Raw genomic sequence first — 57,500 nt, 5'->3', positions numbered from 1 at the left:
CGTCCGACATCAGCTGGCCGATGAGGAATTCGAGGGAGAGGTAGTAGACCCGCTTGTGCGGGATCTGCCCGCCCTGCGGCAGGCCGGCCTCGGCGATCCGGTCGCGCAGGGCCAGCGCCGTGGCGACGAACCAGTCGCGGGGGCGGGCGGTCTCCGGTGTGGTGCCGAGCACGAGGCCGAGCTTGCCCCTGATCGCCTCGCGCAGGTCGACCACCGCGTCGCCGGTATGGAGGGGTTTGCTCATCGCCGGGATCGCCATGGTTTTCATCTCGTCACGCCCGGTATCGGGCGAGACGGTCGACGAGGCGGCGCGCGTCAGAACGTCGGTTAACACAGTCGTTCCCCCATATTCGTCGCGGATTATGCTTCCATCCGGATTGCCATCGCGTGAACGACGCGGCAGCCCGGGCCCGACCGCGACGAGTCTGTGTGCGGTCTCGGGCAAAGTCGAGGCAGCGCCCCGGCGCGGCGGATGTCCCGCGGCCGGCGGCCCGACTGTGTGCCAAGATAGCAACAGCTTCCCGGGGATCAAGCGTTCGTCCCGTGGGGCGGCCTTGTTCCCGGCGCGGCCGGACCTAGGGGCGCGCTACGGCACTGCGGCAAAGTTCGCGGAGAGGGGGCGACGCAGAAAATACAACTTCCATTCTGCATTGCAGCGGCCGATAAACCCGAGATTAACCGGAAAAGTGGCCTCGTTTGTGCGTCGCAGCGGAACCGGCGCGGACGAAGGAGCGTTAGGCGTGGTTGAGATCGCGGCGGTTCCCCATGACCCGGTCTCTGCGCATCCGGGGCATCCCGTCCGGATCGGAATTCCGCAGATGCTCCACGTGCACCGCTCCGGACTGGCTGCGCGGATGTCCGAGACGCGGGCCTACAAGCCCCCGGTAAGTCACCGGCCGATGGGCAGGCGGGTTCTCTACGCCACCCCCGAGATGGCCGATTTCGTGAAGACCGGCGGCCTCGGCGAGGTCTCGGCCGCCCTGCCCCGGGCCCTGCGCACCCATTACGACGTCCGCGTCCTCATCCCCGGCTACCCGCAGGTGCGGGCGGCCTTCCCCGACATGCCGATCGTGGCCCGGCTCGATGGCTTGGCCGGCATCCCGGCCTGCGATCTCGGCCTCGCCGAGACGCCCGACGGCCTGCGGGTCTACGTCCTGATCGCGCCGGAGCTCTACGAGCGGGCCGGCACGCCCTACGGCGACGCCTCGGGGGACTTCGCCGACAACGACATCCGCTTCGCCCGCCTGAGCCTCGCCGCGGCGGACCTCGCGCTCGGCACCGATCCCGACTGGGCGGCCGACCTCCTGCACCTGCACGATTGGCAGGCGGCCCTGGCGCCCGCCTACCTCGCATGGCGCGGCGTGCGGTTGCCGAGCGTGCTGACGGTGCACAACCTCGCCTACCAGGGCCTGTTCCCCCGGGACGGGATGCACCGGATCGGCGTGCCGGATGCGGCGTTCCAGGTCGATGGCTGCGAGTTCTACGGGCAGCTCTCGTTCCTGAAGGCGGGGCTGTACTACGCCTCGCACGTCACGACGGTGAGCGAGACCTATGCCCGGGAGATCCTGACCCCGGAGATGGGCTGCGGCCTCGACGGGCTGCTGCGGGTCCGCGCCGGCCAGGGGCGCCTCGCCGGCATCCTGAACGGCATCGACGAATCCTGGGACCCGCGCACCGACCCGCACCTCGCGTTGCCCTTCGAGGCGGACGACTGGAAGGGCAAGCGCGCCAACGCGGATTCGGTGCGCCGGAACTTCGGCATGGCGGTCTCGCGCGGGCCGCTCTTCGCCATCGTCTCGCGGCTGGTCCACCAGAAGGGCATCGACCTCAGCCTGGAGGCGGCCCAGACCATCGTCGCCGAGGGCGGCCAGCTCGTGGTGATCGGCCAGGGCGAGGGCCGCTTCGAGGGCGCCCTGCGCGGCTTCGCCAAGCGCCATGCCGACCAGGTCGGCGTGCATGTGGGCTTCGATGAGGGGCAGGCGAGGCGGATCTTCGCGGGCAGCGACTTCCTGCTGATGCCCTCGCGGTTCGAGCCCTGCGGCCTCGCGCAGATGTACGCCCAGCGCTACGGCTCCCTGCCGATCGTGCGCCAGACCGGCGGCCTCGCCGACACGGTCGAGGACGGGGCGACCGGCTTCGCCTTTACCGAGCCCTCCCCGACCGGGCTCACCGGCGCGGTGCGCCGGGCCCTGGATGCCTTCGCCCAGAAGAAGCGCCTCAACGCCATGCGCCGCAAGGCGATGGCCGCCCGCTTCGGCTGGGACCGGGCCGCGGACGGCTACGCCGACCTCTACGCCAGGGCGATCGGCAACAACGTCGCCCTGCGCTGGAGCGCGGTGTAACGACCTTGTGGGTCCTCACGAAATCCGTAAATTACGGAGAGTGAGCGCCGGATGTGGCGCGACCGGGCCCACCTGTCATGAATCTGTTCGCGACCCTCGACGCCGACGCCACGGATTTCGCCAAGCGAAACGGCTTCTTCCAGGACGAGGCCATCCGCGCACCGATCGTCGTCAGCAAGCATGGCCGTCCGAAGACCGTGCTGATCGCCTACGAGGAGTTCGTCCGCCTCCGGGAGCGCGACCGGCAGGCCTACTCCCTGACGGAGCTTCCGGAGGAGGTCGCCCAGGCCATCCTCGATGCGACGGTGCCGCCCACTCTGGAGGAGTGAGCCGGACACGCCGATCATGATCCCTCAGGACATCCCCGGCGCAGGCACCGTCATCCGCTACGCCTATCTCTGGTCGCACGAGGCTCGGCTCGGTCGCACGGAGGGCAGCAAGGACCGCCCTGTGGCCCTGGTGATCGCCAAGCGCCCCGGAGAGGGGCAGTGCGTGGTCGTCCCGATCACGCATCGTGAGCCGGAAGCGCCGGCCGTCGGGATCGAGATCCCGCCCGCGCTTCGCGAACGCCTCGGCCTCGACGAGCAAAGACAATGGGTCGTGTTGACCGACGTCAACACGTTCCACTGGCCGGGCCCCGATCTGCGCGATGTCCCCGGCCGTGATCCCGTCACCTTCGTCTACGGGACGCTGACGAAGGCCTTCTTCCGGGACGTGCTGGCACACATGCAGACACTGATCAGAGCCCGGCGCTCGAGCGTCACCGGGCGCTGACGGAGGCTCACCCCTCCCGCAGGAAGATCATCGTCGAGAGCGGCGGAAGCGTCAGGCTCAGCGAATGCGGCTGGCCGTGGCTCTGCTCCCCCTGCGCCTCGCACCCGCCCATGTTGCCGACGTTCGAGCCGCCGTACTGGCCGGCATCGGAGTTGAACGCCTCCCGGTAGAAGCCCCCCGCCGGCACGCCGACGCGGTAGCCCTCCCGCGGCACCGGGGTGAAGTTCGACACCACGACGGCGATCTCGCCGCCCGCGCCCTTGCGGGCCCAGGCGATGACGCTGTTGTCCTGATCGTCGGCGACCAGCCACTGGAAGCCGGCCTGGTCCGCATCGCGGCTGTAGAGGGCCGGCGACGACAGGTAGAGGTGGTTGAGGTCGCGCACCACGTCCTTGACGCCCTTGTGCAGGGGATCGTCCAGCAGGTGCCAGTCGAGGCTGGAATCGTGGTTCCACTCCCGCTCCTGGCCGAACTCGCCGCCCATGAACAGCAGTTTCTTGCCGGGATGCCCCCACATGAAGCCGTAATAGGCGCGCAGGTTGGCGAACTTCTGCCAGCGGTCGCCCGGCATCTTGTTGAGCAGCGAACCCTTCCCGTGCACCACCTCGTCGTGGGACAGGGGCAGGATGAAGTTCTCGGAGAAGGCGTAGAGCAACCCGAAGGTGAGGTTGTGGTGGTGGTAGCGGCGGTGGATCGGGTTCTCCTGCATGAAATGCAGGGTGTCGTGCATCCAGCCCATGTTCCACTTGAAGCCGAAGCCGAGGCCCCCCGTGTAGGTCGGGTGCGAGACGCCGGGCCACGAGGTGGATTCCTCGGCCACGGTGATCGTGCCGGGGGCGTGGCTGTAGGTGGCCTCGTTGGTCTTGCGCAGGAAGTCGATGGCGTCGAGGTTCTCGTTGCCGCCGTAGCGGTTGGGGATCCACTCCCCCTGCCGCCGGGAATAGTCGAGGTAGAGCATCGAGGCGACGGCATCCACGCGCAGGCCGTCGAGGTGGTAGTGCTCCAGCCAGAACCGGGCGTTGGCGGCGAGGAAGGAGGCCACCTCGGTCCGCCCGAAATTGTAGATGTAGGTGCCCCAATCCTGGTGGAAGCCCTGGCGCGGGTCGGCATGCTCGTAGAGATGCGTGCCGTCGAACAGGCCGAGGCCGTGGGCGTCGAGGGGGAAGTGGCCCGGCACCCAGTCGAGCATCACGCCGATCCCCGCCTCGTGGGCGGTGTCCACGAAGGCGGCGAACTCCTCCGGGGTGCCGAAGCGGCTGGTGGGCGCGAAGAGCGAGACCGGCTGGTAGCCCCAGGACCCGTCGAACGGGTACTCGGTGATCGGCAGCATCTCGATATGGGTGAAGCCCATCTCCTTGACGTAGGGGATCAGCCTCTCGCCCAGCTCCTTGTAGGTCAGGTAGCGGTTGCCCTCCTCCGGCACCCGCATCCACGACCCGAGATGGACCTCGTAGATCGAGATGGCGGCGTGGCGCGGATCCTTGGCGCCGCGGCTGCCCATCCAGCCGTCGTCCCGCCAGTCGAAGGTGCTGAGGCCGTTCAGCAGCGAGGCGGTGGAGGGCGGGTGCTCGGCCGCGAAGGCGACCGGGTCGGCCTTGAGGGGGATCAGGGCGCCGTCGGGCCCGCGGATCTCGAACTTGTAGCGCCCGCCCGGCTGGAGGCCGGGGACGAAGAGTTCCCACACGCCCCCGTCCTGCCACAGGCGCATCGGGTGGCGGCGGCCGTCCCACTCGTTGAAGTCGCCGACTACGCTGACCTTCTTGGCGTTGGGGGCCCAGACGGCGAAGCGGAACCCGTCGATCCCGTCGAGGCGCCCGGACTGGGCGCCGAGGATGCGGTAGACGAGGTTGGTGCCGACCTCGCGCAGGCCGGCGACGTCGTACTGCTCGATGGACGAGCCGAACCCGTAGGGGTCGAAGCGGCGGCTCGTGGAGCCGTCCCACGCCTCCACCTCGATCTCGTAGAGCGGGCGGCCCTCGCCCTCGACGCGGGCGACGTAGAAGCCCTCGGCGTGGCGCTTCTCGAAGGGCACCCTGCGCCCGTCGATCACGAGGCTCGCCGCCCGGGCTTCCGGCAGCACGGCGCGCACCTCCCAGTGGCCGGGGCCGACGCGGTGCGGCCCGAGCACGGAGAAGGGGTCGCCGTGGCTGGCGGCCATGATCCCGGCGATCGCATCCGGGTGGACGGTCGGGATCGCAGGGGACGCGGCGCGCTCGGACCCTGCGGCGGAGCCGGAGGCTCCCTCCCCGGCCCGCGGCGCGAAGGTCTCGTCGGTCACCGTCATGCGGAATGCTCTCCGTCCTCGTCCAGAATGGACAGAACCCCCCTTGCGGGAATTTCGATCCAGTCCGGACGGTTGTTGGCCTCGTAGTCGACCTCGTACAGCGCCTTGGTGAGAAGGCAGAGCCGCAGGAGGCGCTCACGGGTCTCGGGATCGGTCACGGCCGCCCGGGTGCCCTCGACGGCGCCCTGGTAGCCGGCGAAGAACGCTGCATCGATCATGCCGCGCCACGCGGTGGCGGCGGCCCGGGCGCGCTCTTCCGAGTCGGCGAAGCGGCCGGTGATTTCGCGGATCACCGTCTCGGCGCCGTAGGCGAAGGAGCGCATCATCCCGGCGACGTCGCGCAGGGGCATCGACTTGGCCCGCCGCGCGTCCGCCGGCCGCGAGGGCTCGCCCTCGAAGTCGACGATGATCAGGTCGCTCTCGGCCACCAGCACCTGCCCGAGGTGGTAGTCGCCGTGGATGCGGATCTTGTGCGCACCCTTCGGCGTGCCCCCGGCGAGGCCCTCGATCAGCGCCTCGACCTCGGCCCTGCGGCCGAGGAGGTCGGCACAGGCGCCCTTGCCGGCATCGAGGCCGCGCTCGGCGAGGCCCTTCAGGCCCCGGAAGGCCCGCTCCGCCTGATGGCGCGCGTCCTTGGCGAGGGTGGCGAGGTCGCCCTCCTCGAAGGCCTCCGCGGCGAAGGCGGGGTCGTCGGTCTCCATGGCGAAGGCGGTGTGCATCTGCGCCGTGCGCTGGCCGAGCAGGTCGGCCCAGCGCATGTGGTCGCGGAACGCCTCCTCCGGGCTCAGGGCTTCGCTCTCCGGGGCCAGCACCACGGTCTCGAAGTCCCGGCGCAGGCCTTCGAGCATCAGCGTCCACGCATCGCCCTGGTTGAGGACGAACTTCTGCAGCACGGCGAGCGCGGTGCGCGTGCCGTCCTCGGCGACGTGCTCCAGGGTGCCGAGCAGGGCCGGGGTGTGGGGGAAGCCCGCCACCTCGGTGAGGAACCGCCCGACCTCGATCTCCGGGTGGGTGCCCGGCTGAAGGCGGCGCAGGAGCTTGAGCATCAGTTTCGAGCCCACCGCGATCGAGGTGTTGCTCTGCTCGGCCTTCAGGCGCCGGATGTCGGCGACGTCGACGGTGACGCTCGGGTCGAAGGCCGAGGTGGTGGCGAAGACCAGCTTGCCGCGCTCGGTCGGGATCTCCCGGTGGCGCCGCATGTCTTCGATGAGGTTGGCCGTGAAGTCGTTGGAGCCGGCCGCCCCGTAGAGGAGGCCGGTGCGCGGCCCCCGGCGCACCCGCGCCACGGCGAAGGCCATCAGGTCCGCATCCTCGCGGCCCTCGTCCACGCCCACGGGCACGAAATACTCGTGGGTCTCGCCGTTCGACAGGGTCACCGCCAGCCGCGGCAGCAGGAAGCGGGGCTCGTCCCCGTCCTGCGTGGTGAGGGCGGCGCAATCCACCACCTTCACACCCTTGATCCGCGAACCCTTGGCGCCGAACCAGCGCCGGCTCATCAGGAACGGCGGCACCACGGTGCGCTCGAAGGCGACGCGCTCGCGCCCCGCCATCAGGCTCTCGATGCCCCCGGTGAGCACCATGGTGAACAGCTCCGGCGGCTCCTGCCGCGGGCCGATCTCGCCCGAATGGGCGGCCGACAGGGAGAACCAGTAGAAGCCGTAGGCCGGCAGGGTCAGCAGGTAGGGCAGGTCGCCGATCGGCGGGAACTCGCTGCCGCCGGTCAGCTCGACCGGCACCGCCGTGCGGAATTCGGACAGGTCGAGCTGCACCGCCTGCGGCGCCCGCGAGAGGTTGGCCACGCACAAAATGCGCTCGCCCTCGTGCTCGCGGATCCAGGCCAGCACCTTGCGGTTGCTGGGATACAGGAACTGGATCGTGCCCCGCCCCAGCGCCACGCTGTTGTTGCGGATGGCGATCATCCGCCGGGTCCAGTTCAGCAGGCTGGTCTGGGCCTGGGTCTGCGCCTCGACGTTGATGGCGTCGAACCCGTAGATCGGGTCCTGGATGGCGGGCAGGAACAGCTTCTGCGGGTTCGCCCGGGAGAAGCCGCCGTTGCGGTCCGGCGACCACTGCATCGGCGTGCGCACCCCGTCGCGGTCGCCGAGGTAGATGTTGTCGCCCATGCCGATCTCGTCGCCGTAGTAGAGCACCGGCGTGCCGGGCATCGACAGGACGAGGGACTTCATCAATTCGATCTTGCGCCGGTCGTTCTCCAGCAGCGGCGCGAGGCGGCGGCGGATGCCGAGGTTGATCCGGGCCCGGCGCTCGGCGGCGTAGAACGACCAGAGGTAGTCACGCTCTTCGGCCGTGACCATTTCGAGGGTCAACTCGTCATGGTTGCGCAGGAAGATCGCCCACTGGCACCCTTCCGGGATCTCCGGCGTCTGGCGCATGATGTCGGTGATCGGGTGCCGGTCCTCCCGGGCGATCGCCATGTACATCCGCGGCATCAGCGGGAAGTGGAACGCCATGTGGCATTCGTCGCCGTCGCCGAAGTACTGCGCGGTCTCCTCCGGCCACTGGTTGGCCTCGGCCAGCAGCATCCGGTCCGGGTAGCTCTCGTCCAGCGCCGCCCGGATCGCCTTGATGACGTCGTGGGTCTCTTTCAGGTTCTCGCAGTTCGTGCCGTCGCGCTCGATCAGGTAGGGGATCGCGTCCAGCCGCAGGCCGTCGACGCCCATGTCGAGCCAGTAGCGCATCGTCGCGATGACCGCTTCCAGCACCTTCGGGTTGTCGAAGTTCAGGTCGGGCTGGTGGCTGTAGAAGCGGTGCCAGAAATACTGCTTGGCGACCGGGTCCCAGGTCCAGTTCGAGGCCTCGGTGTCGAGGAAGATGATGCGCGTGTCCTTGTACGGCGCGTCGGTGTCCGACCAGACGTAGAAGTCGCGCTCCGGCGAGCCGGGGGGCGCCTCGCGGGCGGCCTGGAACCAGGGGTGCTGGTCCGAGGTGTGGTTGATGACGAGCTCGGTGATGACCCTGAGGCCCCGCTCGTGGGCCGCCTCCACGAAGGCGCGGAACTGCTCCATCGTCCCGTAGGAGGGGTTGATGCCCTCGTAGTCGGCGATGTCGTACCCATCGTCGCGCAGCGGCGACGGGTAGAACGGCATCAACCAGATGGCCGTGACCCCCAGGTCGCGGACATAGTCGAGCCGCTGGGTCAGGCCCTCGAAGTCGCCGATCCCGTCATTGTCCGAGTCGAAGAACGACTTGACGTGGATCTGGTAGATGATGGCGTCCCGGTACCATTGCGGATCGCTGCGATCGATCATCGCGTCGCTGCCTCATCGGTGAGATCGAAGGAACCGGCCGAAAGGGCGGCCGGCGGCCGGGCGGTCGTCGAGACCGCCGCAGGTGCCACGGGTGGCTTCAGCCCGCAACCCGTCGTGGTGCTGTCAGGCGCCAGATGACGCAGGACCGTTCCGCCGGATCGAGGGCGATCCGGTGGCCTTTGCCCCGCAGGGAGAAGGTATAGCCCTGCAGCAGGTCCTCCACCTCCACCGCCCCGTCGTCGGGCAGGCCGAAGAGCCACAGGGGCACTTCGTAGCTGCATTCCTGGCGGTTCTTGGGGTCGAGGTTCACCATCACGAACACGCAGTTGTCGCCGTTCGGCGTGGTCTTCGCGTAGGCGATGATCGCCTCGTTCCCGGCCGGGGTGAAGACGACGTTGCGGAAGTCCCACAGGGCCGGGTTGTCCCGGCGGATCTTGTTGAGCTTGACGATGTGCTCGCGGATGTTCCCGGGCCGGTCGTAGTCCCAGGCCTTGATCTCGTACTTCTCCGAGTTCAGGTACTCTTCCTTGCCGGGATAGGGCGCAGCCTCGCACAGCTCGAAGCCGTTGTAGATCCCGTAGACCGAGGAGAGCGTGGCCGCGAGCGTCGCCCGCACCACGAACCCGGCCCGCCCGCTGGTCTGCAGGTAGTACGGATTGATGTCTGGCGTATTCGCGAAGAAGTTCGGACGGTAGTACTCGCCCATCTCGCCGGCCAGTTCGGTGCCGTACTCGATCAGCTCCGCCTTGGTGTTGCGCCACGTGAAGTAGGTGTAGCTCTGCTGGTAGCCGGCCTTGGCGAGCTTCTTCATCATCTTCGGCCGGGTGAAGGCCTCGGCGAGGAAGATCGCGTCCGGGAAGGCGCCGTTCACCTCGCCGATCACCCATTCCCAGAACGGGATCGGCTTGGTGTGCGGGTTGTCGACCCGGAAGATGCGCACCCCGCGCTGGCACCAGCCGAGCAGGACGTCGCGCAGCTCGATCCAGAGGGAGGGCAACGCCCCGCCGTAGAAGTGGACGTTCGAGATGTCCTCGTACTTCTTCGGGGGGTTCTCGGCGAATTTCAGCGTCCCGTCCGGGCGCCACTCGAACCATTCCGGGTGGTTCTTGATCCAGGGATGGTCGGGGGAGCACTGGATCGCGAAGTCGAGGGCGATCTCCATGCCGTAGGCGTGGCTGGCCGCCACCAGCCGCTGGAAGTCCTCCAGCGTCCCGAGGTCGGGGTGGACGGCCTCGTGCCCGCCCTCCTCCGCGCCCACGGCGTAGACCGAGCCGACATCGCCGGGCAGGGCCTTCAGGGTGTTGTTCTTGCCCTTGCGGTTGGTGCGCCCCACCGGGTGGATCGGCGTGAAGTAGAGCACGTCGAAGCCGAGCTCGCGGATCTCCGGCAGCCGGGCGATCACGTCGTCGAAGGTGCCGTGGCGGTTGACGTCCATGGACTGCGAGCGCGGGAAGATCTCGTACCAGGCCGAGTAGCGGGCCGCGAGACGGTCGGCGATGACGGGGAGGGTCACCGGATAGCGGGTGAGGTTCACGCGCTCGGCATGGGGACCCACCAGGGCGACCGAGTCCGGCTGAAGGATCTTCTCCAGCTGGGCCGCGGAACCGCTCGGCTCGGCCGCGAGCGCCGCCACGAGGGCGGCGAGCCTGTCCCTGTCCCGGCCCGTGGCGAGGGAGGCCGCCGTGCCCACGAGCGCCACGCCCTCGATGGTCTCCAGGCGCACGTCCACCCCGGCGTCGCGCTTCTTGATCGTGTCGCGCATCCACGAGGCAAAGGGATCGCGCCACGCCACGAGGGTGAACTCGTAGCGGGCGTTGCGCTCCAGCGGGAAGCTGCCGGCCCAGCGGTCGTTGTCCACGAAGGCCATCGGGTCCTCGCGCCACTCGCCGGCTCCGGCGAGGCGCGAGTGGATCGCCGCGGCGATGACCTCGTGGCCGTCGGTGAAGATGTCGGCCTCGACGTGCAGGTCCTCGCCGACGATGCGCTTCACCGCCGAGCGGCCGCCGTCGAGTTCGGGCGTCACCGCCTCGATGACGACCCGGCCCTCGCCGCGGGGTTCCCCCTGCGAGGGCAGGCGGGCGACGGAGGCCCGGGCGGCGGCGAGGATGCGCAGCTCCCCCGGCGCGAGGTCGATATGGCTGCCCGCGTGGAAGGCGATGGGCTCCAGGTCCGGCGTGCGGTCCACGAAGGGGCCGAGCATGCCGCCGGTGCGGGCGATGAGCGGCCCGGCCTCCACCGGGACCGGCGCCCCGGTCGGGTTGTAGAGCACCATCACCGCGTGCCGGGCGGAGGCGTGGTGGCCGGTGTCGTAGCGCGCGAGCGCGACGAAGCCGGCATCGGGCGAGGACAGGCGGGCCTGCGCCCCCTCGACGTTGGCCGCCGGCAGCTCGGCCCGGAGGGCGTTGACCGCCCGGACATAGCCGGAGATGTCGATGCCGGTGTCGTGCTCCCGGTCGCCCGGATGGCTGTCGACCACATGGAGCGCCCGGCGGTAGCCCCATTCGTAGCCGATGGGCATCAGCACCCCGGCCGAGAAGAAGGCCGCGAGGGCGTAGCGGGTGCGCAGCTGCGCGGCCACCGCATCCTTGCCCCCGCCGATCCCGGCGGCGAGGCGGGGCATGTCGTGGTTCTCGGGGAAGGCGATGGAGGGGGCGAGCACCCGCAGGCGCTCGTACTGCTCCAGGGCCCAGGGGGCCTTGAGGTCCCACCACGCGAAGGAATTGAACAGGTAGTCGAAGCCGGCGCCCGCGGTGGCGCGGGCCTCCTCGAAGGTGCAGCCGAGCGTCTCGGCGGCGAACAGGCAGGCGTGGTCCTTGGCCTTGGCGGCGCCGATCAGGGCGCGCCACACCTCCGGCGGGACCTTGTAGGCCGCGTCGCAGCGGAAGCCGCCGACGCCGAGATCCTGCATCCGCAGGACATAGGCGGTCCAGATCCCGGTCAGGGCCTCCCGGGCGGCGGGGCTGTGGTAGTCGAGTTCGGCGAGGTCGCCCCAGACGGTGCGGATCGACGGGTCGTCCGGGTCCACGGCGGCCGGGTGCATGATCGCGCCATCGGCCTCGCGCATGAACAGGTCCGGGCGCTCCGTCACGAGGCGGGCGTTGTCGGCGGTGTGGTTGACCACGAGATCGGTCATCACCGAGATGCCGGCCGCGCGGGCGGCGGCGCAGAAGCGGCGGATCTGCTCGTCGTCGGGGGTGCCGTCCCGGTCGCGCAGGCGCTCGTCGAGGCTGTCCGTGTCGGCCACCGCGTAGAGGCTCCGGGAGCCGCCGGTCTGGTGGAACGGGTTCAGGTAGATCCAATCGAACCCGAGGTCGGCGATCCGCGGCAGTTCCGCGGTCCAGTCCGACACCCGCCCGACGAGGAGCGGGAACAGGTTGTAGATCCGCGGCCCCTCGGCCCGGGGGGCGAGGGAGGCCGGCAGCGCGCCGGGGGTGCCCGTCGCCTGGGCGGGCGCTGCGGCCTTGGTCGGTGCGTTCATGCGGATCGTCTCTCCTGCTTGCTCGCTAACGCTTAACGCGGCGTGACGTGCCGGCCTCACGCGTGCCCTGCCCTAGCCCGGGACCTGTGACGATCCCGGGTCATTCAGCACCCCCCTCTCCCCGCTGGCGGGGAGAGGGCCGAGCCCCCCTCGCAGGGGGCGAGGCCAGCCCGGAGGGCGATGGTGTGGGGGCTTCCCGGACAAGCCTCCTGCGGGAAGCCCCCTCACCCCCGGCTGCCGCCTCGTTGTGCCGACGACGAGGTCGGCAAAACCCTCTCCCCGCAAGCGGGCGAGGGGTGCTCACCCCACCCGGCGCAACACCGCGTAAGGCAGGTCGCGGAACAGGGCGCTCGCCTCGGCGCCCTCCCCCTCGACCTCCCGGCCGGTGACGACGTCCCGCCAGCGGGTCCCCGCCCCGAGGGCGAGCACCGTGCCGGCGAAGGCCTCGCCCGACCACACGCCCTCCCCGACGAGCCCGGAGAACAGCCGCGGCACGGCGACGATCAGGTCCCCCTCCCCGGCGGCGTCCAGGTCCGTCCGGCGGAAGGCCAGCACGTGGCCGGCCTTCTCCCCCGACGCCTGGACCGGCTCGTAGCCGGCCCGGGCGAAGAAGTCCGGCCGGGCGGCCCGCAGGGCGAGGAGCCGGTGGAGCGTCGCCTGCTTCACCCGCCCGTCCGGCCACTCGGCCAGGAGGGGCGCCAGCTCGCCCTCGCCGTCGAGCATCCGCGTCAGGCCCGCGTAGTCCACCGGGCGGCGGTTGTCGGGATCGACGAAGGAGAAGTCCCAGACCTCCGTGCCCTGGTAGGTGTCGGGCAGGCCCGGCAGGGTGCATTTCAGCACCGTCCGGCCGAGGCCCGAGAGCATCCCGAGATGGGCGAGCCGCCGGGCGAAGGGCCGCAACTCCCGCAGGAAGTCCGAGCCCGGGGCGATGATCGCCTCGAACAGCTTGCGGACGGTGCCCTCGTAGGTCTCGTCCACGTTGACCCAGCTCGACCGGCGCTTGCCCTCGCGCATCGCCTTCTCGGCATAGGCGCAGAGCCGGTCGCGGAAGGACTCGGCGGCCTGCCGATCCTCGCCCTCCAGAAGCTCCAGCGGCCACGCGCCGAGGATCGCCTGGAAGAACATCCACTGGTCGTTGGCGTCGGGGGCGGGCTCGCCGTCGATCCGCGAGAGGTGCGGGCCGGCGGTCTTCTGCCAGAGGTCCCAGGCGCCGGCCCAGCCCTCCGGCATCTCGGAGAGGGCCAGCAGCCGCGAGCGGGCATCCTCGCCGCGCTTGGTGTCGTGGGTGGCGGTGGCGATCATGGCGTTCGGCCAGTCGCGGGCGCGGGCGGCCTGGAGGTCGTGGAAGTGCTCGGCGTCGATGCCGTACTCCCCCGGATCGCCGCCGACTTCGTTGAGCCCGAGCAGCGCCGCGTAGCGGTAGAACAGCGTGTCCTCCAGGCTCTTGGCCATGACCGGGCCGGTGAGCTGCTGGAACCGGCGGCGGAAGCGCAGCACCACCCGCGGATCGGGCCGGGCGGGGCCGGAGGTCTCGACCCGGCCGAGGAGCACGTCCCGGGCGAAGTCGTGGACCGACCGGTCGGGCAGGCTCGACCAGCGCTTGGCCTTGGCCACCGCCCCCTCGATGAGCCGCACGTCCTCCGGCTCGACCTCGCCCTCCTCCAGCTCGGCGGGCAGGTAGCTGCGGTAGGTCGGGAAGCGGGCGATGATCTCGATCAGCGCCCGGCGGAGCGCGTTGACGGTGAAGTCGCGGGTGCGCCGGTCGGCGTCGGCGACCTCCTTCAGGTCGCTCGTCAGCACCTCGAGCTCGCTGGCGAAGCTGATCTCCAGGATCTCGGCCTTGGCGGCGCGCAGCTGCACGCCGTAGGGCTCGTCCATGCCCGTCGCCCACTCGTAGAGGCGGCGGACCTTGGTCTGCTTGCCCTTGTCGACCAGCACCCCGTCGAGCTGGTTCAGCACGTCGTAGCCGGTGGTGCCGGCCACCGGCCAGGGTCGCAGGCGCTCGCCGGGTTCGAGGATCTTCTCCACCACCACGTAGAAGCCGGGGCCGACCGCGGCCTGCAACGCCCTCGCATAGCCCGCCGGGTCGGCCAGCCCGTCGATGTGATCGATGCGCAGCCCGTCGATCCGGCCGTCGCGGACGTGGCGGAAGACGGTCTCGTGGGAGCGGTGGAAGATGTCGGACTTCTCGACCCGGAGACCCGCCAGGGAGTTCACGTCGAAGAAGCGGCGATAGTTGATGTCGCTCGACGCCACCCGCCAGTGGGCGAGCCGGTAGGCCTGCGCCTCCAGCAGCCGGTGCAGGGAGCCGAAGCTGTCCGGGCGCCCCTTGAAGCCGTTGAGCAGGGCGAGCGTCCGGCCGGTCGCCTCCTGGATCAGGGGCGAGGCGCCGTAGAGGGCGGCGAGGCGCCGCTTCAGGTCCTCGGCCTCCTCCGGGAAGTCCCGGCGGCGGGTCTCGTCGCCGTCGAGGGACATGGCCCGCAGCCGCTCGGAGATGGCGAGCAGCTCGGCCGTCGTGTCGTCGTCCACGGCGCCGATGGCCGCCAGCACCCGGCTCAGGACCGTCGGGTAGCTGAAGGGCCGCAGGGGGAACTGGTGCTCGAAGTGCCAGACGCTGAAGGCGCCCTTCTCGGGGTCGAACTTCAACTCCAGCAGGCCGTTCTCCAGCGCCTCGCCGTAGCGCTCGCCGAGGAACGGGATAACGAGGTTGCGCCCGGCACCGAGGCGCTGCCAATCGATGTCGAAGGCGTGGGCGAAGGGCGAGAGCGCCCCCCATTCCAGCACCGAGAGCCACCACGGGTTGTCGGACCCGCCGACGCCCATGTGGTTGGGCACGATGTCGAGGAGGAGCTTCAGCCCGTGGGCGTGGAGGGCGCCGGCGAGGCGGATGAACGCCTCCTCGCCGCCGAGCTCCGGGTTGATCTCGCCGTGGTCGACGATGTCGTAGCCATGGGTCGAGCCCGCCCGGGCCTTCTGCAGGGGCGAGGCGTAGACGTGGCTGATGCCGAGCCGCGCGAGGTAGGGGACGACGGCCTCCGCGTCGGCGAAGGTGAAGTCCTTGTGGAACTGCAGCCGGTAGGTCGCCCGCGGGGGCGCGTCGGCGAGCCGCGAGGCGCTGCGGGCGCCCCGGCCCTCCGCCGAGAGGGAGGCCGCGAGCTTGGCCAGCGGCCCGCCGGGGGCGGCGATCTCAGTGAGGTCCCGGTCGAGTTTGCGCCGCCAGTTGGGGTAGCCCTCCGTCGAGCCCGGCACGTTGGCCTGGGCCAGTTCGGACACCACGTCCTCGTACTGCACGGCCGTCAGCACCGAGGGGGCGCGGGCGAGGTAGCGGGCGGCGGCCTCGAAGGGCGCGGCCTCGGGGGGCTCGGCGTCGGGCAGGAGCTGCTGCGAGGCCAGCGCCTCGGCGAGGCGGCGGCGCTCCACTACGCGCTCACCCCGCTCGGCCTCGGCCCGCTCCTGGTCGTAGAGGCCGAGCGATTGGCGGGTGTCGGAATCGACGCCGCGCCACCAGCCGACGAAGGTCGGCAGGTCGTGGGTGGTGATGGCGGTCAGCGCGTCGCGGGGGTAGGCGTCGGGGGCCTTGAAGCGGCCGTCGCCCTCGCGCTCGAAGGCGAGGATGCGGTAGCTGAGGACGCCGGCCCGCATCAGGGCGTCGGAGAACCCCTCCGGGGCGGTGCCGAGGTCCTCGGCGATGACGAGGCACTTGTTGCGGTGGCTCTCAAGCCGCAGCACCGCGAGCATCGGCTCGAAGGGCATGGCGACGTAGGCGCCGGCATGGGCGCTGTCGCCGAGGGGGATCAGGAACAGGCGGGCGAGCTGGAAGGCGTGGTCGATGCGGATCGCCCCCGCATGGCGCATGTTGGCCTGGACTAGGGCGCGGAAGGCGGCGAGCCCGTCGCGCTCCATCTCCAGAGGGTCGAAGGCGGGCAGGCCCCAGTTCTGGCCCTTGGGGGCGAGCAGGTCCGGCGGGGCGCCGATGGACACCCGGTCGGCGAACCGCTCGGGGTGGGACCAGATCTCCGAACCGCCCCGGTCGGCGCCGACGGCGAGGTCCCGGTACAGGCCGAGCCGCATCCCCGCCTCCCCGGCGGACTGGGCAGCGGCGGCGAGCTGCGTGTCGGCGAGGTATTGCAGCCACGCGAAGTAGGCGACCTCCTCCGCATGGTCGGCCGCGAAGGCGCGCACCGCTCCGGTGCCGGCCCGGCGATACTCCTCCGGCCAGTCTCCCAGCCAGTGGGCGCCCCGGCCCCGGAAATGCGCGGACAGGGCCTCGAAGGTGGCGTGCGAGGCGAGGTCTTCGCCGCCCTCGGCCCGGAAGCGGGCGAAGGCCTCGTCGGTCCCGGCCCGGGCCGGCGATTCGGCCCAGAGGGCGCGCAGGATCGGATCGAGCACGGCGGCGACGCCCGCGTGGTCGACCAGCGCCGCCTCGCGGAGGGCGGCGATGGCGGGGGCGGAATCGGCGAGCAACGCCTCGGCGCGGGAGCCCGCCAGCCCCGGCAGGTTCCGGGGGGCGATGAACAGGGTCTCGAGGAACAGCCGCGAGGAGGGCGAGTAGGGGGAGATCTTGGTCCGGTCCGAGCCGAACAGGGCGTGGACGGGGCTGAGGCCCAGGAACGCCGCCCCGCGCAGGGCCGCCTCGCGGGCCGCCTCCCCCGCGTCGGCATAGGTGCCGATGCCGATGTTGCCGGCCGAGCGCAGGCCGTAGAGCTGGGCGGCCAGCCCCCAGTCGCAGGCGGCCTCCTCGGCATAGGCGCTCGGGCGCCAGCAGCGCTGCGGCGCGGAGATCACGAAGGCCTCCGCCTTCGCATCGCCCACCGCCACCGTCAGCCGGTGGTAGCCCGGCGTCAGCGGGGGCAGGTCGAAGCCCGGCTCCGATCCGGCCAGGGCGGCCCGGCCCTCGCGGGCGGCGCCGCGCTCGTCCACGAGGCGCCAGACCAGGGACTTCTGGCCGCCGGAGACGCGCAGGGGGATGCGGGTGGCCCGGCGGGCCTCCACCGGCAGGAGCGGCGGGACGAGGTTGCCGCGCAGGGCCCGGACCGCGTCCAGGCTCCCGGCCAGCTCGGCCTCGTCGGCGACGGCGAAGCCGAGGGCGGCCAGCAGCCCGACGCGGACGGCGAGGTCCGTCTCGACGGGCTTTCCGAAGGCGTCCGTATACCCGGCCGCGACGCCGACGAGGTCGGCGAGGTCTTCCTGCAGGCGGCTCACGAGTGGGACTCCGTCAGGACCACGCCGGTCCAGGATGGCAGGGATGCGCCAGCGCCATCGGGGGCGTTGGTCCAGACGAGGCGGCCCGCGCCCGGCTCGACCACGAAGGGCTCCGCGCCGAAATTCGCCACGAAGCGCAGGGTGCCGGCGCCGAAGGTCCAGGTGCAGTCGACCACGTCCGGCCGCGGCAGCTGCGCCCGGGCGCCCCGGGTGCCGGACTTGGCCAGCGGCACCACCACGTCCCGGCGCAGGCGGAGGAGCTGCGTCGTGTCGGCCAGGACCTCCCTGTGCGGCGAGCGCTCCCGCTCCGACCAGTCGAGCTTGGACTGAAGGAAGGTCTCCTCGTCGGTGGGGTCCGGGATCTGCGAGGTGTCGTCGGCGAAGGCGGCGAAGCTCTTGAACTCCTTGCGGCGGCCCTCGCGGACCGCCTTGTTCAGCTCCTCGTCGGGGGCGAAGTCCACGAAGAACAGGAACGGGGCCGAGGCCGACCATTCCTCGCCCATCCACAGCATCGGGATCTGCGGCGCCAGCAGGAAGCCGGCCCGGGCCAGGGCCAGCTTTGCCGGCTCGGCGAGGTGGTTCAGGCGCTCGCCCAGCGCCCGGTTGCCGACCTGATCGTGGTTCTGGAGGAAGGTCACGAAGGCCGAGGGCGGCAGATGGCCCGAGGGCTCGCCCCTCGGGTGGTTGTCCAGGGTCTTGAAGGGCTCGCCCTGGTAGGCGAACCCCTCCGCCAGGCAGCGGGCGAGGCGCTCGACCGGTTTGTCGGCAAAGCTCTCATAGTAGCCGGCGTCTTCGCCGGTCAGCAGGACGTGCCAGCAATGGTGGAGGTCGTCCGCCCACTGGGCGTCGTGCATCCGCGGGCGCCCGCCCGCGTCGCGCTCCAGCCAGCGGGCCTGGTTCTTCTCGTTCTCCAGCATCAGGTGGACGTGTCGCCCCGGGAACGTCCGCCGGACCGTCTCGCCGAGTTCCGCCAGGAAGTGCCGGGGCGAGTCATCGAGGATGGCGTGGACGGCGTCGAAGCGCAGGCCGTCGAACCGGTACTCCTCCAGCCAGTAGAGGGCGTTCTGGATGAAGTACTGGCGCACCGTGGCGCCGCTGTCCTTGCCGTCGAAGTTGATGCCGGCGCCCCACGGGGTCTGGTGGCGCTCGGTGAAGAAGGTTTTCGCGTAGGCGTTCAGGTAGTTACCCGCCGGGCCGAAGTGGTTGTAGACCGCGTCGAGATAGACCATCAGGCCGAGGCCGTGGGCGGCGTCGATCAGGCGTTTCAGGTCCTCGGGGCGGCCGTAGGCGCCGTCCGGCGCGTAGGGCAGCACCCCGTCGTAGCCCCAGTTGCGGCTGCCCTTGAAGTCGGCGAGCGGCAGCAGCTCGATGGCGGTGACGCCGAGGGCCTTCAGGTCGGGCAGGCGCTTGGCGAGGCCCTCGTAGGTCCCCTCCGGCGTCGCCGCGCCGACATGGCACTCGTAGATCACCGCCTCCTCGAAGGGGCGGCCCTGCCAGCTGTCGTCGGACCAGGCGAAGGCGTGGGGATCGATCACCTCGGAGAGGCCGGACACGTCCTCCGGCTGGAAGCGCGAGGCGGGATCGGGCACCACGAGGTCGCCGTCGATCCGGAAGCCGTAGCGGGCGCCGGGCTTGACCCCCGGCAGGGCGGTCCGCCGCCAGCCGCCGCCCGACTGGGGCAACGGGTGCTCGGTGCCGTCCACCACGACGGTGACGCTCTCCGCGGTCGGCGCCCAGAGGGCGAAGCGCACCCCGCCCCCGACGATCTCGGCCCCGAAATCCATGCTGTGGGCATGCCGCATAAGGCCGCCATCCTTCCTAGTCGCGCCCGATCCGCCGCGAAGCGGGGCCGCTGCGTGTCACGGTGGAGAAGGCCCCGGATCCCATCCGGTTCCCATGCGACGGACGTAGCGCGCCGAAGGCGGAAGGGGATGCCGGCGGTTGCAGGGCAGGGCCGACAATCGGCACGGGACCGTCGGGGGCGCCCGCGCGGCGTCAGGTCCGGTAGAACAGCGCGCGACCGTCCGGCCGCATCTGCAACAGGATGTCGATGTCGCCGACGTTGCGGGTCAGGAGCGTCAGGCCGAGCTTCCTCGCCTGGAGGAACAGCACGCAGTTGTTGAAGGCGCGGAAGCGGCCGTCCTTCCCATAGCCCTGCCGCCGGCACAGGATGCCGGCATGCACCGCCGCGCTCGCCAGGGTCTCCGCATCGGGCAGGAGCAGCCGGTGCGGCGGCATCGCATCGACCACCCGCTCGATGGCCGCGACCGCCCGGGCGCTGCGGGGGTCGTCGGGGTCGAGGATCCCGACCGTGTGCATCAGCTCCTGCACGGCGACCATGCTGTGATGGACGATGCGGATGTCGAGGCAATCCTGCACCGTCGGCGGGGCCCGCCCCTGCATCTGGTCGATGTAGACGCAGGTATCGAGGAGCAGGCCGTTGCCGGCCGCGGCCTCGGCACCGAGGAAGGGAAGGTCGGCATCGTCGCGCCGGGCCAGCGTGCGGCCCGGGTCGAACCGGCGTGCCCGCTCGGCCGCCCGGAAGGTGAAGGCCACGCCCGCCCCGTCAGAATTCGAGGTCGAGGCTCGGGTCGACGCTGCCCCGCAGGGCGCGGAAGGTCGGGGCGAAGCGGTCCTCCACGGCGATGTTCGCCAGGGCGAACGCGAGCAGCGCCGCGTCGTCGGTGAGGCCGGTGCGGGCCTTGGCGCGGGCGACGAGGCGGGCGGGCACCCTCCCCGCGATCGCATCGCTGCGTCCGGCGGTGAGGCCGCTCTCGACCGCCCGGGCCAGGACGGCGTCCACCCGCGCCGTGTCCGGTGGCAGGGTGGTCTCGTCTTCCGGCTCGTCGGAGGCGGCGGGCCAGGGCTCGCGCTCCATCTCGTGTCTCCCGTCGTTCGGACCGGACCGGAGGATAATCCGAAATCGCCGCGTCCGCGACTGCCCCCTCACTCCGCCCCGGCCGGGGCTGCCTGGAACGGCGCCGAGGCGGTGAGGATCAGCACCGCGCAGCCGGGGAGCGGGACGGTGCCGCCGGCGGGGCAGGAGGGGGCGTCCGGGTCCGGGATGCCGGTGGGCCGGGTGGTGTCGAGGGCCGTGATCCAGGGGCCGCCGACGATGGGGGCGAGGCGGAAGGCCACCTCCCCCTCCCCGCCGTTGAACAGGATCAGCAGCCGGTCGGCCTCGACCCGGTCGTTGCCGATCTGCATGCCGAACACCCGCAGGCCGTCGTCGCCCCAGTGGCGGCCTTCCATCTCGCCGCCCTCGGGGGAGAGCCAGTGGACATCGCGCAGGGGCTCGTCGGGATCGACCAGCTCGCCGGTGAAGAAGGCCCGGCGGCGCAGGGCGGGCTGCGCCCGGCGGAAGGCGAGGCAGTGGGCGACGAAGGCGGTCAGGTCCGGGTCCGGATCGGACGTCCAGTCCATCCAGCTCGTCGGGTTGTCCTGGGCGTAGGCGTTGTTGTTGCCCCCCTGCGAGCGGGACCGCTCGTCGCCCATGAGCAGCATCGGCACCCCTTGGGCGAGCATGACCGTGGCGAGCATGTTGCGCTTCTGGCGGGCGCGGACGGCCAGGATGGCGGGGTCGTCGGTCTCGCCCTCGACGCCATAGTTGCGGCTGACGTTGTGGCCATGGCCGTCGCGGTTGTCCTCGCCGTTGGCGTGGTTGTGCTTCTCCTCGTAGGCGACGACGTCGGCCAGGGTGAAGCCGTCGTGGCTGGCGATGAAGTTGACGCTGGCCAGCGGCGAGCGGCCCGACGCGGCGAAGGTCTCCCGCGAGCCGGTCAGCCCCTGGGTGAGCTTGGCGAGCGTGCCCGAATCGCCCCGCCAGAAGCCGCGGGTCGCGTCGCGGAACCGGTCGTTCCACTCGCTCCAGCCCCTCGGGTAGCCGCCGAGCTGGTAGCCCCCCATGCCGATGTCCCACGGCTCGGCCACCATCTTCACCCGGGCGAGGACGGGGTCCTGCGCCACCGCCTGGAAGAAGGCGGCCCGGGGGGTGAAGTCGAGGGGGGCGCGGCCGAGGCTGGAGGCGAGGTCGAAGCGGAAGCCGGCGATCCCGTAGGCGCTCACCCAGTGGCGCAGGGAATCGAGGACGAGCTGCATCACCCGCGGGTGGCTCACGTCGAGGGTGTTGCCGCAGCCGGTGCAGTCGAGGTCGCGGGAGGGGTCGGCCGGGTCGGCCTTGTAGTAGCTGGCGTTGTCGAGGCCGCGGAAGCACAGGGTTGGCCCGGTGGCGCCGCCCTCGGCGGTGTGGTTGTAGACCACGTCGAGCCACGTCTCGATGCCGGCGGCGTTGAGTTCCCGGATCGCCGCCTTGAGGCTGCCGATGCCGCCCTCCCCGAGGTAGCGCGGATCGGGGGCGAAGTAGCCGTAGGGCTGGTAGCCCCAGAAGTTGACGAGGCCCTTGTCCACCAGGAACCGGTCGTCGGCGAAGGCCTGGATCGGCAGCAGCTCCAGGGCGGTGACGCCGAGCTTGACGAGGTGCTCGATGATGGCCGGGTGGGCCATGGCGGCGTAGGTGCCGCGCTCCTGCTCGGGGATGGCGGGGTGGGTGCGGGTCAGCGCCTTGACGTGGGCCTCGTAGATCACCGTCTCCGAGAGCGGCCGGCGGACGGGGCTGAGGGCGAGGTCGGGGACGTCCGGCGCGGTGACGACCCCCCGGGGCATGTAGACGGCGCTGTCCCGGCGGTCGATCCGGTCCGGCCGGGCGAGGCCCCGGCGGTGCCCGTAGAGGGCGTCGTGCCAGCGGATACGCCCGCGGATCTCCCGGGCATAGGGGTCGAGGACGAGCTTCGAGGCGTTGAAGCGGTGGCCGCCGGCCGGGTCCCAGGGCCCGTGCACCCGGTAGCCGTAGAGCTGGCCCGGCAGCAGCCCGCGCAGGTAGCCGTGCCACACGTCGTCCGTGCGGCAGGGCAGCCGGACGGTGCGGGTCTCGTGGCGCTCCCCGGGCTCGAACAGGCACAGGTCCACGGCGGTGGCGTGTTCGGAGAAGACGGCGAAGTTCACGCCCCGCCCGTCGAAATGCGCGCCGAGCGGCGCCGGCACCCCGTCATCGACGGCGATCATGGGCGTGGTCCGGAAGGGATCGGGGCTATTCCGCCGCGGCGGCGGCGGTCGGCGGCTCGCGCTCGGTGGTGCGGAACGCCTCCAGCTCCACCAGGAAGTTGCGCGCCCACCAATCCACATCCTCGCGGGCCATGCGCTCGGCCATCGGCCGCCAGCGGGCGACGCGCTCGGACTTGGGCATGTAGAGGGCCATGCGGATCGCCTCGGCCACCTCGAACCGGTCGTAGGGGTTGACCAGCAGCGCCTCCGGCAATTGCCGGGCCGCGCCCGCGAACTTCGACAGCACCAGCACGCCCGGGTCGTCCTCGCTCTGCGCGACGACGTATTCCTTGGCCACGAGGTTCATCCCGTCGCGCATCGGCGTGACGAGGCCGACCCGGGCCGCCCGGTACAGGCCCGCGAGCACCGGCCGGGGATAGGCCTTGGTGATGTACTGGATCGGCGTCCAGGCCGGGTCGCCGAGCGACCCGTTGATCTCGCCAACCTTCTCGTTCACGTCGCGGGCGAGCTGCTCGTATTCGGGCACCTCGCTGCGGGATTTCGGGGTGATCTGGATGTAGGTGACGTTGCCGCGCTGGTCGGGGTTCGAGGCGAAGAAGCTCTCCACCGCCTCCATCCGCTCAGGGACGCCCTTGGAATAGTCCAGGCGGTCGACGCCGATCAGCAATTTGCGGGTCCGCAGGCCCGCCATGGTCTCGCGCACGACCTTGTTGGAGCCGGCCTTCTCGGCGGCCTCCTGGAAGCCCGCCACGTCGATGCCGATGGGGAAGCTCTTGATCCGGGTCCGGCGCCCTTCGACCATCAGCGAGCCGCCGCCGAGCGGGATCGCCCGGAGCGAATCGATCAGGTTGCGCTGCAGGTTCTGCACGTCCGGGTCGGTCTGCAGGCCGATCAGGTCGTAGTCGACGATCGCCCGCAGCAATTCACCGCTCGCCGGGAGCGAGTTGAACACGTCCGCCGCCGGCCACGGGATGTGGTGGAAATAGCCGATCGGGTTGTCGAGCCCGAGGCCACGCAGCTCCGCGGCGAGGGGCAACAGGTGGTAGTCGTGCACCCAGATGATGTCGTCGGGGTCGACGAGCTTGGCCAGCGCCCGGGCGAAGGTGCGGTTCACCCGGCTGTAGCCCGAATAGTCCGAGCGCGAGAAGGCGCCGAGCCCGAGCCGGTAATGCATGATCGGCCACAGGGCCCGGTTCGCGAAGCCGGCGTAATATTCCGCGTGGTCCTGGGGCGAGAGGTCCACCACCGCGTACTGCACCCGGCCCCGGTCGATGAGGGTCGGCTCCTCGGAGGGATCCTCGGTGATCCGGCCGCTCCAGCCGAACCACAGCCCCTCGTAGGCGCTGAACGCCTCCTTGACCGCCACCGCGAGGCCGCCGGCCGCGACGGCCTTGCCGCCCTCTTCCGGGACCGCCACGCGGTTCGATACGATCACAAGGCGTGCCACGCGGGTGGGCTCCCGTTCCAGGCGCGAAAAGCCCGCGCCGACGCACAGATACCGTGTGTAGAACGCGTCTCGACGAGAGGCGATCCTTAACGCAATCAACCCAAGCGCGAAGCCGGGTGCAGGTCAAGCAGCAGGAGACGCCCGGAGGTAAGAGCTGCGCTCATGCCTCAGCCCGCGTGAACGCAAGCTGAGCCGCGCGGCTTTCGGGAGAATGGGGAGGAACTGTCGCAGGCTCAGCCGGTTACTCAGCCGTCGCGGGATGCCGCGGCACCGGAGCCGGCCCGAGCCCACGCGGTGATCGGACACGGCACCCGAACCCTGGTTTCAACGCGTCCTCACCGGTCCGGCGTCCGATCCGGTGGGGATGCGCGAGGAGTGTCAGCGCGATGGCCGAACCCGAATTCCCGCACGGCGTCCCCCATGAGGGGCTGCACGGCGCCTCCACCGCCGGATCGACCGGCCCCGAGGCCGAGAAGACGAAGGCCGAGTGGCGCGGCCTCCAGGGCGATGTGGAGAACCTCGCCGGGGTGGCGGCGGAACAGGGCCGGGGCTTGCTCGATGCGGCCCGGCTCCAGGCGCAGGATTATGTGGAGCGCCGCAAGGGCGAGGCGGCGCAGTCGGTGCAGGACCTCGCGCGGTCCCTGCGCGGCTCGGGCCGCGACATGTCGGACAAGCCGCATGTGCGGGCCTTCTTCGACAGCGCGGCGGACGGGCTGGAGCAGCTCGGCACCTCGATCGAGCGGCGCAGCCTGAGCGACTTCTACGGCGAGGCCGAGTCGATCGCCCGCCGGGCCCCCGTGGCCGTGGCGGTGGGCACCTTCATGGTCGGCCTGCTCGCGGCCCGCTTCATCAAGTCCTCGAACGCCCCGGACGACCACGCTCCCCTCGGCGGCGACGCCCGCGACACCTTCAGGGCCTGACCATGAGCCAAGGCCCCGACCCCCGGCAGCCGGCCGCCAGCATCCAGGGCCTGATCGGCGAGGCCCTGCGCGAGACCAACGAGCTCGCCCGCAAGGAAATCGCCCTGTTCCGGGCGGAGATGGCGCGCAATGCCCGCCAGCTCGTCGCCGGCCTCGCCTGCATGGTCGGGGCCGCGGTCTTCGCCGTCGTCGCCCTCCTGGTGCTGATCGATGCCTTCGTGAAGTGGCTCGCCACCGTCGTCGGCTCGGAATGGCTGGCGGCGCTGATCGTCGGCGGCACCCTGTTCGCCCTCGCCCTGGGCATGGCCCTGTGGGCGCGGAGCGTGCTGTCACTCTCGACCCTGGCCCCCACCCGCACCACCCGTCAGGTCCGGCAGGATGCCCAGGCCCTGTCGGAACGCGTCTCAGGATGAGAAAGCCGTCATGAGTTCGATGAACGACCTCGAGCGCGAGATCGAGGAGAGCCGCGCCCGTCTCGATGAGACGATCGACCAGATCCAGGGCCGCCTCTCCGTCCCCAACATCGTGGACGAGATGCTGGGTAACGCCAAGCGCGTGCCCCAGCTCGCCTCTGTCTACGACGGCGCCCTGGACGCGGTGCGCCGCAACCCCGTGCCGGTGCTGCTGATCGCGGCCGGCGTCGGGATGCTGTTCAGCCGCATGGCCAAGGAGACCGAGCGCCGCCGCACGCAGGTCTCGGCCGCGCGGGTGGATGCCATCGCCACCGACGCGGTGCGGGATTACGACCCCGACGGCCCCGGGGCCCGCCCGGTCTACGATCCCCTCCGGAAGACCGAGATCTGACCGCCCCGGCCGCACGGCCTGGGGCCTTCGAGCCACGCGACAGCGCCAAGGACACGAGCATGACCGACAAGCCGCTCCATTCGCCGGGCTCGGCCGGGGACCATACCCTGCGCCCCGATCCCGCGGGCAAGGGCGATCCCCTGAACCCGCCGCCCGGCGGCTTCGGCCTCCGCCCCGACCCCGACGGCCGGCACGATCCCCTGCCGGGCGCCGCCTCGGCCTCCGTCGACCGGGCCGCGGACAAGGCGTCCGCCCTCGGCGACCGGGCGTCGGAGACGGCCTCCGACCTCGGGGACAAGGCCTCCGACCTCGCCGACCGGGCCCGGGAGCGGATCTCCGGCCTCGCCGACGACATCCATGACCGCCTCGGCGGCTCGGCGGATCAGGTCCGGGACCGGGCGGGCGCCGTCTACGACGAGGCCCGTGAGCGAGCCGGCGAGCTCCACCGCCGCCACATGCGCCGCCTGGACGACCTGACCGTCCAGGGCCTCGACGGCCTGCGGCGCAGCCGGACGAACGTCGAACGCTTCGTGGAGGACAACCCCCTCCTCGTGGGCGTGGTGGGCGTCGCCGCCGGCCTGCTGCTCGGGGCGCTGCTGCCGCGCACCCGGCAGGAGGACCGCAACATCGGCCCCTATGCCGACGAGGTCCGTGACCAGGGCCTGCGCTACGCTCGCGAGATGACCCATCGCGGCCGGGAATTCGTGCAGACCGCCCTCGATCCGGACAACCTCAACGAGGTGGTCCGCAAGGCCACCGAGGGCACGGACGACAAGGCGGCGCCCCCGGTCGGAGAGCGGACGCAGCATACGCTGTAGGAAGGGGCGCGATGGGGTGGGCGGTGCCTTGTCCGGCACCGTCGCTCCCCTCTCCCGACCCCCTTCGGGGGCCACCCTCCCCCGCAGAGGGGGGAGGGAGCGGTGGCGGGGTTGAGACCCGTGGGCGGGTGTCTCCGCCAAGGCCGCCCGATCAAGCTGTCGCGGCCAGCTGCACCCCCTCCCCCCTCTGCGGGGGAGGGTACCCTGAGCAGCAGGGGGGGAGAGGGGAACCCGGCCTCCGGAGAAGCCGCGGTCCCCGCGTGCCACCTCCTCTCGCCATGACGGCGAGGAAGCGAAAAATCACCCCCCGAACAGTCCCGCGAACTGCTCCCGTAGGACGTTCTTCTGCACCTTGCCCATCGTGTTGCGGGGCAACTCGTCCACGAACAGGACGCGCTTCGGGCATTTGAACTTGGCGAGCCGGCCTTCCAGCGCCGCGACGACCGCCGCCTCGGCCGGGGCGCCCTCCCCGCCGACCACCACCGCCGTCACCGCCTCCCCGAAATCGGGATGGGGCAGGCCGATCACGGCCGATTCGACGATGCCGGGCAGGCCATCGATCTCGGTCTCGACCTCCTTCGGGTAGACGTTGAAGCCCCCCGAGATGATCAGGTCCTTGCCGCGGCCGACGATGTGGACGTAGCCCGCGCCATCGACCTTGCCGAGGTCGCCGGTGATGAAGAACCCGTCCGGCCGGAACTCCGCGGCGGTCTTGTCCGGCATGCGCCAGTAGCCCTTGAAGACGTTGGCGCCTTTCACCTCGATCATCCCGACCTCGTCGGGGCCGAGCTCCGCACCGCTGTCGGGATCGACCACGCGCAGGGACACGCCCGGCAGGGGGAAGCCCACGGTGCCCGCCACCCGGTCCCCGTCATAGGGGTTCGACGTGCTCATGTTCGTCTCGGTCATGCCGTAGCGTTCGAGGATGGCGTGGCCGGTGCGGGCCTGCCAGTCCCGGTGGGTCTCGGCGAGCAGCGGCGCCGAGCCCGAGGTGAACAGGCGGATGGCCTTCGCCGCCTCCCTGGTCAGGCCCGGCTCCTTGAGGAGGCGGGTGTAGAAGGTCGGCACGCCCATCATCGCGGTGGCCCGGGGCATCAGCGCCAGGATCGTCTTGGGGTCGAGGCGGGGGAGGAACAGCATCGTGCCGCCGCTCGCCAGCACGGTGTTGGTCGCCACGAACAGGCCGTGGGTGTGGAACACCGGCAGGGCGTGGATCAGCACGTCGTCGGCGGTGAAGCGCCAGACATCGACCATCACCCGGGCGTTCGAGGCGAGGTTGTCGTGGCTGAGCATGGCGCCCTTCGAGCGCCCCGTCGTGCCGGAGGTGTAGAGGATCGCCGCCAGATCCTCCGGGCCGCGGGCCACGTCGGCGAAGGCGGTCCCGTCCTGCGCGTCCGCCGCCGCGGCGGCGCTCCCGGCGCCCGCGGCGTCGAGGGTCCAGACCCGCCCCACGCCGGAGGCGGCCCCGGCCAGGGCCTCGCGCCGGGCCGGATCGCACACGAACACCGCGGGCTCGGCGTCCCCGAGGAAGTAGCCGATCTCGGCCGGGGTGTAGGCGGTGTTGAGGGGCAGGAACACCGCCCCCGCCCGCACCACGCCGAGGTAGAGGAAGATCACCTCGGCGCTCTTCTCCACCTGCACCGCCACCCGGTCCCCCGGCGCGACCCCGGCCGCCACCAGGGCGGCGGCGTAGGCGCCGGACCGGGCGATCAGGTCGGCATAGGAGTGGCTGCGTCCGTCAGGCGTCTCGATGACGGGCTTGGCGGGATCGGAGATGCCGTCGCGGATGAGAGCGAAGAGGTGGTTCGTCATGGCTCACGCGCCTAAGTGCTTCTCGCGAAACTCCCGTTTCCCCGGGAGCCATCCCTTGGCGCACGACGGTGGGGCGGAAGTTGTGGGAGCCGCACTAGCACGGGTCGCGGGGGTGGGGCAGTCGGTTTTCGCGTGGGACGCGTCACGCCTCGGCCAGGGCCACCGCCCGGGGCGGGGGCAGCTTGGCGCGCAGCTCGCGGGTGACCGCCGCCGCCGCCGCCACCGTGCCGAGGTTGGCGTAGGTCTCGTGGTTCTTCTCGATGGCGCCGAGGTCGTAGAGGTAGTTGACCATCAGCCCGTGCGACTGGGCGAGCCCCTTGTCCGAGGTGTCGCCGAGGAAGTTGATCCGCTCCAGCCGGGCGCCGTTGCCGAGATGGAACCGCGCCACCGGGTCGAGGGGCCGCCCCCGCTCGTTCTTGGCCCGCAGGAAATAGGTCGCCGCCGCCGGGATCAGCGCCTTGCGCACCGCGTCCGAGAGGGTCTTGTCCGCCTGCCAGCCCGGCACGTCGAGGGCGCGCAGGGCCTCGACGTCCTCGGGCAGGAGGCCCTGGGGGCTGTCGGCCCGGCGCTCCCGGGTGAGCCAGGACGAGAAGCCCGGCACCGGCGAGAGGGTGACGAAGGTCTTCAGGCTGGGGATCTCCCGGGCGAGGTCCTCCACCACCTGCTTGATCAGGAAGTTGCCGAAGGTGACGCCTGCGAGGCCCTTCTGGCAGTTCGAGATCGAGTAGAAGATCGCGGTGGTGGCCGAGCGGGGCGGCAGGGGCTTGCGCTCCCGCGACAGGATCGGGGCGATGGCCGGGGCGATCCCCTCGGTCAGGGCCACCTCCACGAAGATCAGCGGCTCGTCCGCGAGCGCCGGGTGGAAGAAGGCGAAGCAGCGCCGGTCCGGCGGCTCGATCCGGGCGCGCAGGTCGTCCCAGTCGGCGATGGCGTGCACCGCCTCGTAGCGGATGATCTTCTCCAGGATGTGCGCGGGCGTCGTCCAGTCGATGTGGCGCAGCACCAGGAAGCCCCGGTTGAACCACGAGGCGAACAGGTGCTCGAAATCGGAATCGAGGCTGTCGGCGGCATCGAGCAGGGCCTTGTCCGCCGCCCCGTCCCGGCCTTCCTTGCGCAGGGTGCGGCGCAGATCGAACAGGTCCTCTCGCATCCGCACGAGGCTCAGCGTGCCGCCGCGGGCGAGGTTGAGGCGGCGGATCAGCTCCTGGCTGCGCGGCTCGGCCGCCTCGTGCAGGGTGCCGAGCCGCGCCCGGCTCGGGTCGGCGAGGTAGGCCGTGATCGCGGCCTCGACGGCGCCGTGGTCGGCGTCGAAGTCGAGGGCGATGGCCCTCAGGAAATCGTGGCGCTCGGCCGGGCCGAGGCTCCCGTACCGGTCGAGGATCGCCCGGGCGAGGGCGACGCCGGAGGCTTCGCCCCGCCGGGAGATGAGGTCGTCGCACAGGCGGGCGAGGTCGGCCGCCCCCGCCCGGGCGGCGATGTCTCCCCGGCCCAGGCCGACGAGGTCCCGGCCCCGGTCGCTGATCGTCTGCAGCAGGTCGCCGAAGAAGGAGATCGCCGCCATCGCCCTGGTGACCCCGTCCCTGTCGCCGGCCCGGCCACCCGCCGCCGCCGTGCGATATGCCTACGGTAAGGCGCCGTGGCCGTGAAGGCCAAGTGTCCGCGCCCGCAATTCACCACCGGGACTAGCACGGGCGGGCCTGGAGGCCCCCGGCCGGCGTCAGGCCCGGGGGGCGAGGAGGCAGAGGTCGGCGCGCTCGCGCCAGTCGCCCACCCCGTGGTGGCGGGCGAAGCGCAGCTCCGCGGCCCGGCGGGCCCGCTCGGGGTCCCGGGCCCGCACGATGTCCACGGATCCCACCGTGAACGGCACCCCGAGGATCTCCTTGGCGAAATCGATCCGGTAATTCGGCATCCCGTACTCCCTGTGGAGGTCCCCTCCCCGTCCCCCGCGGGGAACGGATCGGCGCCCCGATCGTAGAATGACGGCGGAGCCGGCGGCGAGGCCGGCCCGGTGCGGGGCGATGCCCGCTTCGTCATCATATGGTGCACAACCCGCCCGGTTGCAGGGGCATCCGGCGGGGCGCGGCCATGCGGCGCGCCGGGTTGCCCGATCCCCGGGATCGGTCCACTCCCCCCGCCACCCATCCACTCCCGTCTCCGCGAGGGCGCCCTGTCCGCCTCTTCCAGTGCCGCCCCGACCGCGACCGCCACCCTCGACGGCAAGGCGCGGCTCGGCCTGACCCTGATCGCGGGCGGGGCCGTGGCCAACATCTATTACAACCAGCCGCTCCTGGGGCTGATCGTGGCCGAGTTCGGCGACCGGGCCGCCCTGTGGGTGCCGACCACGGCGCTGGTCGGGTACGGCCTCGGCATCGTCGGGCTGGTGCCGCTCGGCGACGCGCTCCCCCGCCGACGGCTGATCGTGCTCCAGTGCCTCGCCCTGGCCCTGGCCCTGCTCGGCGTCGGCCTCAGCGGCAGCCTCGTGTCCCTGGCCATCGCGCACCTCTTCGTGGGGATCCTCGCCTCGGCGGCCCAGCAGGCGGTGCCCTTCGCCGCCGAGCTCGCGCCCGATGCGAGCCGGGGGCGGGTGGTGGGGCAGGTGATGACCGGGCTGCTCACTGGCATCCTCCTCGCCCGGACGGCGAGCGGCTTCCTCGGCGCCCATCTCGGCTGGCGGCCCGTCTTCCTGGTCGCCTCCGGGGTCGCGGTGGCCATGGCGGGGGTCGCCGCCGCCACCCTGCCGCACACGCACCACACCCAGCGCCTGCGCTACCGCGCCCTGATGACCTCGATCCTCCACCTCGCCCGGACCCAGCCGGTGCTGCGGACGGCGAGCCTGTCGCAGGGGCTGCTCTTCGCCGGCTTCAACGCCTTCTGGGCGACGCTCGCCCTCCTCGTGGAGGCGCCGCCCTTCGGGCTCACCGCCGCCGGGGCGGGGCTGTTCGGGGTGATCGGCGTCTGCGGCGCGTTCGTCGCCCCCCTGTCGGGGCGGTTCACCGACCGGAGCGGCGCCAAGCCGGTGGTGCTCGGCGGCAGCCTGCTGGTGGCCCTCTCCTTCGTGATCCTGTGGGCGGCGGGGTCGTGGTCCGTGGTGGCGGTGGCGGCCGGGGTGCTGCTCATCGACATCGGCATGAACGGCGCCCTCATCGCCAACCAGACCCGGGCCTATGCCCTGGTGCCGGGGGCGCGGGGGCGGATCAACACGGTCCTGTTCACCACGGTGTTCGTCTTCGCCGCGCTCGGCGCCTATGCCGGCTCGCAGGCCTTCCTGCTGGTCGGCTGGCCCGGCGTCTGCGCGGTCGGCCTCACCTTCTCGACGCTCGCGGTCCTGGTGGCGGCGCGCGACCGCTGAGACGGGGACCCCGCCCGCCGGGATCCCCTATCGCAGCACCCGCGACAGGCGGCACCATGCCTCCTTGCCGGGGGGCAGGCCGAAGCGGAGGCGTTCCGGGCGCTCGGGGAAGCGGCGCACGGCGATGCCCGCCTCCGCGAGGCGCCGGTAGAGGCCGGGGCTGTCGGGGAAGTCGGCGGTGCGGAACAGGCAGGTCCCACCGACGACCAGCCCCCCACCCCGGAGGATCATCCGGTCGAGGCGGGCGGCATCCGCCCGGCGCGCCCGGGCCGCCTCCTCCCGCCACGCCCCGTCCGACAGGGCGGCCCGGCCGATGGCCAGGGCCGGTCCCGAGACCGCCCAGGGGCCGAGCGCCCCGGCGATCCGCGCCGCGGTCTCGGGGTCGGCGATCGCGAAGCCGAGGCGCAGGCCCGCGAGGCCATAGGTCTTGCCGAAGGAGCGCAGCACCACGAGCCCCGGCATCGCGTGCGGGCACAGGCTCTCCAGGGGTTCCAGATCCGCGAACGCCTCGTCCGCCACCAGCAACCCGCCCCGGTCGCGCATCGCGTGCGCCAGGGCGAGGCGGTCCGGCCGCGGCAGGGTCCGCCCGTCCGGATTGTTGGGATCGACGAGGACCGCGACCCGGGCCTCCCCGATCTCCGCCGGCTCGGCCACCTCCGCCACCGCGTGCCCGGCCCGGCGCCACGCGGCGGCATGCTCGGCATAGGTCGGGCCGACCACGGCGACCCGGGTCGGCGCCAGGAGGCGGGGCAGGGTCTCGATCAGGATCTGCGTGCCCGGAGCGGGTACCACATGGCCGGCGCCGGGCGCGCCGTAGGCCCCGGCGGCCGCCTCCGCGAGGGCGCGGACCTCGGCGGCCTCCGGAAGACGCAGCCACGCGCTGGCCTCCACCGGCGGCACGGGATAGGGGACCGGGTTGATCCCCGTCGACAGGTCGAGCCACGGACGCGGCGCCTCGGGGAAGGCCAGTCGCAGCCCGCCGAGGTCGCCGCCATGGGCGACCGCGGCGACGTCACCCGCGGGAACGCTCCACACCGAATGGTTCATCCGCCCGACACGCTCGCCCTCCTCGCCATCGCCCTCGGGATCGAGGCGGCGGCGGGCTATCCGGACGCGCTCTACAGGGCCGTCGGCCACCCTGTCACCTGGATCGGCCGGCTGATCGCCGCCCTGGAGCGCGGGCTGAACCGCGGCGCGCCGCGCCGCCGCCGGCTCGCGGGGGTGCTCGCCCTGGTCCTGCTCCTCGGGGTGGTGGGGGCGGTGGCGGCCGGGCTGACGTGGTGCGCGGGCCTCGCGGGGCCCCTCCCCGCCCTCGTCGTCCTCGGGCTGCTCTGCGCCAGCCTGCCGGCCCAGCGCAGCCTCTACGAGCACGTCGCCGCGGTCGAGACCGGCCTGCGCACCGGGGGGCTGGACGCCGGCCGGCGGGCGGTGTCGATGATCGTCGGCCGCGACCCGGAACGCCTCGACGAAGCGGGCGTCTGCCGGGCGGCGATCGAGAGCCTCTCCGAGAACTTCTCGGACGGGATCGTCGCCCCGTCCTTCTGGATCGGCGCCTTCGGCCTGCCCGGGGGCGCCCTCTACAAGGCGATCAACACGGCCGACAGCATGATCGGCCACCGGACACCCCGCTACGCCGCCTTCGGCTGGGCGGCGGCCCGGCTCGACGACCTCGTGAACCTGCCGGCCTCCCGCCTCGCGGGCCTGCTCATCGCCGGGGCGGCGCTGGTGCACGGGGCCGACGCGCGGGGGGCATTCCGGGCCATGGCCCGGGACGCCCACCGCCACCGCTCGCCCAATGCCGGCTGGCCCGAAGCCGCCATGGCGGGGGCGCTCGGCCTGTCGCTCGCCGGCCCGCGGGTCTACGACGGCGTGCTGGTTCCGGATGCCCACATGGGCGAGGGCCGGGCCGGGGCGAATGCCGACGACATCGCCCGGGCGTTGCAACTCGTCCGCACCGCCTGCGGTCTCCAGGGGGGGCTCGTCCTCGCCCTGCTGGCCCTCACCCTCGCGGGGTGAGGCGGCCCGTCAGTGCTCGGTGCCGGGCATGTTCGGCCGCGGGGGCCCGCCATGGTCCTTGATGAGGTTGGACCGGCCCGGATGGCCCTTCAGGTCGGCGACCTGCTTGCGCGCCGCCGCCCCCAGGAACCAGAGGCCCCCGAGGGTCCCGAACGCCAGAACCATCAGTGGAATGCCGTTGCTCATCGCCCGTGTCCTCCCGATGCCCCCACCCGGCGGGGAGGCATTTTCAGGCACGATCCGGCTTCTGCGGACGCCATCCGTCCGGGCCGTCGTGCGATGACGCGGGCCAAAACCGCCTGAAACAGGCGGCCACGGCCCACCGCGCCGGTCAAGGGAGGAACGTGCCTCAGGAGATTTCGTTCAGCCGGCCGGTGCCGCACCCACGGGCGCGCCCCGGCGGAGGGCGGAGAGCACGAGGAACATCAGCCCCGCCCCGCCCGCGAGGCAGGCCGAGAGGAACAGCATCGGCACGAGGTCGCTGTGGGTGGCGTCGCGGATCAGCGGCACCGCGTTCTGGGCCACGAACCCGCCGAGGTTGCCCACCGAGTTGATCGCCGCGATTCCGGCCGCCGCCGTGGCGCCGCGCAGGAAGGTGCCGGGCATCGACCAGAAGACCGGCTGCGCCGAGAACGCCCCGGCCGCCGCGATGCACAGGCAGGCGAACTTCACCGCGTTGCCGGGCAGCACGACGCTGAGCGCCAGCCCCGCCGCGCCGACCAGGGCCGGGCCGACCACGTGCCACGTGAGGGCGTTGCCCGTCGCCCCCGTCCGGGCGGCGTGCCGGGGCACCCACCACAGGGCGACCGCCGCCCCGAGCCAGGGGATGACGTTGATGAATCCGTTGGCGAGGTTCGAGACCCCGAACCCCTTCACCACCGTCGGCAGCCAGTAGCTCAGGCCGTAGGCGGCGAGGGGCAGGCAGACGTAGACCCCGGCCAGCATCTGGACCCGCCGGTCGAGGAGCGCGGCGAAGGGGTTGCCGTGATCGACATGGCCGGATCCCGTCCGCTCGGCCTCGATGGTGCGGGTCAGCCACGCCTTCTGCGCCGGGGCGAGCCAGGGGGCGGAGGCCGGGCCGTCCGGCAGCACCGCGAGCACCACCACGGCCAGCACCAGGGCCGGGCCTCCGGTGGCCAGGAACACCCATTGCCAGCCCGCGAGGCCCCACACCCCGTCGAGGCCCAGCAGCGCCCCGCCCACCGCCGCGCCCACGGCGTTGGCGAGCACCGAGGCGATCATGAACCAGCCGATCATCCGCGCCCGGTGCTCCTGCGGGAACCACAGGGTCACGGCGAACAGCACGCCGGGGAAGAACCCCGCCTCCGCCACCCCGAGGAGGAAGCGCAGGACGTAGAACATCGCCGTGCCCTGCGTGAACCCGAGGAGGATCGTCACCAGCCCCCAGGTGAACATGATCCGCGCGAACCACACCCGCGCCCCGACCTTCTCCAGGAAGACGTTGGCCGGCACCTCGAACAGGAAGTAGCCGAGGAAGAACAGGGATGCGCCGAGCCCGTAGGCGCTCTCGCTGAGGCCGAGGCTGCCGACCATCTCCAGCTTGGCGTAGGAGATGTTCTGCCGGTCGATATAGGCGACGAGGTACATGAGCCCGAGGAGCGGCATGAGCCGCAGGGTCACGGTGCGGATCGTCCCCTCGCCGAGCCCGGCCTCCGCCGGATCCGCAAGCCCCGCCCCTGCGGGGTTCGTCTGTGTCGCCATGGTCGCGTTTCCCCGGAGCAGGGCCCGTCGCTTCCGTGGTGCGGACCCATTACTCAGACCATATAGTAGATCCTGGCCTGGGAGCCATTCCCGATCCCGCCGCGTGCCGGACACCGAGTGGTCATCGGCGCGCGGACGTCACGGGAGGTCGGAGGGCCGGTGCAGGTCCGGGCGACGCCCCTCGCCGTCATCGCGCGCGCCGCGAAGCGACCCAGGGCAGCGGGCCGTGTCCCGAGGTGGCGGCCCCCTGGATTGCTTCGCTGCGCTCGCAAGGACGGCGGTGGCTTGCGACGACCCTCTTCGTCATCGCGCGTGCCGCGAAGCGACCCAGGGCAGCGGGCCGTGTCCCGAGGTGGCGCCTCCCTGGATTGCTTCGCTCCGCTCGCAAAGACGGCGGTGACTTGCGACGACCTTCTCCGTCATCGCGAGCGCAGCGAAGCGACCCAGGGCAGCGGGAGGTGTCCGGACGGGGCGCCTCCCTGGATTGCTTCGCTCCGCTCGCAAAGACGGCGGTGGCTTGCGACGACCCTCTCCGTCATCGCGAGCGGTGCGAAGCGACTGAGGGCAGCGGGCCGTGTCCCGAGGTGGCGCCTCCCTGGATTGCTTCGCTGCGCTCGCAAAGACGGCGGTGGCTTGCGACGACCTTCTCCGTCATCGCGAGCGCAGCGAAGCGACCCAGGGCAGCGGGAGGTGTCCGGACGGGGCGCCTCCCTGGATTGCGTCGCTGCGCTCGCAAGGACGGCGGTGGCTTGCGACCGCCCTCTGCGTCATCGCGCGCGTCCGACTACCGTGCCAGGGTGAGGAGCCTGTCGCAATCGATGTGGGCCTCGACATGTCGCGCGAGCCGGTCCAGGGCGGCCTCGACGCCGTCCTCGTAGGAGACCCCGCCCGCCCTCGCCCCCAGGCGGGCGAGCCATGCGGCGCGCTGCGCGTCGTCGGCGAAGAACCCGTGGACATACGTGCCGGAGACCCGCCCGTCGGCCGAGACCGCCCCGTCCGGGCGCCCGTCCGCGAGGCGCAGCAGGGGCCGCGCCGCATCGGGCCCGGCCGTGTCGCCCACATGCATCTCGTAGCCCGCGAAGGGCAGGCCGTCGGGCAGGCTGGTGCCGGTGACGCAGGCGAGGCGCTTGTCGGAGGTCAGCACGGTCTCGACGTCGAGGAGGCCGAGCCCGGCCACGGTGCGCGGCGGCCCCTCGATCCCGTGCGGGTCGGCGACGCGGTGCCCGAGCATCTGGTAGCCGCCGCACAGGCCGAGCACGTGGCCGCCCCGGCGGCGGTGGGCGCGGATGTCCACGTCCCACCCTTCGGATTTCAGGAATTCGAGGTCGTCGATGGTGGTCTTCGAACCCGGCAGGAGCACCAGGGCGGCCTCGGGCGGGATGGTCTCCCCCGGCCGCACCAGCACCACCCGCACGCCGGGCTCGGCCCGCAGGGGGTCGAGGTCATCGAAGTTGCTGATGCGGGGCATCACCGGCACGGCCACCGTGACGGCGCCCTCCCCCCGGGCCTCGGACCCGGTGAGCCCGAGCACGTCCTCGGCGGGCAACCGGGCCGCCTCGGGCAGGTGCGGCAGGAGGCCCAGCGCCTCCCATCCGGTCCGCGCGGCGACGATCCGCATGCCCTCGGCGAACAGCGTCGGGTCGCCCCGGAAGCGGTTGACGAGGAAGCCCACGATCATCGCCGCGTCCTGAGGGTCGATCACCGCCTTCGTGCCGACGAGGCTGGCGATGACCCCGCCCCGGTCGATGTCGCCGACGAGGATGACGGGCGTATCGGTGGCCCGGGCGAAGCCCATGTTGGCGATGTCGCCGGCCCGCAGGTTGACCTCCGAGGCCGAGCCCGCCCCCTCCACGAGGACGAGGTCCGCCTCCGCCCGCAGGCGGGCGAAGCTGTCGAGGACGGCACCCATCAGGCGGGGCTTCCAGGCCTGGTAGTCGCGGGCCTTCACGGTGGCCACCATCCGGCCCTGCACCACCACCTGGGAGCCGACCTCGCTCTGAGGCTTCAGGAGCACGGGGTTCATGTGGACCGAGGGGGGCACCCGGGCCGCCCGGGCCTGGAGCGCCTGGGCGCGGCCGATCTCGCCCCCGTCGGCGGTGACGGCGGCGTTGTTGGACATGTTCTGCGGCTTGAACGGGCGCACCCGCAGCCCCCGGTCGGCGAAGGCCCGGGCGAGGCCCGCGACGACCAGCGACTTGCCGACATCCGAGCCGGTGCCCTGGATCATCAGGGCGCGGGGGAACCCAGGGCGCACGCTCAGAACTCGATCCCTTCCTGCGCCTTCACCCCGGCGGCGAAGTGGTGCTTCACGCTGCCCATCTCGGTGACGAGGTCGGCGGCCTCGGTGAGGGCCGGCTTGGCGTTGCGGCCGGTGACGACGACGTGCAGGTCCGGCCGGCGGGCCGTGAGCGTCTCCACCACGGCCGCGAGGTCGAGGTACTCGTAGCGCAGGGCGATGTTGAGCTCGTCGAGGACCACGAGGCGGATCGAAGGGTCGGCCATCAGCGCCGTGGCGACGTCCCAGGCGTGGCGGCAGGCGGCGATGTCGCGGGCCTTGTCCTGCGTCTCCCAGGTGAAGCCCTCGCCCAGCGTGTGCCACGCCACCCGGTCGCCGAAGGCGGCCACCGCGTGGCGCTCCCCCGTATCCCAGCCGCCCTTGATGAACTGCACCATGCCGACCCGCCAGCCACGCCCCAGCGCCCGGAGCATGAGCCCGAGGGCGGCCGTGGTCTTGCCCTTGCCGGGGCCGGTATGGACGATGAGCAGGCCCTTCTCGACGGTCTTGGCGGCGACCTCGGCGTCCTGCACGGCCTTGCGCTTTTCCATCTTCTCCCGATGGCGGGCGGCATCGTCGGTCATGCGGGGATTCCTGCGGGGGCTTGCGGCTTCACGGTGAGGGGCAGGCCGGCGACGGTGAGCACGACGCGGTCGGCGAGGGCGGCCATGCGCTGGTGCAGCCGCCCGGCCTCGTCGCGGAACCGGCGGGCCAGGGCGTTGTCGGGCACGATGCCGAGGCCGACCTCGTTCGAGACCAGCACCACCGGCCCCGCCGCGGCGGCGCAGGCGGCGGCCAGGCGCCCGGCGGCGGCGGCCACGTCGGCCTCCGCCAGGATCAGGTTGGTGAGCCAGAGGGTGAGGCAATCGACCAGCACGGCCCCCTCCGCGGCGGCGATCGCCTCCGGCAGGGCGAGGGGCACGTCCCGGGTGATCCACCCCTCCCCCCGCCGGCCGCGATGGATGCGGATGCGCTCGGCCATCTCGTCGTCCCAGATCTCGGCGGTGGCGAGGTAGAGCCAGGGCGCGGGGCAGGCCATGACCAGCCCCTCGGCATGGGCGCTCTTGCCGGAACGGGCGCCCCCCAGGACGAGGGTGAGACGGGGGGGAAGCGGTGACATGCCCCCTCTTCGCCCGAACGGTGCCGCGGGTCAAAACCGCCGGTTGCCGTCGGCCGATCATCCGACTATAGAACCCCAGCCCGCGCGAGCGCCCTTCGTCTAGCGGTCCAGGACGTCGCCCTTTCACGGCGAAAACACGGGTTCGATTCCCGTAGGGCGCGCCAGGGCACCTCCCCCCCTCCAAGCGCAGAAACGTCGGCGATCGCAGGGCCTCGGCTCGCCGCCGGACGTGCCTTCCGGTGGTGCGAACCATGGCGCCGATGTCGGACCTGCTTTGCCGCGAGCTCGGCACCCACCGCGTCCGCCGGCCCCTCCCCCCTCATGTCCGCATCACGGACGGGAAGACCGCCCGGACGCGCAGCCTCGGCACGAAACACCCCGCTACGGCCGGGCGTGCGGTGGCCCGCCTCATGCCGGCCCGCATGACCCGATGCCGATGGACGGCGCGGGGGCGCGTCACCGCCGCGCGAGGAAGGTGCGGCTCAGGCTTGCCCAGTAGGCCGCGCCGACCGGCAGGACGTCGTCGTTGAAGTCGTAGCCGGGATTGTGGAGCGGAAGGCTCGGCCGGTCGCCGTCCACGCCGATCCAGGCATAGGCGCCGGGACAGGCGTTCAGCATGTAGGCGAAATCCTCGGAGGCCATCGAGGGCGCGAGGTCGTCGCGCCGGTCCGTGATTCCCGGCGTGGCGGCGGCGGCGGACAGGGCGATGGCGGCGGCGCCCGCCGCGTTGACGGTGGCGGGGTATCCGAACCGGTAGGCGACCTCCGCGCGGGCGCCGTGGGTGCCGGCGGTCCCCCGGGCGATCCCCTCCACGAGCTCCGCGATGCGCCCCCGCACCGCCTCGCTCAGGCACCGCACCGTCCCGCGGATCACGGCGCGGTCGGGGATGACGTTGTAGGCGTCGCCGCCATGGATCTGCGTGATGCTGAGCACGGCCGCGTCGGTGGCCGTGATCCGGCGGCTCACGATCGTCTGGAGGGCGAGGACGAGTTCGGACGCGATCAGGAGGGTGTCGGTGCCGCGCTCCGGCATGGCCGCGTGGGTCCCGAAGCCGAGGACGGTGATCTCGAAGGTGTCGAGGGAGGCCATGATCGGGCCCGCCCGGGTGGCGAAGGTCCCCACCGGCAGGCCCGGCCAGTTGTGCAGGCCGAAGACGTGGTCGCAGGGACACAGGCGGAACAGGCCGTCCTCCACCATCGCCCGCCCGCCGCCCTCGCACTCCTCCGCCGGCTGGAAGATGAAATGCACCGTCCCGGCGAGGTCGGCCTGGGCCGCGAGGTGCCGGGCGGCCCCGAGGAGCATCGCCACGTGCCCGTCATGGCCACAGGCATGCATCACGCCCGGCCGGCTTGAGGCGTAGGCAAGGCCCGTGGCCTCCTGGATCGGCAGGGCGTCCATGTCCGCCCGCAGGCCGACCGACGGCCCGTCGCCGCGGCTCAGGGTGCCGACGAGGCCGGTGCCGCCGAGCCCGGTGCGGACGGCGAGCCCGCAGGCGGCGAGCTCCCGGGCGACGAGATCCGCCGTGCGGGTCTCCTCGAAGGCGAGTTCGGGGTGGGCGTGGAGGTCCCGGCGCAGGGCGACCATGCGTTCGACGGTGTCCGACCCGATGCCCATCCGACCTCTCCTGCCGTCCTTGGCGTCTCTCGCCCCCGGGCGCCGTCCGCTCACCCCGCGGGGGCGTGCAGGAAGAACTGGGCGATCAGCACCGCGCCGAGGAACGTCCCGGCATTGGCCATGAACGAGACCACGACGATGCGCCACCCGAGGCGGCGGAAGGCGGGCACGTCCTTGGCCACCGAAAGGCCCGCGAAGGTCAGGATCGGCGTGGCGAGCGCCAGGAAGTTGATCTTGCCCGTCATGGCGGCCACCTCGGCCGCGTAGGGCATGCCGGGGTAGGTGAGCGCCATGCCGAGGACCGAGACCCAGAGCACCGCGGGCAGGCGCCGGCCGCAGAGCAGGTAGACGCACCAGCCCGACAGGACCGTGCCGAGGATGATCGCCATGCCGGCGACGACGGTGCCGTTCGGGGCGACGCCGTAGGTCAGCCAGTTGCCGATGAGGCCGTAGGCCCCGATCAGCAGCCACGCGACGACCGTCTCGGCGAAGCCGATCGGCGCCTCGTGATGGGCCGGCGCCGCCGCGCCCCCGCCGGCCGCCGCCTCCGGGACGGCGCTGCGCCGGCCGCGGCCGAGGATCGGCTCGAGCTTGCCGTAGGCCCAGATCGTGAAGGGCAGCGACAGGAACAGGGTGAAGTACGTGCCGATGGTCGTGGTGACGAGGTTGCTCGCCGCCGCGAAGGTCGCGACCTCCTTGGCGACCTCGGGCGTCTGCTGGGCGGCGATGGCGCCCGAGGCCGCGGCCATCATGCTGCCGGAGCCGACGCCCGCGCCCATCGCCAGGGCCAGGGGGTTGAAGATCCCGAGGCTGGTGACGAGCCCGGCCAGCACGGCGATGAACACCGCCCCGAACACGGTGCCGGTCAGGTACTCGGCGAGCACGCCGCGCCCCTCGGGCGAATCCATGCCGTAGCGTTCGCCGATGATGGCGAGGCTCGGCTCGCGGCCCACCGAGAAGGTCGCGCCGATGGCCTCGCGCTTGATGCCGAGCAGCAGCGCCACCGGCAGGCCGAACACCATCGTGCCGAAGAAGTGGCCGAATTCCTGGAAGACCAGGGCCCAGCCCGAGGCGAGGATCTTCGGCAGCGACCCGCCCACCAGCAGGCCGAGCTTGGCGATGAAGATCAGCAGCGCCGGCTGGAGGTAGGCGCTGGCCGCGTTCTGCAGGGCGCCGGTCAGGCGCAGGGGCGCCGGCAGGCGCGGGCTCAACAGCCCCAGCGCCCCGCCCAGCAGCAGGGCCCAGAGCAGGGGCAGCAGGACGATCTTGCCCGCCCCCAGGGGAATGCTGACGTTGCCGATGGCCTCGGCGATGGCGACGATGACGAGGGCGAGCAGGAACAGCGTGACCTTGCCGCCGCCCGAGACGGGCGGCACCGGGGGCCGGTCCTCCGTCGCGATCATTCCGCCCGCCATCGTCTTCCTCCCCCGCCCCGTCGGGGCCGTGTCCGGGCGTCGAGCCGCCCGTGTGGTTCGAACCTCCGCCGCCGGAGACGCCTCCGGCGGCCGGTCAGCCCACGTAGCCGAAGGCGACCGCGGGCTCGGCGGCGGTCTCGACCCATACGCTCTTGGTCTGGGTGTAGGCCATCAGCGCCTCCCGGCCCGACGAGCGGCCGAAGCCGGAGCGGCCGAAGCCGCCGAACGGCGAGGCCACGTTGATCGTCTTGTAGCCGTTGACCCAGAAGGTCCCGGCCCGGACGGCGGCCGCCACCCGGTGGCCGCGCCCGACATCGCCGGTCCAGACCGCGCCGGCCAGCCCATAGGGGGTCGCGTTGGCGAGCGCCACGGCCTCGGCCTCGTCCGCGAAGGGCAGGACGGTCAGGACCGGCCCGAACACCTCTTCCCGGGCGATCGCCGCCTCCGGCGCCACGCCGTCCACGATGGTCGGCCCGAAATAGAAGCCGCCGGTGTCCCGCAGGGCCGCCGGGCAGGCCCCGCCCGCCGCGATGGTCGCCCCCGCCGCGGCGGCGGCCTCGACCATGCCGGCGATCTTCTCGTGCTGGCGCCGGTTGTTGATCGGCCCGATCTGCGTCGCCGGGTCGGTGGGCGCGCCCACCGGGATGCGCCCGGCCGCATGGGCGAGCCGCGCGACGAACTCCGCATGGATCGACCGGTGGACGAGGAGCCGCGAGCCGGCCACGCAGCTCTGGCCCGCGCCCCCGAAGATCGCCGCCTGCGCGCCCAGCAACGCCCGCCCGAGGTCGGCGTCGGCGAAGACGATGTTGGCCGACTTGCCGCCGAGTTCGAGCACGCTCGGCACGATGTTGCGCGCCGCGGCGGCCGCGATCTGCGCCCCGGCCTCGGCCGAGCCGACGAACACGACGAGGCGGGTGTCCGGATGGGCCACCGCTGCCGCCCCGGTGGTCGGGCCGGCGCCGGCCAGCACCGAAACGAGGCCGCGGGGCATCCCCTCGGCCCGGTCGCAGAGCATGCCGAGGGCGAGCGAGGTGAGGGGCGTCAACTCCGAGGGCTTGAGCACCACCGCGTTGCCGGCGCAGATGGCGGGAGCGATCTGCCAGCCCGCCGTGAAGATCGGCGCATTCCAGGGGGTGATCTGCACCACGGTCCCGTGGGGCTCGTGGCGGGTGTAGTTCAGGTGCGAGGTCGGCACCGGGATGACCTCGCCGTGGAGCTTGTCGCACCAGCCGGCGTAGTACTCGAACATCTCCGCGACCTTGGCGACCTCGCCGCGGGTGTCGCGGATCGGCTTGCCGGCCGAGAGGGTCTCCAACTCGGCCAGGGCGTCGGCATGCTGCCGGACCAGGGCGGCCACGGCCCACATCGCGCGGCCCCGGGCGGCGGCGCTCATGCCCCACCAGCGGCGCTGTCCCTCCCGGGCCGCGCCCATGGCGGCGTCGACCACGGCCTGCCCGGCATCGGCGAAGCGCGCCAGGGTGCCGCCATCGGCCGGGTTGACGAGGTCGAGGGGCGCGCCCGCGCCCTCCAGGACCTCGCCCGCGACGACGCTGCCGATCCGGCCTTCCGGCAGGAACCCGGCGAGGAGGGTGGCGACCCGGCCGGCGGCGGCGGAGTGCGAAGGGCCGGACATCAGTGAGCTTCCTTGCGAGCGCGGTAATCGGCCATGCGGGTGAAGTCCTCCGCGTCGGGGATGGACCCTTGCGTGTCCTGCCAGATCCGCCGCACCTCGGCGGAGAGCGGCAGCGCGACCCCGCATTCCGCGGCGAGCTCCAGGGCGAGGCGCACGTCCTTGCGCATCAGGCCGGCGGAGAAGCCGCTGTCGAAGGTGCCCGACAGGACCCAGCGCGGGAGCATCACCTCGCTGATGGCGCTGCGGCCTGTGGCGGTGTTGACGACCTTGACCGCCTCCTCGGCGGACAGCCCGGCCGCCTCCGACAGGCGCAGGGCCTCGCCGGTGGTGACGAGGTGGGCGGCCACGAGCAGGTTGTTGACGAGCTTGACGATGTTGCCGGCCCCCGACGGGCCGACATGGGGCGCCCGGGCCGACATCGCCTCCAGAACCGGCTTGGCCAGGGCGTAATCCGCCTCCGCCCCGCCGATCATCATGGTCAGGGTGCCTTCGGCCGCGCCCGAGGGGCCGCCGCTGACCGGGGCGTCGAGGAGCGCGTGCCCCGCCGCCGCGAGGCGTTCGGCGAGGCGGCGGGTCGTGCCGGGATCCGAGGTGGAGGTGTCCACCACGACCACCTTGCGGTCGTGCCGGGAGAGCAGCCCGCCCTCCGCCGTCACCACCGCCTCGACGTCGCGGGCGAGCGGCAGGGAGAAGACCAGGGCGTCGGCCCGGCGGAGCACCTCGCCGAGGGAGTCCACGAAACGCACCCCCTGCGCCTCGACGGCGCCGCGCCGGCCCACGTCGATGTCGTAGCCCAGCACCGTGAAGCCCTTGCGGGCCAGGGTCGCGGCCATGCCGCGCCCCATGTTGCCGAGGCCGACGACCCCTACCGTCTCGATATCCATACCGGTCCGTTCCCACCCGATGGACCGATATTCCGCCAAAGGAGCGTTGCCACAACCATCGATTTTTGCACGGAGCGTGCGGAAAACGCGCACGCTCAAGGCAGCGAAGGCGGCGGCCGGAAGGCCACCATCCGCTCGGCGAGCCAGCCGATCAGCCGCCCGAGGCTCTCGGGCAGGCGCCGCCCGGTGCGGACGACGAGGTGGGCCGTGGCCTCGGAGAGGATGGTGTCGCGCAGGGGCACGGCGTCGAGGAGGTCGGCCTGCAGGTCCGCGGCGACGACGAAGCGGGGCAGGAAGGCGATCCCCATCCCGGCGGTGACGAAGCGCCGGTGGAGTTCGAAGGAGGCGGTCTCCAGCCGGGGCACGAGGCGGAAACCGCCATCGGCCTCGACGCGGCCGAGGAGCTGGCGCACGCCGTGGTCGGGCGGCAGCAGGGCCGCCGGCTCGGTGGCGAAGGTGCGCAGGGGGATGGGCGAGGACGAGCCCGCGAGGGGGTGCCCCTTCGGCAGCACGGCCAGCAGGGGCTGGCGGGCCGAAACGACGCCGCCGACATCCGGCCGGGCGGGGGGGTTGTAGGCGAGGCCGATATCCGCCTCGCCCTGCGCCACGGCGGCGAGGATGGCGTCCGTGGTGCCGATCTCGATCTGGTAGGTGATGCCCGGATGGGCCTGCGCGAATCCGGCGAGGGCGTTGTCGAGCAGGTCGAGCACGAACCCGGCGCCGCAGCGCAGGCGGACGGTCCCCTGCTGCACGCCCCTCAGTCGCTTCAGCCGGTCCTCCAGGAGGGCCGCCTCGTCCGCCTGCCGCTGGGCGTGCTCGGCGACCATCCGCCCCGCTTCCGTGGGGATCACGCCCCGGGGCAGGCGTTCGAGGAGGATTTCGCCGACCTGCGCCTCGAGCTCGATGATCTGCCGGCTCACCGCCGAGGCGGCGACGTTGAGGCCCTCGGCGGCGGTGCGCACCGACCCCGCGCGCACGACGGCGAGGAAGTAGCGGAGGGCGCGGTCGTTCATGGGACGGGGATCCTGCCTGGACCGCCGGGGATCATCAAGCGGCGCCGGGGTCAGGACCCCGGCGGCCGGTGCGCCCGGTGGTGCAGCAGGTTGAGGATCAGGGCCGTCCAGCCGGTCTGGTGCGAGGCGCCCAGGCCGGCGCCCGTGTCGCCGTCGAAGTATTCGTGGAACAGCAGCGCCTCCTCGCCGCCGGGGGTGGGCGGCATCGGTGGGCGGGCGCCGAAGATCGGGCGCGCCCCGTCCGGCCCCTTCGCGAAGAGCCCGATCAGCCGGTCCTCCAGCCCGTCGGCGATGGCGTTGAGGGTCAACGACACGCCCGAGCCGGTCGGGTATTCGACCAGGAAGTCGTCGCCGTAATAGGTGTGGAAGCGGCGCAGCGACTCGATGATCAGGTAGTTCACCGGCATCCACACCGGCCCGCGCCAGTTCGAGTTGCCGCCGAACATGTTGGAGGTCGATTCGGCCGGGTCGTAGCGGACGGTGAAGGAGGCGCCGAACTGGTTGAGGACGAAGGGGTGGTCCCGGTGCGCCTTCGACATCGAGCGCACCCCGTGGGCCGAGAGGAACTCGGCCTCGTCGAGCATGCGCCGCAGGAGCGCCTTCATCCGGTGGCCGCGCAGGAGCGACAGCAGCTTGCGGTCCCTGACGCCGCCCTCGTTCCACCGCGACACGAGGCAGGCGAGGTGGGGGCGGTTCTCCATCAGCCAGTTCAGGCGCCGGGCGAAATCCGGCAGGCGGTGGAGCACGGAGGGCTCGATCACCTCCACGGCGAAGAGCGGCACGAGGCCCACCAGGGACCGCACCCGCAGCGGCACCATCCCGTCGCCGGGGATGTCGACCTTGTCGTAGTAGAACTCGTCCTCCCCGTCCCAGAGGCCGAACCCCTCCCCGCCCATGTCGGTCATCGCCTCGGCGATGAGCAGGAAGTGCTCGAAGAACTTCGAGGCCGTGCTCTCGTAGACATGGTTGTCGAGGGCGAGCTCCAGGGCGATGCGCATCATGTTGAGGGCGTACATCGCCATCCAGGCGGTGCCGTCGGCCTGGTGGATCCGGCCGAAGCCGGGCGGCGGGCGGGAGCGGTCGAAGACGCCGACGTTGTCGAGCCCGAGGAAGCCGCCCTGGAACACGTTGCGGCCGTCGGCGTCCTTCCGGTTCACCCACCAGGTGAAGTTGATGAGCAGCTTGTGGAAGACGCCTTCGAGGAAGGCGAGGTCGCCGCGCCCGCCGCGGCGGTCCCGGTCGATCTCGAACACCCGGTAGGTCGCCCAGGCATGGACGGGCGGGTTGGCGTCGCCGAACTCCCACTCGTAGGCCGGGAGCTGGCCGTTGGGGTGCATGTACCATTCGCGGGTGAGCAGCAGGAGCTGCCTCTTGGCGAAGTCGGGGTCGAGGATCGCCAGGGGCAGGCAGTGGAAGGCGAGGTCCCAGGCCGCGAACCACGGGTATTCCCAGGTGTCGGGCATCGAGAGCACGTCGGCGGCGGCGAAGTGGCGCCACTGGGCGTTGCGCCCGGTCTCGCGCCCGTGGGGCGGCACCGGCTGGAGCGGGTCGCCGCGCAGCCAGAGCCGGACGTCGTAGCGGTAGAGCTGCTTCGACCAGATCAGCCCCGCGGCGGCCTGCCGGAAGATAACGCGGGCATCCGCATCGGCGATGCCCTCCTGCAATCCGTCGTAGAAGGCATCGGCCTCGCCCCGGCGGCGGCGGAGGGTGGCGTCCTCGCCCTGGACCGGCCGGAACCGGGAACCGCCGCTGAGCCTCAGCCGGATCCGGGCCGTGCCGCCCGGCTCCAGGCGCAGCGCGTAATGCAGGCCGAGCTTGGTGCCGCCGTCCCGCCTCACCGCGGAGGCGTCGCCTTCCACGATGGCCGCGTGCAGCCCGTCCTTGAACGGGCCGGCGGACTCCGGTGAGCCGCCGTGGCGGCGCAGGTTTGTGTCGTTCTCGCAGAACAGCAGGGCCGGCTCGCCCTCGAAGGACAGGCGATAGTCGCCCAGCGCCTCGTGGGAGCAGGCGACGCCCCCGTCGGCACAGGGCACGATCCGCGGGCGCGGCGCATCCGCGGTCCACGACCACGTGTTGCGGAACCAGAGCTGGGGGACGAGGTGGAGGTCGGCCGCCTCGGGCCCGCGGTTGAGCGCGGTGACGACGAGGTGGATGTCATCGACATCCTCCTTCGCGTACTCGACCGTCAGGTCGAAGTACCGGTTCTCCGCGAAGACGCCGGTATCCTCGATCTCGTATTCCGGCTCGTCGCGGCGGCGCTGCAGACCCACCCGCGTCAGCTCCTCGTAGGGGAACGCCGCCTGCGGATAGCGATAGAGGAACTTCAGGTAGGCGTGGCTCGGGAGCGCGTCGAGGTAGTGATAGACCTCCTTGACGTCCTCCCCGTGGTTGCCCTCCCCGTTGGTCAGGCCGAACAGCCGCTCCTTCAGGATGTGGTCCCGCCCGTTCCAGACGGCGAGGGCGAGGCAGAGCTGCCCGCGCTCGTCGCAGATGCCGGCGAGCCCGTCCTCGCCCCAGCGGTAGGCGCGGGAGCGTGCCTGATCGTGGGGCAGCGCCCGCCACGCGTCGCCGTCCTGGCTGTAATCCTCGCGGACCGTCCCCCATTGGCGCTCGCTGAGATAGGGCCCCCAGAGAGACCATGCCCGCTCGCCGCGCGCCTGCTCCGCGATGCGCCGGCGCTCCGCCCAATCCGTCGGTTCGCTCACGCGGGGACCCTGGCGGCGGACGGGATCGCGGCCGCGACGGCGGGGGCGGACGGCTTTCGACGGGGCATCTTGTCTCGCGGGATCGGGGGTCGGCGCGACCGGCGATGCATCATCGGCGCCAGACCGCACCCTCCCCGCCCCGGCCCTCGCCCTCCCGACAGCCGCCGCCCGTCAGGCCGGAGTGGCTAAATTGCCACGCCGGAGGGCGATCATATGTTGCTGCCACGTTTCCGGTTGAGTCACGGGAACGTGAGGTCATAAGATTTACTTCCGCTCGGAAGGTCAACGGAAGCATTCGGTCCTGTTTGAAGGACAGTTTCGCTTCACAGGAATGGCCGCCGGAGAGGAAACGAGACCAAACTATCCCGCCATAAGGCCGTAGATCTTAAAGAGGACACGGCTCAGATGTCAGAGTTTCCCCGTCAGCAGCTGCCGCGTGCGGCCGGGCTGGCCTTCCTGTTGTCCGCGACTGTCTCGCAGGCAGCGCTGGCCCAGTCCTCGCCGTATCAGGACCCCGGCCGCCCCGGCGATCCGGCGAGCTGGCGCACGCCGGAATTCCTCGCCGATTACGGCAAGGCCTCGATGAACGCGGACCAGGCCTATGCCCGGGGCATCACCGGCAAGGGCGTCCTCGTCGGGTCGGTGGATTCGGGCTACCTCGACACGCACCCGGAATTCGCCGGCCAGGCGAGCGCCCTCGCCAACACCGGCGCCTATTCCTCCACGAGCTTCCGCTACGACACCGGCACCACCCGGTCGGGCGTCTTCACCGCCGGCCAGGGCTACGCGGTCCCCGGCATCTGGCTGCAGGGCGTCAACGACAGCCACGGCACCCATGTCGATGGCACGATCGTGGCCCGGCGCGACGGCGTCGGCATGCACGGGGTGGCCTTCGGCGCCCAGCTCATCGCGACCAACACCAACGGCACCGATTCGTCGATCTACGGGCCGAACGCGGACTACGCCTACTTCAAGGGCGCCTACGGGAGCCTCGTCGCGCAGGGTGCGCGGCTCATCAACAGCAGCTGGGGCAGCCCGCCGCCCCGGGACAACTACAACACCCAGGCCGGCCTCATCGCCGCCTACGCCCCCTTTACGCGGCAGCTCAGCTGGCTCAACGCCATCGCCGATGCCGGCCGGGCCGGCGTGATCCAGGTGGTCGCCGCCGGCAATGCGGGGGCGAACAACCCCACCATCCGCGCCGCCCTGCCCTACTTCCAGCCCGATCTCGAGAAGGACTGGATCTCCGCCTCGGGCCTCAACGGCGCCGACCAGACCCAGTTCAACCGCTGCGGCTTCGCCAAGTACTGGTGCATCGCCGCCCCCGGCCGCAACATCGTCTCGACGGTGGTCAACCTCACCACCGGCGCGGCGGGCTACGGCGCGAAGAGCGGCACGTCGATGTCGGCGCCGCACGTCTCCGGCGCCCTGGCCCTCGTGATGGAGCGCTACCCGTACATGACCAACGAGCAGGCGCGCGACGTGCTGCTCACCACCGCGACCCATCTCGGGACCGGCCCGGCGGGCGTGCCGAACGAGGTGTTCGGCTGGGGTAAGATCGACCTCGGCCGCGCGATGAACGGGCCGGGCCAGTTCCTCGGCCGCGTCGAGGCGACCCTCGGCACGGGCGTTTCGGACACGTGGTCGAACGACATCTCCGACGTCGCCCTGCGCCAGCGCCTCGTGGAGGACACCGCCGAGCACGCCGCCTGGGAGCGGACGAAGGCGACGCGGGGGTGGAGCGCCGGGCTCCCGGCCACCGCCACGGCGGACGAGCAGGCCGAGTACGGCTGGCGCGTGGCCCGGGACCAGGCCTTCCTCGGCCGGACCTACCAGGGCGGCCTGACCAAGTCCGGCGGCGGCGTGCTGGAGCTGACCGGCCAGAGCACCTACGCGGGCTCCACCGAGGTGAACGGCGGGCTTCTCGTCGTGAACGGGTCGATCACCTCGCAGGCCAACGTCAACGGCGGCGGCACCCTCGGCGGCTCGGGCCGCGTCGGCGGCCTGACCGTCGCCTCCGGCGGCGCGGTGGCGCCGGGCAACAGCATCGGCACGCTGACGGTCGCCGGCGCGGCCCGCTTCGCGCCGGGTTCGACCTACTTCGTCCAGGTCGGCGCGGACGGGCGCAGCGACAGGATCGCGGCCGGGGGCGCCGCCCGGATCGACGGCGGCACCCTGCAGGTGTCCACGGAGAACGGGGCGCCGTCCCTCACCGTGGCCGAGGCCCGCGCCCTGCTCGGCCAGCGCTACACCGTCCTCACCGCGGCGGGCGGCGTGACCGGCCGCTTCGACGCCACGACGCCCCAGTACACGTTCATCGGCACCGGCCTCGACTACGGGGCGAACGACGTCGGCCTCTCGGTGGCGCGCAACGGGACGACCTTCGCCTCGGTGGCCGCCACCCGCAACCAGGGGGGCGTCGGCGCGGGGATCGAGAGCCTGGGGGCGGGCAGCCGCCTCTACGAGTCGATCCTCGTCACCACCGATCCGGGGGCCGCCCGGTCGACCTATCGGGCGCTCTCGGCCGACATCCACGCGAGCACCGTGTCGGCGACTTACGAGACGGCGTTCTTCGTCCGCGAGGCGATCCTCGACCGGCTGCGCTGGGGCACCACCCCCGGCGTCGCGGACAGGCTGACCTACGGGCTGCTGCCGTCCACCTACGCGGCCGACCTGCCGTGGCGGGCGGCCCCGGTGCCGGTGCCGTTCCAGATCGCCGATCCGCGGGTCTTCGGCCTGTGGGGACAGGCGTTCGGCGCCTTCGGCCGCACCCGCACGGACGGCAACGCGGCGGGCATCGACCGGCAGATCTCGGGCTTCGTCGTCGGCGCGGACGTGCGGCTGGAGAACGGCATCAAGCTCGGCCTCGCGGGGGGCTACACCGAAGCCGCCCTCGACACGCCCGGGCGGCTGCAATCGGCCACGATCTCCAGCCCGTTCGGCGGCGTGTATGGCGGCTACGAGCTGGGTCCGGTCTCCCTGCGGCTCGGCGCGACCTATGCCGACAACGACGGCCGCACCCGCCGCACGGTCGCCTTCGCCGGGATCGCCGACACGCCGAACGGCCGGCCGGGGGGCTCCACGGTCCAGGGCTTCGGCGAGCTGGGCTATCGCATCCCCCTCGGGCCGGCGGCCCCCGTGGCGCTGGTCTCGAAGGGCGCGCGGGTCGTGCCGGTGCAGCCGTCCACCGCCTTCCTCGAGCCCTTCGTCGGCGGCGCCTACGTCGCGATCCGCCGGGACCGGTTCTCGGAGACCGGGGGCATCGGCGCGGTGACGAGCTTCGCGCGCGACTACGACCTCGGGGCGTTCACCGCGGGCGTGCGGGGACAGACGGCCCTCGACCTCGGCCTCGGCCTGCCGGTCTCGGCCCATGCCCTCGTCGGCTACCGCCGGGCCTTCGGCGACGTGGTGCCGACGGCGCTCCTGGCCTTCACCGGCGGGGCGGCGTTCCTCAGCGCCGGGGTGCCGATCGACCGGGACGCCCTGGTGGCGGAGGCGGGGCTCGACCTCGCGGTGGCACCCAACGCGACCCTCGGCCTCGCCTATACGGGCCAGACCGGGACCCGCGCCCAGGACCAGGCGGTGAAGGGCAACTTCACCTACCGGTTCTGATCCCTCCGTCGCACGCGGCTCCCCCGCCGGGTGCGACGCCCCTGCGGGAGGAGGCCTCCCTCATCCCCCGAAGGCCCGGAGTGGCAGGCCGGTGACGCCGGTGGCGACCTCGAACAGGGCGCCGGCCGCGGGCTCGTGCTCCCGGCCCCGGCACGAGGACGTCACGAACAGCCGGTCGAGGCCGGGGCCGGCGAAGGCGCAGCTGGTGATGTGGGCCGCCGGCAGGGCGATGGCCCGCACGAGGCGCCCCTCCGGATCGATCCGGCTGATCCGGCCGCCGCCCCAATGGGCGATCCACAGGCAGTCCTCGGCATCGGTGGTCATCCCGTCCGGGTAGCCCCAGGCATCGGGAAAGCGCAGGAACGTGCGCTTGCCGGAGAGTCCGCCGTCCTCCGCGAGGTCGAAGGCGTAGACGGTCCGCGCATCGCTGTCGCTGTGGAACAGGGTGCGGCCGTCGCGGCTGAAGGTCGGGCCGTTGGCGACACCGTAGTGGCGGTCGAGGCACCGCCACGTCAGGTCGGTGTCGAGCCGGTGCAGGGCGCCGGAATCGATCCCGCCCTCGCAATGCTTGCTGCCCGCCCAGATCCGGCCGGCGCCATCGACCTTCGCGTCGTTGAGCCGGTTGTCGGGATGCTCCGGCTCGGGGTCGCCGATCGGGGTGAGGCGGTCGGCCTCGAAGTCGTAGGCCGCGAACCCGCTCTTGAGCCCGACGACGAAGTCCCGGCGGCCCGCCCGCGGGATGATCCAGCCGACCGGTTCCGGGAAGGGTCGGCTGCCGGTCTCGCCCCGGGCCAGATCGAGCCAGCGGATGCCCGGCGCCTCGATGTCGACCCAGAACAGCCACCCCCGCTCCGGCACCCAGACGGGGCCTTCGCCGAGGAGGTCCCGCCCGGGGCGGGGGACGATGCGGAACTCCGCCGACATGGCACCTCCTGCGGGGCGGTGCCCCCTTAGGCCGCGAAGCCCTGCACATAGCGCCCGCGACCGCCGTGGGCAGCGGCCCGGCCCCCTCCCCGCGACCGGGCCGGGCGAGACGGCAGGCGGGGCCGGCGAGCATGGCGCCGCCGCACCGCGCGAGGGCCACGGTGCCGATGGACCTTCCGGGGATTCGGCGAGTTGAGGGGTATGATCGTCCAGCCCTCATCCCCGCCGGAGCCCGACCGTCTCGCTCTGACGGAGTCGGCGCTCGCCAACGCCGACAGCCTCTGGCGCGCCGAGATGCGCCGCAACTACGGTCCGGACGGCGTACTGGTCTACGGCTTCGCCCCCGAGGGACAGGGCGGCCTCGGGACGGCCCTGCGACGGAGCTACGAGGCGCGCCGCGTCGCCGTCGCCCTCTGGCGCCACGAACGGCGCCGGGGCGCATAGCTGGTTTCCGCAGTCGGCCGGCCGACCCTGCGGGACAGCCTCCGCTGCCACGTCCTGCGGGACGGGGAGGCGCGGAGGCTGATCGACTCGGCCGACCCACCGGGCCGCCTGACGCGTGCGGCCTGCGGTTCCCAAAATATTTCTTCTCCTCCACACCATCTTCCGGGGACCTAACCGCCCGGGGCGAGGTTCTTCGAAGGCTCAGCGCTGGCGAGATCACCCCCCGCGGCCTCCGACGTTCAGCAACGGGAGATATTAAAAGATGGCCACGAAACAGAAGACTCTGCAGGATGCGTTCTACGAGACGCTGAAGGACGTGTACTATGCTGAGAAGCAGTCCGTTCGCGCGCTGAAGAAGTCTGCGAAAGCTGCCGAACACGACGAGCTGAAGCAGGCGTTCGAGACCCATGCCGAGGAGAGCGCCAACCAGGTCGAGCGCCTGCAGCAGGTGTTCGAGATCATCGGCAAGCCGGCCCGCGCCAAGACCTGCGAGGCGATGCAGGGCCTGACCTCCGAGATGGAGGAGGATCTGGAGGATTTCGGCGACAGCCCGGCCGCCGACGCCGTGCTGGCCGCCTGCGCCCAGGCCCTCGAGCATTACGAGATCGCCCGCTACGGCACCCTCAAGACCTGGGCGAGCCAGCTCGGCTTCGACGACGCGGCCAAGCTGCTCGACGAGACCCTGCAGGAAGAGAAGAAGACCGACCAGCTCCTCACGGAGATCGCCGGGCGCATCAACATGGACGGTTCGGAGGGTGCCGCCGACGAGGAGGCCGAGCCGGCCCCCGCGCCCAAGAAGGGCGGCAAGTCCAAGGCGGCGTGAGGGACACGATGACGGTCGATCTCAGCCAGATCCGGGACCACATGCCCGTCGTCGGCTCCGACGGCGGCCATGTCGGCACCGTCGATCACCTCGACGGGCAGCGCATCAAGCTGACCCGGACCGATCCGGATGCCCAGGGCATCCACCACTTCATCCATGTCGACTCGATTCAGGCGATCGAGGCGGGGGAGGTCCGGCTGAACCGCACCGCTGCGCAGGCCAAGGACGAGTGGGGCACGGCGGAGTAAGGGTCGGATTCCGCGCGACGCGAGAGGGGGGCGGCCGAAGGGCGGCCCCCTTTACCAAGCTCCTGCACAGGAACGGAACGGCGATCCGCACCGGCCCATGGGCCAGGGACGACGGTACGCAACCGAGATCGGGCGTGCCGGACCCGCCAGCAGAGTGGACCGGGCCACCGGCGCCCTCCCGCCACCGGTGGCAGGTCGGCGCGGGGATCGTGGATGTCCTGTCCCCCGGGAGGAGGCGCATGGCGACGCTTGGCCCATGGCACCGGGCCTTCCGTCCGCGCATCGTGTTCGGGAAAGGTGGGCCCCGGGGCCGAAGCCCCGGGTTCTGTTTCTACGGCTGCCCTGCCGCAAGATGCTTACGCCGCGAGGCGGGCATCCATGACAACGTTATCGTTGGCATTTAGAGTTTTGGTCAGGTGCCCGGAACAGGGGTTGCCTGCGCCGAACCGGTCGAGTCCTTACCGAAAGCCGCATCTTACCCTGCCGAAGCAGGACAGAACTCGCGATCCCTTTACCGTCCAGTCGATCCTGTTTCGCCCCCAGCAGAAGCACCCTCGCAGCGTGCGCCCCGGACGTGCCGGGCGCTCGCCCTGCCCCCGCGCGGACGCGGAGCAGGAGGCTTCTGGTGGAGGCGCCGGGTACCGCCCCCGGGTCCTGAAACGTTATTATGAACCGGTCATCAACCTCGCGACCATCATACCCGCAACCGGGCGAAGGGTCCACTGTCCCGGCATGGGATTGTTGGCCGCGCCCGGCGCACACGCGGCGATAACCCGGCGCGTCCATTCTCCCGGTCGAGCCGCGTTGCGTATCGGCTCGCCCTCCCGGCCCCCCGCCCGCTGTGTCTCAGCCCGTGTGGGAGAGCCGCTCGGCCCAACGGTCCCTGTCGGCGCCGCACCCCCGGTCGGTCAGTGTCGCCACGACGGGCGACGCCCGCACCTGCAGGGCGAACGAGCGAGCGAGGATCGACAGCTTCTCATCGAGCCACGTCGCCCAGACCGGCTGGTCGGCATAGGCGCGCCCCTTGAACAGGAAGGCGACCTCCACGGTCCGCGACGCGCTTCCGGCCACGAGATCGCGGTGCCAGCCGTCGCTGGCGACGTAGCCCAGCCAGACGCGGCACGCCCCCTTCTCCCCGACGACCGCCGCCTGCCCGGTCATGCGGTCGTCGGCGCGGGTCGCGAACCCGTCCTCGGAAAGGATCCGGACGAGGCGCGCCTCGGGCTTGGCGCCATCGTCGGCGACCGCGCCGATCGTCCACAGCTTCAGCGGCACGGACAGCGCCAGGAGCGCGGCGAGCGCCGGGCCGAACGCGCGCCTAGGCGACACGGCGGGCTCCGTAGCTGAGCGTGCCGAACACCGTCCCGACCATCAGCCAGCTCGCCACCCCCGCGCCCACGGCACCGTGGAGAAGGTCGTAGTGCTGGGGGAAGAGTCCCATCAGGCAAATCCGGGCGGCGTTGAGCGCGACGATCAGGCCGCAGCACAGGGCGCACCATCCGAGGCCCGGCGCCCGGCGCGGCCCCGCGAGCTGCTGGAACAGGACCCAGCCGAGCACGGTCAGCGACACGTTCGCCACCGAGGAGCAATGAGCCGCGATCCACAGGCGCGTATGCCCGTCGGCCAGGGTGATGACGTTGCCCATCCGCTCCAGGCCGAGCACGAGGCTGACGAGCATCGTATCGGCCTGCAGCAGCAGGGTGCTGAACAGGGAGAAGACCAGCTTGCTCCAGAACATCGGGACGGTGATCGCGAGGAGGATCCAACCCCCCTTGGCCGCCGACGATCCCTTGTCCGCCTTCGCGACGATCTCCAGCGCGAGCAGCGCGAGACCGATCCACGCGACGAACTTGACGGGGAGCAGGAAGATGACGGCGAGGCCGAGGAAGACGCGCTCCTCGTTGCGCGTCGGGGCGCGGTCGGGTTCCCGCCTCAGCAGGTCGAGGGTGATCGCCATGGCGACCCAGACGATGACGCTGACGCCGAAGGTGTTCGCCAGGGCGCCGGAGAAGCCCAACTCATCGATGCTGGACCCGACCTGAAAGGCGATCGCGTTCAGGAAGCCGATCGCCACGAGCGACGACAGCGCCACGTTTCGGGAGCTCCACGGCACGGGGTGCATGGGGGCGTCCTCCGCTCGGCCTCCCGCCGTCAGGTGCGGAGCCCGTACTTGCGCCAGAGCGCGTACCCTCCGGCGATGAGCAGGAACGGCAATCCGGCCCCGGCGATCGGGCCGGGGGCGCCGAGGTTGCGTCCCCCAGCCCCGCCGCCGCCGCCGCCGCCGAAATCGAACACGCTGGAGGATCCCGCGGAGCCTTCGCCCGATCGCGGGCCGGTGCCGGTGCTGGCCAGAAGCGAGGCCTGTGCGGCGGACGAGCCGCCGCCGCCCCCGCCCGAAACGCTCCCGCCCTGCGGCGGAGACACGGTGAAGCCGGACGGTGGCGTCGAGGACAAGCTTTGAGCCGACGTCATCGTGCTCGAAGTCTGTGATCGGCCGCCGACGCAGGGACTCACGACGCTGTCGGTTTGGGGAGAACCGGGCTCGATCCGGGCGGGAGTGCCGCAACATCCCTGGAGCAGGCTGGCTGAAGGGCTGAGCGCGCCGCAACGGTCGGCGCCGTCCGGCGATTGCGCGACGAGATCACGGGTGTCGGGAAGATCACCGGTCGCAGCCGCCGCGACCGCGGTCGATAAACCCAATCCGACGATGCCGAAGGCGATGCTACGTAAGTAATTCATCGGAATTATCCGGCTAGCCAGAAACCATTACCGATTGGTATCGGAGCAATGCGTAATGAAGCAATACTTAACCAAGCTTGGCAGCGGAGATGTACAGAAATTCTGTAAAATTGCGGTTATTTACTGAGGTCCGTACTGCACCCGCGGCATCGGTTGATCGCACGGACGGCGCCTGACTCGGGCGCTGCATTCCTCCACGGGAACCGCACCGACAGCGCGGGCTGGCGGGCCAGCAAGCGACAGGGCTGCGGAAGGCCTTTCACTTACAAGTACCTACGCAACCGGTCTGAAAACTACTTAAGCAAAAATGCGTAGCAATTGATGAAATTAACGAAGAGATTAGAACGCCGACCAGAGCGACGAAATCTGATTGTGAAGCGTCCCGACAGGCGCTAATTAGTATAGGATAAACGAATTATTAACCAACGAAATTCCTGAGCCCGACACTGGCCTCACCCAGGAGCCGAGACCATGCCGCGCGCTGCGCCACGATCGATCGTACCCATGATTTCCGGTGTCAGGCAGGCGAATGTCGTCCTGTTGTCGATCCGGCACCAACGCCTCGGCTGGATGGCCAAGCGCGGGATCGACGTCACGGTGGCGGGGGCCGCACTGCTGCTTCTGCTGCCGTTGCTGCTGCTCGTCGGCGCGGCGGTGTGGATGGGGGACCGCAAGTCGCCGATCTTCCGCCACAACCGCCTCGGCCGGGGCGGGACGCCGTTCGGCTGCCTGAAGTTCCGCACGATGGTGGTG

43 protein-coding genes, 1 tRNA gene and 1 other RNA gene (1 of these 45 running past the window's edge) are annotated in these 57,500 nt (G+C 71.8%); 15 read left to right on the top strand and 30 right to left on the bottom strand.

Translation table 11 applies throughout. The features are described 5' to 3' along the window. Nucleotides 1-268: the start of a glycogen/starch/alpha-glucan phosphorylase gene (locus MKK53_RS02785; RefSeq protein WP_409564260.1), read on the bottom strand. It extends 2,189 nt beyond the left edge of the window; only the first 268 of its 2,457 coding nucleotides appear in the window; it begins with the start codon at nucleotides 266-268; its stop codon lies beyond the left edge, outside the window. Between the two features lie 586 nt (nucleotides 269-854). On the opposite strand from MKK53_RS02785, the gene glgA reads away from it, so the two are divergent. The 3 genes from glgA to MKK53_RS02770 all read left to right on the top strand — a co-directional run bounded on the left by glgA (nucleotide 855) and on the right by MKK53_RS02770 (nucleotide 3,116). Continuing rightward, nucleotides 855-2,342, top strand: coding sequence for a glycogen synthase GlgA (gene glgA / locus MKK53_RS02780; RefSeq protein ID WP_243926784.1), 1,488 nt, complete (start codon nucleotides 855-857; stop codon nucleotides 2,340-2,342). Between the two features lie 77 nt (nucleotides 2,343-2,419). Then, on the top strand, nucleotides 2,420-2,671 hold the full coding sequence (locus tag MKK53_RS02775) for a type II toxin-antitoxin system prevent-host-death family antitoxin (RefSeq protein WP_243926680.1): 252 nt from the start codon (nucleotides 2,420-2,422) through the stop codon (nucleotides 2,669-2,671). Between the two features lie 16 nt (nucleotides 2,672-2,687). After that, complete coding sequence (locus MKK53_RS02770) at nucleotides 2,688-3,116, top strand: type II toxin-antitoxin system PemK/MazF family toxin (RefSeq protein ID WP_243926677.1); 429 nt, start codon at nucleotides 2,688-2,690, stop codon at nucleotides 3,114-3,116. A 7-nt stretch (nucleotides 3,117-3,123) separates the two neighbouring features. On the opposite strand, the gene glgB is transcribed toward MKK53_RS02770, so the two are convergent. From glgB to MKK53_RS02725, 9 genes are all read right to left on the bottom strand, one after another. After that, entirely contained in the window at nucleotides 3,124-5,400 is a 2,277-nt protein-coding gene (glgB, locus tag MKK53_RS02765; RefSeq protein WP_243926675.1) for a 1,4-alpha-glucan branching protein GlgB, read from the bottom strand. Next, entirely contained in the window at nucleotides 5,397-8,669 is a 3,273-nt protein-coding gene (treS, locus tag MKK53_RS02760; protein WP_243926672.1) for a maltose alpha-D-glucosyltransferase, read from the bottom strand. Before treS ends, glgB begins: the two co-directional genes overlap by 4 nt. Before the next feature lie 97 nt (nucleotides 8,670-8,766). After that, nucleotides 8,767-12,147, bottom strand: coding sequence for a maltotransferase domain-containing protein (locus tag MKK53_RS02755; protein WP_243926670.1), 3,381 nt, complete (start codon nucleotides 12,145-12,147; stop codon nucleotides 8,767-8,769). Between the two features lie 300 nt (nucleotides 12,148-12,447). Next, nucleotides 12,448-17,349, bottom strand: coding sequence for a malto-oligosyltrehalose synthase (locus MKK53_RS02750; protein WP_243926668.1), 4,902 nt, complete (start codon nucleotides 17,347-17,349; stop codon nucleotides 12,448-12,450). Further along, nucleotides 17,346-19,151 (bottom strand): malto-oligosyltrehalose trehalohydrolase, encoded by a 1,806-nt coding sequence (gene treZ, locus MKK53_RS02745; RefSeq protein ID WP_243926666.1) that lies wholly within the window; start codon nucleotides 19,149-19,151, stop codon nucleotides 17,346-17,348. Before treZ ends, MKK53_RS02750 begins: the two co-directional genes overlap by 4 nt. A 193-nt stretch (nucleotides 19,152-19,344) precedes the next feature. Continuing rightward, on the bottom strand, nucleotides 19,345-19,905 hold the full coding sequence (locus MKK53_RS02740) for a type II toxin-antitoxin system VapC family toxin (protein ID WP_243926664.1): 561 nt from the start codon (nucleotides 19,903-19,905) through the stop codon (nucleotides 19,345-19,347). Nucleotides 19,906-19,915: 10 nt separating this feature from the next. Continuing rightward, complete coding sequence (locus tag MKK53_RS02735) at nucleotides 19,916-20,227, bottom strand: hypothetical protein (protein WP_243926662.1); 312 nt, start codon at nucleotides 20,225-20,227, stop codon at nucleotides 19,916-19,918. Nucleotides 20,228-20,295: 68 nt separating this feature from the next. Further along, nucleotides 20,296-22,410 carry a glycogen debranching protein GlgX gene (gene glgX / locus MKK53_RS02730; RefSeq protein ID WP_243926660.1) on the bottom strand — a complete coding sequence of 705 codons (2,115 nt, stop codon included), beginning with the start codon at nucleotides 22,408-22,410 and terminating at the stop codon, nucleotides 20,296-20,298. A gap of 25 nt (nucleotides 22,411-22,435) precedes the next feature. After that, nucleotides 22,436-23,857 (bottom strand): trehalose-6-phosphate synthase, encoded by a 1,422-nt coding sequence (locus tag MKK53_RS02725; protein WP_243926658.1) that lies wholly within the window; start codon nucleotides 23,855-23,857, stop codon nucleotides 22,436-22,438. A gap of 386 nt (nucleotides 23,858-24,243) precedes the next feature. Here MKK53_RS02725 and MKK53_RS02720 point away from each other — a divergent pair, with 386 nt between their 5' ends. From MKK53_RS02720 to MKK53_RS02705, 4 genes are read left to right on the top strand one after another with little or no spacing between them, the layout of a single operon-like run. After that, nucleotides 24,244-24,777: a hypothetical protein gene (locus MKK53_RS02720; RefSeq protein WP_243926655.1), complete on the top strand. Its 534-nt coding sequence runs from the start codon at nucleotides 24,244-24,246 to the stop codon at nucleotides 24,775-24,777. 2 nt (nucleotides 24,778-24,779) lie between these two features. Further along, complete coding sequence (locus MKK53_RS02715; RefSeq protein ID WP_243926653.1) at nucleotides 24,780-25,190, top strand: phage holin family protein; 411 nt, start codon at nucleotides 24,780-24,782, stop codon at nucleotides 25,188-25,190. Nucleotides 25,191-25,209: 19 nt separating this feature from the next. Further along, entirely contained in the window at nucleotides 25,210-25,581 is a 372-nt protein-coding gene (locus MKK53_RS02710; protein ID WP_243926782.1) for a DUF3618 domain-containing protein, read from the top strand. Between the two features lie 59 nt (nucleotides 25,582-25,640). Next, nucleotides 25,641-26,399, top strand: coding sequence for a hypothetical protein (locus MKK53_RS02705; protein WP_243926651.1), 759 nt, complete (start codon nucleotides 25,641-25,643; stop codon nucleotides 26,397-26,399). Between the two features lie 300 nt (nucleotides 26,400-26,699). On the opposite strand, the gene MKK53_RS02700 is transcribed toward MKK53_RS02705, so the two are convergent. The 3 genes from MKK53_RS02700 to MKK53_RS02690 all read right to left on the bottom strand — a co-directional run bounded on the left by MKK53_RS02700 (nucleotide 26,700) and on the right by MKK53_RS02690 (nucleotide 30,120). Continuing rightward, nucleotides 26,700-28,211, bottom strand: coding sequence for a malonate--CoA ligase (locus MKK53_RS02700; protein ID WP_243926649.1), 1,512 nt, complete (start codon nucleotides 28,209-28,211; stop codon nucleotides 26,700-26,702). 142 nt (nucleotides 28,212-28,353) lie between these two features. Further along, complete coding sequence (locus tag MKK53_RS02695; RefSeq protein WP_243926647.1) at nucleotides 28,354-29,772, bottom strand: malonyl-CoA decarboxylase; 1,419 nt, start codon at nucleotides 29,770-29,772, stop codon at nucleotides 28,354-28,356. Nucleotides 29,773-29,928: 156 nt separating this feature from the next. Then, on the bottom strand, nucleotides 29,929-30,120 hold the full coding sequence (locus MKK53_RS02690; protein WP_243926645.1) for a hypothetical protein: 192 nt from the start codon (nucleotides 30,118-30,120) through the stop codon (nucleotides 29,929-29,931). 348 nt (nucleotides 30,121-30,468) lie between these two features. On the opposite strand from MKK53_RS02690, the gene MKK53_RS02685 reads away from it, so the two are divergent. Beyond that, nucleotides 30,469-31,560, top strand: a complete 1,092-nt coding sequence (locus MKK53_RS02685) for an MFS transporter (protein WP_313901520.1) — start codon at nucleotides 30,469-30,471, stop codon at nucleotides 31,558-31,560. A 27-nt stretch (nucleotides 31,561-31,587) separates the two neighbouring features. On the opposite strand, the gene cobD is transcribed toward MKK53_RS02685, so the two are convergent. Beyond that, nucleotides 31,588-32,607: a threonine-phosphate decarboxylase CobD gene (gene cobD / locus MKK53_RS02680; RefSeq protein ID WP_243926643.1), complete on the bottom strand. Its 1,020-nt coding sequence runs from the start codon at nucleotides 32,605-32,607 to the stop codon at nucleotides 31,588-31,590. On the opposite strand from cobD, the gene cbiB reads away from it, so the two are divergent. Then, nucleotides 32,599-33,576, top strand: a complete 978-nt coding sequence (gene cbiB, locus MKK53_RS02675; RefSeq protein WP_243926641.1) for an adenosylcobinamide-phosphate synthase CbiB — start codon at nucleotides 32,599-32,601, stop codon at nucleotides 33,574-33,576. The genes cobD and cbiB overlap by 9 nt on opposite strands. Before the next feature lie 9 nt (nucleotides 33,577-33,585). On the opposite strand, the gene MKK53_RS02670 is transcribed toward cbiB, so the two are convergent. The 5 genes from MKK53_RS02670 to cobU form a co-directional block, all read right to left on the bottom strand. Beyond that, nucleotides 33,586-33,762: a hypothetical protein gene (locus tag MKK53_RS02670; RefSeq protein ID WP_243926639.1), complete on the bottom strand. Its 177-nt coding sequence runs from the start codon at nucleotides 33,760-33,762 to the stop codon at nucleotides 33,586-33,588. Nucleotides 33,763-33,939: 177 nt separating this feature from the next. Next, on the bottom strand, nucleotides 33,940-35,202 hold the full coding sequence (locus tag MKK53_RS02665) for an MFS transporter (RefSeq protein ID WP_243926777.1): 1,263 nt from the start codon (nucleotides 35,200-35,202) through the stop codon (nucleotides 33,940-33,942). Nucleotides 35,203-36,082: 880 nt separating this feature from the next. Beyond that, entirely contained in the window at nucleotides 36,083-37,525 is a 1,443-nt protein-coding gene (locus tag MKK53_RS02660) for a cobyric acid synthase (protein WP_243926775.1), read from the bottom strand. A 29-nt stretch (nucleotides 37,526-37,554) separates the two neighbouring features. After that, nucleotides 37,555-38,157 (bottom strand): cob(I)yrinic acid a,c-diamide adenosyltransferase, encoded by a 603-nt coding sequence (gene cobO, locus MKK53_RS02655; protein ID WP_243926637.1) that lies wholly within the window; start codon nucleotides 38,155-38,157, stop codon nucleotides 37,555-37,557. After that, nucleotides 38,154-38,693 (bottom strand): bifunctional adenosylcobinamide kinase/adenosylcobinamide-phosphate guanylyltransferase, encoded by a 540-nt coding sequence (gene cobU, locus MKK53_RS02650; RefSeq protein WP_243926635.1) that lies wholly within the window; start codon nucleotides 38,691-38,693, stop codon nucleotides 38,154-38,156. Before cobU ends, cobO begins: the two co-directional genes overlap by 4 nt. Before the next feature lie 88 nt (nucleotides 38,694-38,781). Between cobU and MKK53_RS02645 the strand changes: the two genes are divergently transcribed. Continuing rightward, nucleotides 38,782-38,857: transfer RNA gene (locus MKK53_RS02645), tRNA-Glu, on the top strand. 292 nt (nucleotides 38,858-39,149) lie between these two features. Here the strand turns inward: MKK53_RS02645 and MKK53_RS02640 are convergent. From MKK53_RS02640 to MKK53_RS02615, 6 genes are all read right to left on the bottom strand, one after another. Beyond that, a complete protein-coding gene (locus MKK53_RS02640; protein WP_243926633.1) occupies nucleotides 39,150-40,307 on the bottom strand; it encodes a M20 aminoacylase family protein in 1,158 nt (385 codons plus the stop codon). 50 nt (nucleotides 40,308-40,357) lie between these two features. Then, the gene (locus MKK53_RS02635) at nucleotides 40,358-41,722 is read right to left on the bottom strand and encodes a DUF3100 domain-containing protein (protein WP_243926631.1); all 1,365 of its coding nucleotides are present in this window, start codon (nucleotides 41,720-41,722) and stop codon (nucleotides 40,358-40,360) included. Nucleotides 41,723-41,816: 94 nt separating this feature from the next. Further along, nucleotides 41,817-43,355, bottom strand: coding sequence for an aldehyde dehydrogenase family protein (locus tag MKK53_RS02630; RefSeq protein ID WP_243926629.1), 1,539 nt, complete (start codon nucleotides 43,353-43,355; stop codon nucleotides 41,817-41,819). Continuing rightward, nucleotides 43,355-44,239, bottom strand: a complete 885-nt coding sequence (locus MKK53_RS02625) for an NAD(P)-dependent oxidoreductase (RefSeq protein ID WP_243926627.1) — start codon at nucleotides 44,237-44,239, stop codon at nucleotides 43,355-43,357. Before MKK53_RS02625 ends, MKK53_RS02630 begins: the two co-directional genes overlap by 1 nt. Nucleotides 44,240-44,334: 95 nt before the next feature. Next, nucleotides 44,335-45,252 carry a LysR family transcriptional regulator gene (locus tag MKK53_RS02620; protein ID WP_243926625.1) on the bottom strand — a complete coding sequence of 306 codons (918 nt, stop codon included), beginning with the start codon at nucleotides 45,250-45,252 and terminating at the stop codon, nucleotides 44,335-44,337. 50 nt (nucleotides 45,253-45,302) lie between these two features. Then, entirely contained in the window at nucleotides 45,303-47,957 is a 2,655-nt protein-coding gene (locus MKK53_RS02615; protein ID WP_243926623.1) for an MGH1-like glycoside hydrolase domain-containing protein, read from the bottom strand. Between the two features lie 405 nt (nucleotides 47,958-48,362). Between MKK53_RS02615 and MKK53_RS02610 the strand changes: the two genes are divergently transcribed. Beyond that, complete coding sequence (locus MKK53_RS02610; RefSeq protein WP_243926621.1) at nucleotides 48,363-51,569, top strand: autotransporter serine protease; 3,207 nt, start codon at nucleotides 48,363-48,365, stop codon at nucleotides 51,567-51,569. A gap of 60 nt (nucleotides 51,570-51,629) precedes the next feature. On the opposite strand, the gene MKK53_RS02605 is transcribed toward MKK53_RS02610, so the two are convergent. After that, on the bottom strand, nucleotides 51,630-52,493 hold the full coding sequence (locus MKK53_RS02605) for an SMP-30/gluconolactonase/LRE family protein (protein ID WP_243926619.1): 864 nt from the start codon (nucleotides 52,491-52,493) through the stop codon (nucleotides 51,630-51,632). A 201-nt stretch (nucleotides 52,494-52,694) separates the two neighbouring features. Between MKK53_RS02605 and MKK53_RS02600 the strand changes: the two genes are divergently transcribed. The 3 genes from MKK53_RS02600 (at nucleotide 52,695) to MKK53_RS02590 (ending at nucleotide 54,008) form a co-directional block, all read left to right on the top strand. Beyond that, nucleotides 52,695-52,937, top strand: coding sequence for a hypothetical protein (locus MKK53_RS02600; protein WP_243926617.1), 243 nt, complete (start codon nucleotides 52,695-52,697; stop codon nucleotides 52,935-52,937). 262 nt (nucleotides 52,938-53,199) lie between these two features. Further along, on the top strand, nucleotides 53,200-53,760 hold the full coding sequence (locus MKK53_RS02595) for a ferritin-like domain-containing protein (protein WP_243926615.1): 561 nt from the start codon (nucleotides 53,200-53,202) through the stop codon (nucleotides 53,758-53,760). An 8-nt stretch (nucleotides 53,761-53,768) separates the two neighbouring features. Further along, nucleotides 53,769-54,008, top strand: a complete 240-nt coding sequence (locus tag MKK53_RS02590; RefSeq protein WP_243926613.1) for a DUF2171 domain-containing protein — start codon at nucleotides 53,769-53,771, stop codon at nucleotides 54,006-54,008. Nucleotides 54,009-54,511: 503 nt separating this feature from the next. Here the strand turns inward: MKK53_RS02590 and ssrA are convergent. From ssrA to MKK53_RS02570, 4 genes are all read right to left on the bottom strand, one after another. Further along, nucleotides 54,512-54,683, bottom strand: a transfer-messenger RNA (tmRNA) gene (gene ssrA, locus MKK53_RS02585). A gap of 171 nt (nucleotides 54,684-54,854) precedes the next feature. After that, the gene (locus MKK53_RS02580; protein WP_243926611.1) at nucleotides 54,855-55,337 is read right to left on the bottom strand and encodes a hypothetical protein; all 483 of its coding nucleotides are present in this window, start codon (nucleotides 55,335-55,337) and stop codon (nucleotides 54,855-54,857) included. Further along, entirely contained in the window at nucleotides 55,327-56,100 is a 774-nt protein-coding gene (locus MKK53_RS02575) for a hypothetical protein (protein ID WP_243926609.1), read from the bottom strand. Before MKK53_RS02575 ends, MKK53_RS02580 begins: the two co-directional genes overlap by 11 nt. A 59-nt stretch (nucleotides 56,101-56,159) precedes the next feature. Then, nucleotides 56,160-56,747 (bottom strand): hypothetical protein, encoded by a 588-nt coding sequence (locus MKK53_RS02570; protein ID WP_243926607.1) that lies wholly within the window; start codon nucleotides 56,745-56,747, stop codon nucleotides 56,160-56,162. Nucleotides 56,748-57,251: 504 nt separating this feature from the next. Here MKK53_RS02570 and MKK53_RS02565 point away from each other — a divergent pair. Beyond that, on the top strand, nucleotides 57,252-57,500 hold a 249-nt coding region (locus tag MKK53_RS02565; RefSeq protein WP_243926605.1), incomplete at its 3' end, for a sugar transferase.

The organism is Methylobacterium sp. J-076 (assembly GCF_022829405.1).
In the GTDB taxonomy this organism is placed as follows: Bacteria; Pseudomonadota; Alphaproteobacteria; order Rhizobiales; family Beijerinckiaceae; genus Methylobacterium.
This window is presented reverse-complemented; position numbering and strand designations above follow the sequence as displayed.

Excerpts from the sequence above, each read along its gene's own strand:
- MKK53_RS02710 (WP_243926782.1), top strand. The coding sequence starts at position 25,210 with ATGAACGACCTCGAGCGCGAGATCGAGGAGAGCCGCGCCCGTCTCGAT.
- MKK53_RS02775 (WP_243926680.1), top strand. The coding sequence starts at position 2,420 with ATGAATCTGTTCGCGACCCTCGACGCCGACGCCACGGATTTCGCCAAG.
- MKK53_RS02690 (WP_243926645.1), bottom strand. The coding sequence starts at position 30,120 with ATGCCGAATTACCGGATCGATTTCGCCAAGGAGATCCTCGGGGTGCCG.
- MKK53_RS02595 (WP_243926615.1), top strand. The coding sequence starts at position 53,200 with ATGGCCACGAAACAGAAGACTCTGCAGGATGCGTTCTACGAGACGCTG.
- MKK53_RS02570 (WP_243926607.1), bottom strand. The coding sequence starts at position 56,747 with ATGAATTACTTACGTAGCATCGCCTTCGGCATCGTCGGATTGGGTTTA.
- treZ (WP_243926666.1), bottom strand. The coding sequence starts at position 19,151 with ATGCGGCATGCCCACAGCATGGATTTCGGGGCCGAGATCGTCGGGGGC.
- MKK53_RS02635 (WP_243926631.1), bottom strand. The coding sequence starts at position 41,722 with ATGGCGGGCGGAATGATCGCGACGGAGGACCGGCCCCCGGTGCCGCCC.
- MKK53_RS02605 (WP_243926619.1), bottom strand. The coding sequence starts at position 52,493 with ATGTCGGCGGAGTTCCGCATCGTCCCCCGCCCCGGGCGGGACCTCCTC.
- cobU (WP_243926635.1), bottom strand. The coding sequence starts at position 38,693 with ATGTCACCGCTTCCCCCCCGTCTCACCCTCGTCCTGGGGGGCGCCCGT.
- MKK53_RS02665 (WP_243926777.1), bottom strand. The coding sequence starts at position 35,202 with ATGCCGCTCCTCGGGCTCATGTACCTCGTCGCCTATATCGACCGGCAG.
- MKK53_RS02770 (WP_243926677.1), top strand. The coding sequence starts at position 2,688 with ATGATCCCTCAGGACATCCCCGGCGCAGGCACCGTCATCCGCTACGCC.
- MKK53_RS02670 (WP_243926639.1), bottom strand. The coding sequence starts at position 33,762 with ATGAGCAACGGCATTCCACTGATGGTTCTGGCGTTCGGGACCCTCGGG.
- MKK53_RS02705 (WP_243926651.1), top strand. The coding sequence starts at position 25,641 with ATGACCGACAAGCCGCTCCATTCGCCGGGCTCGGCCGGGGACCATACC.
- MKK53_RS02630 (WP_243926629.1), bottom strand. The coding sequence starts at position 43,355 with ATGTCCGGCCCTTCGCACTCCGCCGCCGCCGGCCGGGTCGCCACCCTC.
- MKK53_RS02600 (WP_243926617.1), top strand. The coding sequence starts at position 52,695 with ATGATCGTCCAGCCCTCATCCCCGCCGGAGCCCGACCGTCTCGCTCTG.
- MKK53_RS02695 (WP_243926647.1), bottom strand. The coding sequence starts at position 29,772 with ATGGCGGCGATCTCCTTCTTCGGCGACCTGCTGCAGACGATCAGCGAC.
- MKK53_RS02610 (WP_243926621.1), top strand. The coding sequence starts at position 48,363 with ATGTCAGAGTTTCCCCGTCAGCAGCTGCCGCGTGCGGCCGGGCTGGCC.
- MKK53_RS02720 (WP_243926655.1), top strand. The coding sequence starts at position 24,244 with ATGGCCGAACCCGAATTCCCGCACGGCGTCCCCCATGAGGGGCTGCAC.
- glgX (WP_243926660.1), bottom strand. The coding sequence starts at position 22,410 with ATGATCGCCGTCGATGACGGGGTGCCGGCGCCGCTCGGCGCGCATTTC.
- MKK53_RS02625 (WP_243926627.1), bottom strand. The coding sequence starts at position 44,239 with ATGGATATCGAGACGGTAGGGGTCGTCGGCCTCGGCAACATGGGGCGC.
- cobO (WP_243926637.1), bottom strand. The coding sequence starts at position 38,157 with ATGACCGACGATGCCGCCCGCCATCGGGAGAAGATGGAAAAGCGCAAG.
- MKK53_RS02755 (WP_243926670.1), bottom strand. The coding sequence starts at position 12,147 with ATGAACGCACCGACCAAGGCCGCAGCGCCCGCCCAGGCGACGGGCACC.
- MKK53_RS02660 (WP_243926775.1), bottom strand. The coding sequence starts at position 37,525 with ATGATCCAGGGCACCGGCTCGGATGTCGGCAAGTCGCTGGTCGTCGCG.
- cobD (WP_243926643.1), bottom strand. The coding sequence starts at position 32,607 with ATGAACCATTCGGTGTGGAGCGTTCCCGCGGGTGACGTCGCCGCGGTC.
- MKK53_RS02715 (WP_243926653.1), top strand. The coding sequence starts at position 24,780 with ATGAGCCAAGGCCCCGACCCCCGGCAGCCGGCCGCCAGCATCCAGGGC.
- MKK53_RS02700 (WP_243926649.1), bottom strand. The coding sequence starts at position 28,211 with ATGACGAACCACCTCTTCGCTCTCATCCGCGACGGCATCTCCGATCCC.
- MKK53_RS02735 (WP_243926662.1), bottom strand. The coding sequence starts at position 20,227 with ATGGAGCGCGAGCCCTGGCCCGCCGCCTCCGACGAGCCGGAAGACGAG.
- MKK53_RS02590 (WP_243926613.1), top strand. The coding sequence starts at position 53,769 with ATGACGGTCGATCTCAGCCAGATCCGGGACCACATGCCCGTCGTCGGC.
- glgB (WP_243926675.1), bottom strand. The coding sequence starts at position 5,400 with ATGACGGTGACCGACGAGACCTTCGCGCCGCGGGCCGGGGAGGGAGCC.
- treS (WP_243926672.1), bottom strand. The coding sequence starts at position 8,669 with ATGATCGATCGCAGCGATCCGCAATGGTACCGGGACGCCATCATCTAC.
- MKK53_RS02620 (WP_243926625.1), bottom strand. The coding sequence starts at position 45,252 with ATGAACGACCGCGCCCTCCGCTACTTCCTCGCCGTCGTGCGCGCGGGG.
- glgA (WP_243926784.1), top strand. The coding sequence starts at position 855 with ATGTCCGAGACGCGGGCCTACAAGCCCCCGGTAAGTCACCGGCCGATG.
- cbiB (WP_243926641.1), top strand. The coding sequence starts at position 32,599 with ATGGTTCATCCGCCCGACACGCTCGCCCTCCTCGCCATCGCCCTCGGG.
- MKK53_RS02640 (WP_243926633.1), bottom strand. The coding sequence starts at position 40,307 with ATGGGCATCGGGTCGGACACCGTCGAACGCATGGTCGCCCTGCGCCGG.